Raw genomic sequence first — 57,148 nt, 5'->3', positions numbered from 1 at the left:
TGCCGGAAGACGATCCCGACGTGCTGGCAGGGCAAGCACTGCGCGGGCCGAACAACTGGCCGGACTTCATGCCCGGGTTGCGGCCGGTGCTGTATGAGTATTACGAGGCGGTCGGCGCGTGCGGCGCCGATTTGCTGCGCGCGGTCGCGGTGAGCCTCGGCGTCGAAGAAAATTTCTTCGTGCCGCGCTACACGAAGCGCATGCAGCGCACGCAAATGGTCTACTACCCGCCGCAGCCGCCGCAATCGGATGAAGATCAGTTCGGCGTCGCGCCGCATACCGACTACGGCTGCATCACCTTGCTGTGGCAGGATCAGGTCGGCGGCCTGCAGGTGCGCGAAATCGCCAACGATACTTGGGTCGAGGCGCCGCCCGTCGAAGGCAGCTTCGTCGTGAACGTCGGCGATCTGCTCGCACGCTGGACCAACGACCGCTTTCGCTCGACGCTGCATCGTGTGATCAATGCATCGGGGCGCGAGCGCTATTCGATCGCGACATTCTACGATCCGACCTATGGCGCGCTCGTCGATCCCCGTGAGCTGGGCGCGAGCGACGCGCAAAGCAAATATCAGCCGGTCGCCGCGGGTGACTATATCCTCGGCCGCATCAACGATTCGATGGGCTATCGCAAGAAACTCGCTGCTACGGCACGGTAAGGAACTCCTGCATGACAGAGCAGAGCATCACTGACGACAAGAGGACCCAGATCGCAAGCGCGACCGCGCCGCTCGCGACGACACTCGAGGCGTTGCGCGCCGCGCTCGGCGCCGACGCGGTGCGCGTCGGCGAACAGATCGGCGAACACGCGATGACCGACTGGACGCGCCACGAGCCGACACGTCCGGCGGCGCTGCTGCTGCCGCGCACGACCGACGAGGTATCGCGCGCGCTCGCGATCTGCCACGCCGCGCATCAGCCAGTGGTGCCACAAGGCGGCATGACCGGACTCGCGGGCGGCGCGATCGCGCGCGCCAACGATATCGCGTTGTCGCTGGAACGCTTGAGCGGTGTCGAAGAACTCGACGCGGCGTCGGCCACACTGACCGTGCGTGCCGGCACCACGTTGCAGGCCGCGCAGGAAGCCGCCGAGCAAGCAGGCTTCGAACTCGCGCTCGACCTCGGCGCGCGCGGCTCATGCCAGATCGGCGGCAATCTGGCGACCAACGCGGGCGGCAATCGCGTGATCCAGTCCGGCACCGCGCGCGATCAGGTGCTCGGTCTCGAAGTGGTGCTCGCGAATGGCGACGTGCTCAGTTCGCTCGGCAAGATGGTCAAGAACAACACCGGCTATGACCTGAAGCACTGGTTCATCGGTTCGGAGGGCACGCTCGGCGTGATCACGCGCGCGGTGCTGCGGCTGCATCCGCGACGCGCGGCGCGTCATACGGCGCTCGTCGCGCTGAACGATTACGATGCCGCGGTGAGCCTGCTGCGCCGTCTCGCGACGCGCTTCGGCAACGACATCGGCGCGTTCGAGGTCATGTGGCCGGACTTCTACGATTTCGGCGTGAAGCTGACCGGCGCGCGCTCGCCGTTCGGCGCCGCGTATCCGCTCTATGCGTTGATCGAGCACGCGGGCTTCGATGCCGACGACGCTGGCGAACGCTTCGCGCAAGCGCTGAGCGATGCGCTACAGGCGGGCGCGCTGCGCGACGCGGTGATCGCCCAGTCGGTCGCCGATGCGCGCGCGCTATGGGCGATCCGCGAGTGCACGGCGGAGTTTCCGCTCAAGCTCGATCCGATCAACTTCGACGTGAGTCTGCCGATCGGCGAGATCGGCGGGTTCGTCGACCGTTGCCGCGCGGCGCTCGATCAGCGCTGGCCCGGCAACGAAGCGTATTTCTTCGGGCATATCGGTGATTCGAATCTGCATCTGACCGTTGATGGCCATTCGATTCCGGGCGTCGATCATCACTCGGTCTATGCGTTTGTCTACGAGATGCTGGGGCCGTTGCGCGGGTCGGTGTCGGCGGAGCATGGCATCGGAACGCTCAAGCGCGAGTTCCTGCCGATTTCACGCTCGCCAGCCGAGCTTGCCGCGATGGTCGCGATCAAGCATGCGCTCGATCCGCACGGCATTCTGAATCCGGGCAAGCTCTTCTGATGCTGATGGAGGCGGCGCGTGTGCCGCCTGATCGGTCAATGCGCGGCGACCGGATCGAGCCCGGTTGCACGAACCGTTTCCTGCGCGGCCGGCGACGCCAGATAGTCGAGCAGAGCCTGCGCTTCCCGCGGATGCGGAGCGTTGACCGGAATCCCCGCGGCGAAGCGGGTGACCGATTGCACCGACTCCGGAATCCTGCCGACAAAGGTTGCGCCCTTCACCGGCAGCAATTCGCTGACCTGCTGGAAGCCGATTTCATACTCGCCGCTCGCGACGACCGAGGCGACCGGAATCTTCGGCACCATCTTCGCTTTCGGGCCGACCTGAGCTTCGATGCCGAGCCGCTTGAACATCTCGCGCTGAATATAGACGCCGCTCGCGCTGTCCGAGTAGGCAATCGACTTCGCATGCAACAGCGCATCCTTCAGGCCTTCGACGGTGCTGATATGCGGCTTCGGCGCGCCGTCGCGCACGACCATGCCGATGCGCGAATCCGCGAGTTCCACGCGCGAACCGGGAATGACTTTGCCCTGCTTGATCAGATCGTCGAGCGCATAGCCGACCATGATCACGACGTCAGCGCTCTCGCCGCGCGCGAGCCGGTTCGGAATCCCCTCGGGCGATTGGCCCATCGACGGACCGAGGATCGTGTCGAGCGTGTTGCCGCTCGATGCCGCGAACTGCGGCCCAAGCTGTTGATACGCGGCGGTGAAGCCGCCCGAGGTCATCACGTGAAGTTCGGCTGCCTGTACTTGCGTGGCCGCGACGCCGTTGCCGAGCAGCCCGGCAGTGAACAAGGCCAGAAGGAATCTTTTCATCGGTATGGTTACAGAGGGCGAAGGAGATCGATGCGCAATCGCAACCATACCGGAATGACGGCGCGACGAGAACCCGCCACGCGCGGACAACGCGTGGCGCATCGGCGATGGCCGCGCCGTCAATGCGCGTTCAGATAGCTGACGATCAGCGGATAAACATCGACCGCCGCGTTCTTGCCGAAGATGCAGTCGATATGCCCATAGCCGGGAACCAGATGCCGCTCGTACGGCTGCTCGGGGAAGCGCTCGCGCAGCAGGTCGTAAGTGCGTTCGGTGCTGACCGGCAGATAGGTTTCGTTCTTCTCGCCGTGGATGAAGCCGATCGGCAAACGCATGCCCTCCAGTCCTTTCATGCCGTTCGCACCGCTCAGATACACGTCGTCGCCGCGCGCATCGACGACATGGCCCGCGCGGACCATCGTGGCCAGATGCTGGAACACGGCCATGTCGTGAATGCCGAACAGTTCCTGCAGGTTCGCATGCAGCGTCTCGTTCAGCTTGTCGTGCTCATAGAGCAGGCCATACAGGAACGTCGCGCGATGACAGATCGCATTGCCGCAGCCCTCGTCGTGATCGACCGGATAGAGACGCAGCGCTTCGTCGAACAGGTTCGCGGGCCAAGAGTCTTCCTGCGTATAGGCAGTGAGGTCGCGGATGCGCAGATGCTGCATCAGGTCGGGAATATGCAAGCCGGCCTTGATCCGTTGCAGCGTGCCCGGCACCGGATGTGCGGACACCTGCGAAATCACCGCCGAGCGCACGCCCTCGAGTCCGTATAGCAGCGACATGCTGAGCGCGAGGCCGCCCAGGCAGTGGCCGAGTACCTGGATGTTCGGCGCGCCGGTCACCTCGCGAATCTTCGCGACGGCGGCGGGAATATCTTCGCGCGCGACCATGTCGACGTTGGCCGGCACGAGCACGCTCGGCAGTTCGATGCTGACGCGCAGATCGACGAGCCATACGTCGTAGCCCGACGCGTACAGATATTCGACGAGGTTGGTCGATATCAGATCGGTCGAGAAAATGCGGCTCGAGACGCCGGAGCCGTGGATCAGCAGAATCGGCTTCGACTCTTTGTCCGCGGCGGGATCGAAGTAGCGCGTGAGCTTGAGCCGCGTGCGGTCCGGTGTATCGAAGTAGGTGATCTGCGGCGCCGGCGCGCGCAGCGTGCGCTTGGCGCGCGGCGGCGTGTAGGGATCGTAGAACTGCAGCGGCGCGGCGACGCCGCCGTATTCGGTGAACAGCACGCCCGCGAAGAATTTGCCGAACTTCAGCGTCCATTCGAGGCGCGTCTTCAGGTCGGGCGCGTGCGTGACTTCGAGTGTGCGCTGCTGCTTGAGGAAGTTCTCGGGTGTGATGATCAGCGTCGCGGTGCCGACGATGGGCGCATCGTCGTGCGCCGACGCGCGTATCTCCGCATACAGCGTGTTGGTCTGCTCCCACAGGTTGATCGGCGACGTGCGCGTGATGATCTTCCTGCCGGTCAGATACCAGGTGTTGCCTTCGGCCGCGTCGAGCGTCATCCGGTAGTTCATGTTGCGCTCGTCGACGTCGGACTCATCGACGACGAACAGGTTGAACGTGCCGTCGCTGATCGTCAGCGGTTGTGCGGAGAGAGCGCCGCAGGTCAGCGTGCCGGCGGTGCGCGCGAGGTGATTCGGGTTGCTCAGCATGTCGGCGAGATCGTCGGACTCGACCGTCAGCGTGAATTCGATCGGGCTCTTTGCGGCTTCGCCCGCCACCTCGGGCGTGTAGGTGCCGACCATCGTCTCGGTGAAGCGCAGGCCGATCTTCTGCGCGGGCGGCGTGGCGGCGGTGCCCTTCGACGCGTAATCGATCGACCAGTCGTGCGCCTTGGCGAGCAGCGCGCAGTTGCGTTCGGCGAGCGCGGAGATGGTCAGGAGCGGATTGACGCCGAGCGACATCGGCATCACCGCGCCATCCATCACGTACAGACCGTCGTGCACCGCGGCGCCGTCCGTGGCGCTGAACACGCGGCCCAGATGATCGACCACGCCATGCGCGGCGTCCTCCGCCATGCCGCAACCGCCGAGCGGATGCACGGTCACGGTGCGCCGGCCGGCGATCTTCGTCGAAATCGGGTTGCGCAGATATTTGCCGCCGAGCGGCTTGCTGGCCTCGATCAGCACGTCCTCGACGGTCTGCAAGATCGGCTGGCGTCCGGCGTTTTTCCATTCGATGCGAGCACGGCCTTTGTCACCGATCTTGATGCGGCCGCTTTCGTCATCGTGCGCCATCACGAGGTAGCTTTGCGTGTGATTGAGCGCACCGTGGTACGGGCCGCGGATCAGGCTCTCGATCGCGCGCGCGTCGTAGGCCATGCGCTCGAGCAGCGACGGGGCGCCGGCCGCATCCACGCCTTCGAGCGGCGCGACCGCGCCGAGCATGCCGACGAGCGCTTCGCCGACCGGCCCGGCCAGCGAGCCTTCCTCGATCACATAGCCATCCCTGACGTTTTTCTCGGCGGCGCGATTGTCGATCAGACCGGTGATGGTCGGCCCGACCGGAGGAATCTGCCCTGGCTTGTGCTCGCCCCAGCCGACGCCGTTGATCGGATCCTTCGTGTTGTACGCGAAGGCGAGCACGTCGCCGTTGCCGGTGAAGTGCTGGCCGAGCATCTCCGACGTGCTCAAGCCGGCGGCGCGCGAGCGCAGCAGCAGCGCGGTCGAGCCGATCGTGCCCGCCGCGACGATGACGATATCGGCCAGCACGAACAGATCGGGCGCGTCGTAGCTTTCGCGGCCGAGCTTCACGAGCTGGAAGTTGACCTTCCATTGCTGGGTGTCGGGATCGCGCAGCACCGAATGCACGGCCGTGCCGGTGAAAATCTGCGCGCCGTGGGCGACCGCGTCGGGCAGATAGTTCATGTGGGTCGAGTTCTTCGCGTCGTAGTTGCAACCGGAGTTGCAATCGCCGCAACCGACGCAGCGCTGCTGCTCGACGCCCGCCGCGTTCGGGCCGTTCTCGAACGTGACCGTGATCGGCGGACGGCTGAAGCGGTCCGCCATGCCGAGCGCCTGCGCCGATTTTTCGAGCGCCTGCAGCTTCGGCAGCGGCGGGAAGTCGTCGGGGACCGGCGACGGCGACAGCATTGTCCGGGCGAGCGCATAGCCGTCGTCGCGTCCGGCTTTGTCGGCGCGCAGCGCGGCCGGCCAGCGCGGGTCGTCCCACAGGCGCGAATCGGCCTCGAGCGCGACGTTCGCATTGATCAGCGACGTGCCGCCGAGCCCGCAGCCCACCACCGCGTTGACGTCCTCGTTCACGTGCACTTCGAGCAACGCGAGCGGCGAACCGATCTGCGCCTCGGCCGTGTTGTACTGGATATTCTCGGCGCCCTGTACGGGCGTGCGCGGATACTCGCCGGCCATGAATTCGCGGCCGCGCTCGAGCACGCATACGCGACGTCCCGCGCGCGCCATGCGGCTCGCGGCGATCGCGCCGCCGTAGCCCGAGCCAATCACCACCACGTCGTAATGCCGTTGCAGCGCCGTCGGCGCGCTCGATAAGCGGTTCATCAGGACCACCTCGTCTGGAATCGGATGCGGGGAAAGGAAGCGCGGCTTCGGAACAAAGACGGCGTGCTGCGGCAGCTTTTTTATCGTAGGCGGAATATCGCTGCAAAAAAAGCGAATGCAAAAAATGCGCGCCATGAAGGGGCGCGCGGAAGTCGTAGCGTGCGACGTTCAGGGCGGCATGACCGGCCGGCCATTGCCGGGTGTGCCCGGCCGTACGGGCATGCGCTCTTACTCCGCTTCTTATATGGCCTGTTGGTTCTCCGAACTATTACGCGGCCACTTCATTGAATTCGCTATCGCTCGATTCCGCCGCGAGCAGATTCAGCGCAACCAGAATCGCCGCGCGATTGTCGACGTCGATCTCGATGCCGAGCGCGTCGGTGAGCCAGCGGCCGATCTTGGTGTTGGAAAATTCCGCGGCGCCGGCCGTCTTTTTCATCGTGACGCCGAGTTTGACGGCGCGATAGTGATAAGAGGGCACTCGATGCTGCGCCGCCACCGCCGAAAGCCCGCCTTTGCCTTCCGAGCACCAGCCGAGGCTGCCGGCCAGCACGATCCGCTCGGGTTCGTCGAGCCCTTCGATGAACTCGCGCGCCGCGCGCCGCACCTGCTGTTCGTCGAGGCCGTATTGCAGCAGCACGCTTTCCACCGGGTCTTCGAGCGCGTGCGCGTGCAGATCGATTTCCTGCGCGACGCCCTCGGTCTCCATCGACACGTTGCGCTGATGGCACGCGCTGCGCAGGCAGTCGATCAGATAGCGGCGGAAATACGCGCACACTGCGTAGCTGTTGGAGGGCGCGCTGTCGGCGCAGGCGTTCGTTTCGGTGTGGCCGGGCGCGAGGCGCAACACCTTCGCGTAGATGAACTGCGCGACCAATTCTTCCTTGTCCTCGCCGAGCGCCTGCAATTCGAGCGGGTGATAGGTCCGCAACGCGCGCTTGACCAGTTCGACCATCGACACCATCTCGTCCGCGGAGAGCCGCGTGCGTCTGCGCCACAGGTCGGGCAGGATCGCGTCGTCGAGTTGGCGGGCGAACTCGTAGCTCGGGACTGCGCCCATGGAAACCTCCGTCACGGTTGGCAGGGAGCGCGGTGAGCCGCGGCGCGTGGGCCGCGAAGCGGGGGGAAGTTGCCTGTGATGCCGCGCTGAAACGTGAATGCAGTATGGTTCGCGGCAAGGCCTTCGCCTATATGGAAGAAGTGTTAGCTGATGGGTAAACTCCCGGGTAAACCTTCTGACGGATTGCTGACGATTCGTCTGAAGCGTGCGCATTCGCCGTAGAATGAACCGCGCGGGCGGCGCGTTTGGTCGCCCGGTTCGACCCGCGGCTTTCCCGGAGCACCGCCGCCTGGTCAGTGCTTCGTCTCAACGCAGTTGCCATGCCCCCGCGATCAAACTGCGTGGGATCGGAGCAGGCGCTATAGCGCTAACGCCGATCGACAGAGGAGACCGCCCGATGCGGGCCGACCCTATCCAGCGTGCCATCGACGAAGACCTTGTGCGCGTGCTCTACGCGCAGGACCCGATCGCGTTCTTTTCGCACTGGTTTTCGATCGCGGTGCTGGTGGCGATCTACTGGCCGCATGTGCCGGCGCCGCCGTTGTTTATCGCGTGCTTCGTTTTTTATGCGCTCGCCAATTGCGCGGGCCTCGCGCTGTGGATTTGCAATCGCCGCTACCCGCAGCTGGCGTCGCCGCGCGACTGGATCTATCTGCACGCGCTGCGCGGCGTGCTTCTTTACAGCGGACCGGGCTTCGCTGTGTGGTTCGCGTTCCAGAGTCCGCAAACCGATCTGCCGCTATTGCATACCGTGCTGCTGGTGACGCTCGCGGCCGGCGTGTTCATGTCGAATGGGTTCGATCTCCTCAATTTTTCGACGTCGATTCCGTTTCTGCTGCTGCCGTCGATCGTGCTGCATTTCGGTTCGCATACGTTCGATCGCACGATTCTCGCGATCGTGCTCGCGTTCTTCTTCTGCGCGATCAACGTCTATGCGATGAGCTATCGCAAGCTGTTTCGCCAGGTCGTGCAGGCGCGTGTCGATCAGCAGTACCTCGCGGAATCGCTGGCCGCGCAAAAGCGCGTCGCCGAGCAAGCGAGTCTCGCGAAGACGCGCTTTTTCGCGGCGGCGAGCCACGATCTGCGCCAGCCGCTGCATGCGATCGGCCTTCTTGCGGCGTCGCTGAACGACCCGGCGGCGACGCCCGCGCAGCACGCGAAGACGGCCGGGCACATCGTCTATAACGTCGAGGCGCTCAATCAGCTGTTCAACCAGGTACTCGATCTCGCGCGGCTAGAAAGCGGGGTGACCCAGGTGATCCGGTTGCACTTCCGGCTCGCCGAGCTGTTCGAGCGGGTCGGCAGCCAGTATCGTCCGCAGGCCGCGGCGAAGGGGCTCGCGCTGCGCATCGCGCCGACTTCGATGGTCGTCTACGACGATCCCGTGCTGCTCGAGCGCGTGCTCAGCAATCTGCTGTCGAACGCGGTGCGTTATACCGAGCAAGGCGCGATCTGGCTCGGCTTCCGGCGCGCGGGGCGACAAAAGGGCGGCTATATCGAGGTGCGCGATTCGGGCGTCGGCATTGCGCCGGAGGAGCATCAGCGCATTTTTGAGGAGTTTTACCAGGTCGAGAATCCGCAGCGCGACGCGCGTCAGGGGCATGGGCTCGGATTGCCGACCGTCAAGCGGCTGGTCGGCCTGCTCGGCGGCGAGTTGCAGCTGCGCTCGGCGCCGGGGCGCGGTTCGGTGTTTCGCTTTGCGGTGCAGGCGGGCGACGCGAGCGGCATCGTCGCGAGTCTGAACGATTCGGTCGCGGGCGGCCCGGCTTCGCTGGGGCGGCGCGTGCTGTGCATCGACGACGAGCCGTCGATACTCGAAGGCCTCGCGAGCCTGCTCGAGCGCTGGGGCTGCGAGGTGCGCGGCGTGCGCGACGAGGCCGGTGCGCTCGCCGCGCTGGCGGACGGCTTCGTGCCCGACGCGGTGCTGTGCGACTACCAGCTCGCCAATCGTCGCACCGGCGCGCAGGCGCTGAGCGCGATGCGCGGCGCGCTCGCGCGCGAGGGGCACGGCAATGTGGTCACGCTGCTGATCACCGGCGATATGGCGTCGGCGGAGCTGGCAGCGCTCGCGTTGCAGGGAATTCCAGTGCTGCACAAGCCGGTGACGCCGGCGCGGTTGCGGCGCACGCTGGAAATGCTGTGGCAGCAGACGGAACTCGACAAGGGGCGGCTGGCGGGCCCAGTAGTGTTGGGAGATGGGGCGGCACAGGTCGGTTCGGCGCAGTCGCGCGCGGGGAGCGGCTCGCCGCAAACGGAAGCGGGCTCCGGGGCGCAAAGCGAAACGCAGCCTTAGCAACGGGAATCAGCGACGGTTGGCGCTGCGGCGCAGCGCTACAGCGTTTTCCCCGCCTCCAGCCATCCATTGATTACCGCGATCGCCGTCGAGCGGTTATGCACGCCGAGCGCGCGGAAGATCACCGACAGATGCACCTTCACGGTACCCTCGGCGACGCCGAGATCGCGCGCGATCATCTTGTTGGTCCAGCCGCGATGCACGAGCCGCATGATGTCCTGCTGACGCGGTGACAGATTCTCCAGCAAATGCTGCTGGTGCGGCTGCAGCGACGGCACCGGCCTGAGAGGTTCGGTCTGCGCGGCGGCGCTCGGGGGCGGCGCTGCTGCCGATGCATCCGCTTCTGCGCCCGCGCAGCCGGCCGCCTGCGTCTCGCGCGTGCCGAGCAGACTCAGCGCTTCCATCGGCACATAAGCGCCGCCGGACAGCACCAGTTCGATTGCCTTCAGCATCACGCTGGCGGGCTGGCGCTTCGGCACGAAACCGAGCGCGCCGGCCGCGAGCACCGCGCGCATCTCGTCGGGCGATTCCTCCGCGGACAGCACCACGACCGGCAGCGCCGGATTCGCCTTCAGCAGCGATTCGAGCGACGTCGCGCCGCTCATCCCCGGCATATGCAGATCGACGATCGCCAGATCGTGATTGGCGTCGGGGCGCGCGGCGGTCGCAAGGGTTTCCCAGCTGTCGGCTTCGTCGAACTGGGCGTCGGGATCGAAGCCGCGCAGCATGCCTTTGACGCCTTGCCGGATCAGTTCATGGTCATCGGCTACAAGAAACTTCATGATGTCTCCGCGAGTCGAGCCAGTCCGTTGAGGGCTGCCGCCGATGCACATTCCGCCGTTGCGGGCTGCGCACTTGCAGCGTAAATAACTGCGGTACTCATGACATACATCATGGCCGGTCTTCCGCGCTTCTTGGTCGATCCCAGGGACCCCGGACGAGCCGATCCGATTGCCGTTCTCTCGTTCTGCGATTCGCATCCGGCATCGTTCCAGCTCACCAGGGTCCCGCTCCCTTGCCGTGCCGCGCGTCGCTCAGCAGGGCTGGGACGCGCGTGGCCGGCTGCCGGCATCGTTCGATGCGCTTCGTGATGTTAAGGCAGGTCTCCCGCGCATAGGTTCCGGCTTGCTACGTAGACGAGCCGTGCGCAGCCTTTTTGAAGCGCTGGCGCGCGATCCGGGAGATTATGCCCACCGGATCGACACGGGTTCGCGCGCCGCTATCTGACCGCAAACAGCGTCGCTTTCATCAGAAGCTTGAAGGCGAAACCGAGCGACATCGCCGCGGCCACGCCGAAGCACCAGAGCGCGATGAACCAGAGCCAGCCCGGCAGCTTGCGGCCGGGCGCTGCCGCATTGGCAGTGGGAGCCGAAGCGCGGACACTCAGCTTTTCAGTGATAGTGATGTTGGTCGCCATGACGCACCTTACCTCGAAAGACCCAGTAACCCATCGTCGTATAAGCGACGATGATCGGCAGGATCACCGCCGCGCCGGCCAGCGTGAACGTCTGGCTCGTGCGTGGCGCGGCGGCTTCCCATAGCGTTAGACTCGACGGAATCGCGTACGGCCACAGGCTCACCAGCAGCCCGAGATAGCCGAGTAGCACGAGCGCCAGCGCGAGCACGAACGGCGTGCTGTGGTGGCGCGCGCGCACCGCGCGATGCATGAAGAACGCGCAGATCGCGACGAGGAACGGCACCGGCAGCAGACGATAGAAGATCCCGTCATGGAACCAGCGTTGCGCGATGCCCGCATCCATCAGCGGCGTCCACAGGCTCACGAGCGCGATGAAGCCGAGCAGCACCAGCGTCAGCGGCCAGACCACGCGATGCAGCCGGCGCTGCAGGTCGCCTTCGGTCTTCGCGACGAGCCAGCAGCAGCCGAGCAGCGCGTAGGTCGCGACGAGCCCGAGGCCCGTCAGCAGGCTGAACGGCGTGAGCCAGCCGAACGCGTCGCCGGCATACGCGCCATCGACGACCGGAATACCTTGCAGGAAAGCGCCGAGCACGATGCCCTGGAAAAACGTCGCACCCGCCGAGCCGCCGATGAACGCGAGGTCCCACAGGTGCCTCGTGCGACGCGACTTCGCACGAATCTCGAACGACACGCCGCGAAAGATCAGGCACACGAGCATGAACACGAGCGGCAGATAGAGCGCTGACAGCACGGTCGAGTAGACGACCGGAAACACCGCGAACAGCGCGGCGCCGCCGAGCACGAGCCAGGTTTCGTTGCCATCCCATACTGGCGCGACCGTGTTCATCATCAGATCGCGTTCTTTCTCGTCGGGGAAGAACGGAAAGACGATGCCGATGCCGAGGTCGAAGCCGTCCAGCACGACGTACATGAAAAGGCCCAACGCGATGATCGCGGCCCAAACGACGGTTACGTCCATATTCTTTCTCTCGTAGCGTGGGTTAGACGACGTCGATCATCTGATCGGCGGCGGACAGCGGGCGGCGTGCGGTCTGCGCGGGCATCGGCTGCGGCTTGTCGTGCGGCGTGTCGTGCGGCTTGCCGCGAGGCAGTGCGGGACCCGAGCGCATCAGCTTCAGCATGTAGTAGATGCCGGTGCCGAACACGAGGAAGTAGACGGCCACGAACGTCATCAGCGACAGACCGACCTGCTGCGTGGTCAGCGGCGACACCGCCTGCGACGTGCGCATCACGCCGTAGACGACCCACGGCTGACGGCCCGCTTCGGTGGTGACCCAGCCGGCCAGCAGCGTGAGGAAGCCGCTCGGCCCCATCGCGACGCACAGCCGCTGGAACCACTTCGCTTCGAACAGACGTCCACGGCGATGCAGCACCCAGGCCGCGATCGACATCGCGATCATCAGTACGCCGAGTCCGGCCATGATGCGGAAGCTCCAGAACACTACGGCCGAATCCGGCCGGTCCTGCGGCGGGAATTCCTTCAGCCCGCGGATTTCGCCGTCCCAGCTATGCGTGAGGATCAGGCTGCCGAGGTGCGGGATCGACACCGCGTAGTGCGTGGTTTCGGCCGTCATGTCGGGGATGCCGAACAGGTTCAGCGCGGTGCCGCCTTTTTCGGTGTCCCAGATGCCTTCGATCGCCGCGATCTTCGCCGGCTGATATTCGCGCGTGTTCAGGCCATGCTGATCGCCGACGAATGCCTGGATCGGCGTCAGAATCAGCAGCAGCCACAGCGCCATCGAGAACATCTTCTTGACGGCGGGATCGCGTCGGCCGCGCAGCAGATGCCACGCGCCGACCGCCGCGACCACCAGCCCCGCGACGATGAACGCCGCCAGCGCCATATGCGCGAGCCGGTACGGGAACGACGGATTGAAGATGATCTTGAACCAGTCGAGCGGCACGACATGGCCGTCGACGACCTCGAAGCCCTGCGGGGTCTGCATCCAGCTATTGGACGCGAGAATCCAGAAGGTCGAGATCAGCGTGCCGATCGCGACCATCAGCGTCGCGCCGAAGTGCGCGCGCGGACTCACGCGCTGCCAGCCGAACAGCATGATGCCGAGGAAGCCCGCTTCGAGAAAGAATGCGGTCATCACCTCGTACATCAGCAGCGGACCGGTGATGGGCCCGGCGAAACTCGAGAAGCCGGACCAGTTGGTGCCGAACTGATAGGCCATCACGACACCGGAGACGACGCCCATGCCGAAGGCCACTGCGAAGATCTTCGACCAGAACAGACAAAGATCTTTGTAGTAGGCCTTGCCGGTTTTCAGCCAACGCCATTCGAGAACCGCAATGAAGCTGGCGAGACCGATGCTGAGCGCGGGGAAAACGATGTGAAAAGAAACCGTGAACGCGAATTGAATGCGCGCGAGATCGAATGCCGATAGTGCCGAGTTCATGATCCTGTTGTGCGTGATGGCCGCGTGAGCGGAATTACGCGCATCGACCGATATCGGTGCGCACTGCGCGGGGCAGATGGCGCAAGAGTAGGGGATCGAAACAAAATGTGTTGCAATGCGCTGTGCGTCAAAAAACCGCCTTGTTTTATGCGAAATACGCTAATCGATGAGGCAAGCCGTTGATGAGTCTCGAGTTTCTTTTAGCGGCCGATGCATGGCCGCATGTGGGTCGTTGCAGGTGCTGCGTCAATCGACCGCGCTGCAGCAATGCTTGTTGCGCGGCCTTGCGCGACAAGGTCGAGAGCGGTGCCCGTCGTCAGCCGACAATCGATCCATCCAAACCGACTTCGTCGGCTCGCGCGCTAGTCAGGCGATTTTTTTATCCCTACGATTCGGCCTTTTCCGTAGTTCGGTTATTCATTGCCGTATTCGCACGGCGTTCCGTCATGCGTCGCGCGCATGCTTCGTGAGCAGCTTCCGCTTCATCCACCTGCCGGCGACGGCAGACTTCATCGAAAAGGAGTCAGCAGATGAGCACGATCAGGACGAAAGACGGTACTTCGATTTTCTACAAGGACTGGGGCAAGGGTCGCCCGGTCGTGTTTTCGCACGGCTGGCCGCTGACCGCCGATGCGTGGGATGCGCAGATGCTGTTTCTCGGCAGCAAGGGCTTTCGCGTGATCGCGCATGACCGGCGCGGCCACGGCCGCTCGGAGCAGCCGTGGGACGGCAACGAGATGGACACCTACGCCGATGACCTTGCCGCACTGATCGAACATCTCGACTTGCAGGACGCGACGCTGGTCGGCCATTCGACGGGAGGCGGCGAAGTCGCGCATTACATCGGCCGGCACGGCACGGGGCGTGTCGCGAAGGCCGTGCTGATCGGTGCGGTGCCGCCGCTGATGCTGAAGACCGCCGATAATCCGCTCGGCCTGCCGATCGATGTGTTCGACGGCATCCGCAAGGGCGTCCTCGACGATCGCTCGCAGTTCTTCAAGGATCTGGCCGTGCCGTTCTATGGCTACAACCGTGAAGGCGCGAAGGTGTCGCAGGGCGTGATCGATTCGTTCTGGCGCCAAGGCATGGCCGGCTCGATCAAGGGGCTGTACGACTGCATCAAGCAGTTCTCCGAAGTCGACTACACCGAGGATCTGAAGAAGATCGACGTGCCGACCCTGGTGCTGCACGGCGACGACGACCAGATCGTGCCGATCGACGCAGCCGGCCGACGCACCGCGGAGATCGTCAAGAACGCGACGCTGAAGGTCTATGCGGGCGGCCAGCACGGCATGTGCACCGTGGAGGCCGACAAGGTCAATGCCGACCTGCTCGAATTCATCGGCGCTTGAGCGGTCAGAAACGCGCAATGAGGTGATTTTTTGACCGCGCGGGCGGCGCATGGACGCCGCCCGCGCCGGATGCCAGGCGACCGCGGGCGTCAGGCGAATCCACTTCTCGAACAAACAAAGCAGCTCGGGTTATACGATGTCACATGAACACGACATTTCGTATGTCTTTGTTTTTTAAGAGGCTACGAAACTGGCCCTATGCAATTTAAGGGTAAATGCGGAGTTGAAATCCGCTGGTTCATCGTCGATAGTACGTTATCGTACAACTCGGGTGTGTTATGCGACGCGCACAGCGCGATCCGCCGGCCGCTCAAACCTCTGTCTGTTCTCTGTAGACCTCGCGCGCGGCGCAGTTAAAGGAACCCCTATGAAGAAGATTGCCCTGAGTGGCGCCGGCGGCCAGCTCGGCTCCGTGGTACGTGCTGAATTCGTCGCGCGCGGCGTGCCGTTGCGCTCGGCCGCTGGCTCGAAAGTGCTGACGCCGCTCGTCGAAGGCGAAGACGTGATGAACGGCGACCTGCGCGATCCGGCGGTCGTCGACCGTCTGCTGAACGGCGTGGACGTGCTGATCCATTTTGCCGGCACGAGCGTCGAGCGTCCGCTGCCCGAGATCATCGAGAACAACCTGCGCGGCCTCGTCGAAGTCTACGAAGGTGCGCGCCGCAACGGCGTGAAGCGCATCGTATTCGCGAGCTCGAACCATGCGATCGGCATGTATCCGGTCACCGAGCATCTGAGCCTCGACTGCGAACTGCGCCCGGACGGCTTCTATGGTCTGTCGAAGGTGTGGGGCGAAGCGCTCGCGCGCATGTACTGGGATAAGCACGGCATCGAAAGCGTGTGCGTGCGCATCGGCAGCTGCCTCGAGCGTCCGACCGAGCAGCGTCACCTGAGCACCTGGTTCGGCCACAAGGACCTGATGCATTTTCTCGATCGCTGCATCGAAGCGGAAGAGGTCGGCTTCATGACCATCTGGGGTGTGTCGGCCAACACGCGCAGCTGGTGGGACAACAGCGTCGGCGCCGCGCGTCTCGGCTACGAGCCGAAGCAGAACGCCGAAGACTACGCCGAAGACATCCTGTCGCGCCCGAATCCGCTCGATGAACTGGGCCAGCGCTTCCAGGGCGGCGGCTTCGTCGGCATCGACTATTCGCGCAAGGACTAAGTCCCGGGCAGTTCGACGGGCAATGCATCACGAGGAGATGGAGTAGTGAAGATCCAGGGTATTCGCTGGTGGATGGTCGCGCTGGTCGCGGCCGGCCTGATCATCAATTACCTGGCGCGCAACACGTTGTCGGTCGCGGCACCGACGATGATGAAGGAGCTCGACATCACCACCGAGCAGTACGCGCACGTGGTCGTGGCGTGGCAGCTCTGCTATGCGTTCATGCAGCCGGTCGCCGGGTTCGTGCTCGACACGATCGGCACCAAGATCGGCTTCGCGGTGTTCGCGCTGGCGTGGTCGGTGGCTTGCGCGGCGGCGGCATGGGCGACGGGCTGGCGCAGCCTCGCGGTGTTCCGCGGTCTCCTCGGACTCGCCGAATCGGCGGGTATTCCGGCTGGCGTGAAGGCGACGAGCGAGTGGTTCCCGGCGAAGGAGCGTTCGGTTGCGATCGGCTGGTTCAATATCGGCTCATCGATCGGCGCGCTGCTCGCGCCGCCGCTCGTCGTGTGGGCGCTGTTTCACGGCCGCTGGGAACTCGCGTTCGTGATCGTCGGCGTCGCGGGCATCGTGTGGAGCTTGCTGTGGATCATCGTCTACAAGCATCCGCGCAACCAGAAGCTGCTGGGCAACGCCGAGCGCGACTACATTCTGAGCGGCCAGGAAGCGAAGCATCACGATGACATCAACACGCCGAAGCGCAACTGGCGCGCGATGCTGGTGAGCCGCGATTTCTGGGCGATCGGTATTCCTCGGATTCTGTCCGAGCCGGCCTGGCAAACGTTCAACGCGTGGATTGCGCTGTACATGATGACCGAGCGTCACATGAACCTGAAGGAAGTCGCGATGTTCGCGTGGATGCCGTTCCTCGCCGCCGATATCGGCTGCGTGCTCGGCGGTTATTTGAGCCCGCTGTTTCACAAGTACGCAAAAGTGTGGCTGTTCACGTCGCGCAAGATGGTGTTCGTGGTCGGTGCGCTGTTGATGATCGGGCCGGCGTGCGTCGGTCTCGTCGAGAGCCCGTACATGGCGGTGGCGCTGCTGTGCGTCGGTGGCTTCGCGCACCAGACGCTGTCGGGCGCCCTGTACGCGATCACCTCGGATATGTTCGGCAAGCACGAAGTCGCGACCGCGACGGGCATGGGCGGCATGGCGGGGTATCTGGGCGCTGCCGCGTTCACCGCGTTGTTTGGTGTGCTCGTCACGCAGATCGGCTATAGCCCGCTGTTCGTCGTGCTGGCGGTGTTCGATCTGATTGCCGCGGTCGTGGTGTGTCTGATGGCCAGGAGTTCGGAGAAGATGCCGGAGCCACAGTGGGTATCGTCCGATGCGGTGGCGGCGAAGTAAGGCGAAGGGGGGTCGGCTCTAGTGGGTCGATCCGGCGAAACAAGCGGCGGCCACGAGTGGGTGCCGTTTTTTGTGTGCGGATTTTGATGCGGTTGACCGGATGCGGGTATTGCAGCGCGAGCATCGCGACAAACTACTCGCTGAGAAGCCTCTTTAGTTCCTCAAGAATGAGGCGGACGTGTGGTTTTAACTCGCGACGCTCGAGATCAGCATTGCTTTGACCTTTTCCCAATCCCTGGCGACGGGCTCCATCGTCCGTTGTCGCCACTTGCGCCGCACGATGACCGGCAGGCGCGCGCCGTTGGATTGCTTCTCAAGGTGACCTAGGACGATGTCCCGCACCGCCTCAGGACTCCACCCGCTCCATTCGCCAGCCACGACGAGATTTGGCCAAAACGCCGGCGCCACCTCGTCGCGCAGGATGTCTTCCAACTCCTGCAGCTCAAACCCTGAACATCGCAGTCTTTCTGCGACGTACCGGCAGGCAATCTCGTCGAATTCCGTGTCAAGGAAGAGTTCAGAGAGCGCCACCCACACCGGAAGGCGGCGTTCGATTTCATCAGGCTTCAACATGGGCGTCTGCAGCGTACGTTGTTGAGCATCGCATTGTGATTGGGCTTGAGTGACTGCCACCTTATCGGCGCACCGTCGTCTGATAGACGGTACCGAATACGATGTCACTGCCGAAGGCGAAAAGTATGCCCCCGATGAGCGCCACCGCGCCCACGCAGACAGGTGCCGTTGCTGTACACACGCCGGTGGCAACCGCACCGGTACCGACGGCCCATCGACCCCATGCACCGGCTGCTGCTATGGTGCCTTGGCGGGCGATCTCCTGCGGCTTATTCTCCGCTTTGTAGACTTCATAGACGCCGACGGCGATCGAGCCGCTAGGGCTTCGTCAAGGGGCTCTGGTTGTGTTGAAGTCATCCGTTGTCTCCGCACAAGAACCCCGCCAAGATAGCAGTCGACCAAAGGGACAGGAAATGGGCGATGGATGATTCTTGTGTCCCATTAATCCGATGAGCTGCGAGTCATTGACTGCATATCGCTCGTGGTCATGCACTAGCCACGCGGCTTAACGCACCGGAGCAGACGGCAATCCGAGGAGACACGGGACGGGGAGTCGCCATCGCCAAACACGATACGAACGTGTCGCGTCACGCGGCGAAAGAGCCCTACGGCCCCGAAGAGGGAAAGGGCATCACGTGCGAACTTCGCACGACCCCCAGAAATGCAAAATGCAATCGAGCCGTCCATCGGTCACATGAACACCGACGGACAACCCGATTGCAACGAGTTCGAACCTACATCAAATCAAGCAGCCTTCTGCCCAATCTCGTGATTCGCGAGCACTTCGAGCGCGCGCACCATCGCCGAGTGGTCCCACGCCTTGCCGCCGTGCGCGACGCACGCGTTGAACAGCGCCTGGCAGGTGGCGGTGTTCGGCAGCGACACGCCGAGCGCCTGCGCGGTCGACAGCGCGAGGTTCAGATCCTTCTGGTGCAGCTCGATGCGGAAGCCCGGATCGAACGTGCGCCTGGTCATGCGCTCGCCGTGCACTTCGAGAATGCGCGACGACGCAAAGCCGCCCATCAGCGCCTCACGCACGCGCGCCGGATCGACACCCGCCTTCGACGCGAGCAGCAGCGCTTCGCCGACCGCTTCGATGGTCGCCGCGACGATCACCTGGTTGGCCACCTTGCACACCTGGCCCGCGCCGACCGCGCCGATCAGCGTGACGTTCTTGCCCATCATGTCGAACATGGGCTTCACGCTGTCGAACGTGGCCTGTTCGCCGCCGACCATGATGGTCAGCGAGCCGGCCTTCGCGCCGACTTCACCGCCCGAGACCGGCGCGTCAAGATAGTCGGCGCCGGTTTCGCGCACGCGCGCCGCGAACTCGCGGGTCGCCATCGGCGAGATCGAGCTCATGTCGACGACGGTCTGGCCGGCGCGTAGCGCGCTCGCGAGGCCGTTCTCGCCGAACAGCACGCGCTCGACGTCCGGCGTGTCCGGCACCATGACGAAGATCACGTCCGCGTTGGCTGCGACCGCGGCGGGGTTCTCGCATGCGACGGCGCCGGCCTGCGTCAGTTCCGCGGGCACGCCGCTACGCGTGAACGCCGCCAGCGACACGCCGTTTTTCAGAAGGTTGGCGGCCATGGGCTTGCCCATGATGCCGAGTCCGATAAAGCCTGCTTTTTTCATGGAATGCTCCGAAGATTTCGTGGCGGCCGCGTTCAAGCTTCGCCCGCCGGTTTCTGCATGAAGTGTTTCTGCGCCGCTTGAGCGGCGCCCTTGAGCAGCCCGAGATCCGCGCAGACGGCGACGACGCGCGCGCCCAACGACAGATAACGTTCCGCGTCGGCCTGCACCGGCGCGAGAATGCCGCTCGACTTGCCTGCCGCCCGCGCGCGCTCGAACACATGCGCGATCGCCTGCTGCACGTCCGGATGGCTCGCGTTGCCGAGGTGGCCATACGATGCCGCGAGGTCGGACGGACCGATGAAGACCGCGTCGATGCCGTCCACCGCGAGAATGCTGTCGATCGCCTCGACTGCCTTGCGGCTTTCGATCTGCGGGATCACGCAGATATTGTCGTTGGCGAGCGCAAAGTAGTCGGGCACGGTGCCATAGCGGTTGCCGCGATGGCCGACCGACACGCCGCGGATGCCCTGCGGCGGATAGCGCGTTGCCGCGACCGCGCGGGCCGCGTCGTCAGCACTGTCGACGAACGGCACGAGAAAGTTCGAGAAGCCGCTGTCGAGGAATCGTTTGATCACGACGCTGTCGTTAGCCGGTGGTCGGACGACCGGCGCGCTGCCGCTGTCCTTGAGCGCCATCAACTGGGGGATCAGCGTGAGCACGTCGTTGGGCGCGTGTTCGGCGTCCAGCAGCATCCAGTCGAAGCCGACCGTGCCCAGCAGTTCAGTGGCGATCGGGCTGGCAAGCGATGCCCAACAGCCGATCTGGGTTTTTCCCTCGCGCACCGCGCGCCGGAAGCGGTTGGGCAAGGATTCGTAAGGCGTGACGGCGGGCATGCGGTGTCTCCTCGAACTACGATGGATCGGGAACAAAGCTTCGACGACGGCAATAAACCACGCAGAATGCGAGGTTATAAGTCGTCGTATGACTATGGCAGATTAGCACTGAGCCCCTTGGTTGTAACGGTCGTGTAAACCCGAATGAGCCTGTCCGACAAGCGTTTCGGGTTGCATCGAGCCCCCGCAATGTTGTAGGATGACCTATATCTGAAGCCTTCATTCAAGGAAAGCCAAAATGCCCATTACCGGTGAAATGCTGATCGGTCGCAAAACAGTGCGCGGCGAAGAAAAACCGCTGCGCGCGTTCAATCCTGCCACGGGTTCCGAGATTGCCGAGCCGGTGTTCGGCAGCGGCACCGTCGAGAACGTCGAGCAGGCCTGCGCGCTCGCGCAACAGGCGTTCGACGCCTACCGTCAACTGCCGCTCGCAGTGCGCGCCGAGTTTCTGGATCGTATCGCGGACGGCATCACCGCGCTCGGCGACGAGCTGATCGAACGCGCGATGGCTGAATCGGGCCTGCCGAAGGCGCGTCTGGAAGGCGAACGCGGCCGCACCACCGGCCAGTTGAAGCTGTTCGCGCAAACCGTGCGTGCGGGCCAGTGGCTCAACGCCACGCTCGATTCGCCGCTGCCGGAACGCAAGCCGTTGCCGCGCTCGGATCTGCGCATGCAGAAGATCGCGCTCGGCCCGGTCGCCGTGTTCGGCGCGAGCAACTTCCCGCTCGCGTTCTCGGTGGCGGGTGGCGACACCGCCGCGGCGCTCGCTGCCGGCTGCCCGGTCGTCGTGAAGGCGCACCGCGCGCACCTCGGCACCTCGGAGCTGGTCGGTCGTGTGATCCAGCGCGTCGCGCAGGAAATGGATCTGCCCGAAGGCGTGTTCTCGATGATCGTCGGTGCGGGTAACTCGGTCGGCGAGGCGCTGGTTGCGCACCCGGCCATCAAGGCGGTCGGCTTCACCGGTTCGCGCGCGGGCGGCACGTCGCTGATGCGCGTCGCGGCGGCACGTCCGGAGCCGATCCCCGTCTACGCCGAAATGAGCAGCATCAACCCGGTGTTTTTGCTGCCGAACGCTCTGACTGCACGCGGCGACAGCATCGCGCGCGGTTTCGTCGACTCGCTCGTGCTCGGCGCGGGCCAGTTCTGCACGAACCCGGGTCTCGCGATCGCGATCGACAGCGACGCGCTGAAGGGCTTCGTCGCGACAGCATCGGAAGCGCTCGCCGCCAAGCCGGCGCAGACCATGCTGACTTCGGGCATCCACGCCGCGTATGAAGACGGCGAAGGCAAGCTGGCTGCAACCAGGGGTGTCGAAGTCGTGGCACGCGGCGTCGCCGCTACCGGCCCGACCCAGGCTTGCGCGGCGCTGTTCGTGACCGACGCGCAGACGTTCCTCGCGAACCCGGCGCTCGAAGACGAAGTGTTCGGCCCGGTGTCGACGATCATCCGCTGCAAGGACGAGCAGGAAATGCTGAAGGTCGCCGAGCACTTCACCGGCCAACTAACCGCGACGCTGCAGATGGACAGCGCCGACGTGGCGGCTGCGAAGAAGCTGGTGCCGATTCTCGAGCGCAAGGCCGGCCGCATTCTGGTCAACGGTTTCCCGACTGGCGTCGAAGTGTGTCACGCGATGGTCCACGGCGGCCCGTTCCCGGCAACGTCGGACAGCCGCGCGACCTCGGTTGGCACCACCTCGATCGACCGCTTCCTGCGCCCCGTCTGCTACCAGGACTTCCCGGCCGAGCTGCTGCCGCAAACGCTGGCCGACGGCAACCCGCTGGAACTGTGGCGTCGTCGCGATGGCGAACTCACGCGCGGTTAATCGTGTGACGCCGTCCTGAACGGATGCGCGCCTGGCGCCAATATGGGCATGGGCGCGCATCGAAGGGAAGGGCGGTTGCAATCACAAAAAAAAAATGGCCGGGAGTTTCCCGGCCATTTTTTTCGCCCGCGTGCTTCGTGAAAATCAGTTGTTCGCGTCGTTCGCTTCATTCGCGCGACGCAGCCGCTCGCGGCTATTCGACAGATGCATGCGCATCGCCGCCCGTGCGCCTTCGGCGTCGTGCCGGCTGATCGCCTCGAGGATGCTTTCATGCTCGAGATTCACGAGCGACAGATATGCATCAGGATCGGCGCGCGCGATGCCGGCCGAGTCGAGCCGGTTGCGCGGAATCAGTGCGCTGCCCATCTGCGACAGGATGTCGACGAAATAGCGGTTGCCGGTTGCGCGCGCGACCGAGATGTGGAACTGCAGGTCGGCCTCCACGCTGTCGAGTCCGTTGTGACGCGTGGCCTCGATCGCGTCGAGTGCGGTACGCATGTGCGCGAGGTCGTCCGGTTTCGCGCGTTGCGCGGCAAGACCGGCGCATTCGGTTTCGAGGCTGATGCGCAGTTCCAGAATGGACAGCACGTCGCGCAGCGTGGTGGCGGGCACCATGTCGATGCCGAGTTTTTCGCGCTGCGGCTCGAGCACGAAGCTGCCGATACCGTGCCGCGTCTCGATGATTTTGCCTGCCTGCAGGCGGGAGATTGCCTCGCGGATCACCGTGCGGCTCACGCTGAGCGTGTTCATCAGCTGCGATTCGGTCGGGAGTTTGTCGCCCGGCTTCAGCACGTTGGCCGCGATCTGCTCGGTGACGTAATTGACGACGAACTCGGCAAGATTGCGAGCGCGTCGTGGCGGTGCCGCGGATGCTAGTGGTGTAGCCATCGAAAACGCTCCTTGTTTGAAAAATCGCGGGGAATCCTGCATTTTTATTATATCGTCGTCTGACGACTGATTATATAAGCGCCGAATCGAATTCGGCGCGATTGTCACATATATCGGCGGATGCCTGAAGTTTGGCGCCTCGGTGCGCACGGCTCGCGCGAGGTGCCGGGCGTCCGCCGGCCGGAAGTACGATAACCGGAACGATAACTGAGCCTATAACTGGCTCACGCCGAGCGCAACTCGACTCGCCGGATGTCCTTGACGATCACCAGATAGCTGATCACCGTCATCAGCGCGTTCGCGCCGACGAACACCAGCGCGCCATTGAACGAGCCCGAGCGCGCGACCAGATAACCGATCACGATCGGCGTCACGATGCCGGCGATGTTGCCGAACATATTGAAGATCGCGCCGGACAGACCGAGCGCTTCCTTCGGCGCCGTGTCGGCGACGACGGCCCAGCCGAGCGCGCCGATGCCCTTGCCGAAGAACGCGAGCGACATCAGCGCCACGACGATCCAGTCGGTCGACACGTAGTTGCAGCCGATGATGCAGGTCGACAGCAGCATGCCGCCGACGATCGGCACCTTGCGCGCGACGGTCAATGACCAGCCGCGGCGGATCAACCCGTCCGACAGCACGCCGCCGAGCACGCCGCCGAGAAAGCCGCAGATCGCCGGCAGCGAGGCCACGAGTCCCGCCTTCAGGATCGTCATGCCACGCGCCTGCACGAGGTAGATCGGAAACCACGTCAGGAAGAAGTAGGTCAGCACGTTGATGCAGTACTGCGCGAGATAGACGCCGAGCAGCATGCGGTTACCGAGCAACTGACGCACGAGCGTCCAGCCGCCGGTCTTCGAGACGTCGTCCGGACGCGTCTTGCGCGCACCGCTGACGAGGCCGCCGCCTTGCTCGATGTACTCGAGCTCGGCGCGCGACACGCCCGGGTGATCGGCGGGATTCTTCATGACCTTCAGCCACGTCAGCGCGAGCAGCAGCCCGACCACGCCCATCACGACGTAGACCGTCTCCCAGCCGAACGCATGCGTGAGCCACGCCATCAGCGGCGTAAACACGACCGCGGCGAAGTATTGCGCGGCGTTGAAGATCGCCGACGCGGTGCCGCGCTCGGTGGTCGGGAACCAGCTCGCGACCACCTTCGCGTTCGCCGGAAACGCCGGCGACTCCGCCGCGCCCATCACGAAGCGCAGCACGAACAGCGCGGTGATCGCCGCACCGGCGCTGCCGAGCAGGCCGACCGAGCTTTGCAGCAGCGTGAACAGCGACCACGAGAAGATGCTCGCCGCGTACACGCGGCGCGCGCCGAAACGGTCGAGCAGCCAGCCGGCCGGCAGTTGCGACAGCACGTAGGCCCAGCTGAATGCGGAAAAGATATAGCCCATGCGGATCGCGTCGAGGCTGAACGCGGTGCGCATCGCGGAACCGGTGACGGACAGCGTCGCGCGGTCGGCATAGTTGAGGGTGGTGATCACGAAGATCAGCGCCAGAATTCCGTAGCGGACCTTGCTGCGTGCCGCGCTAGCGGCGGCGTCGGTGGAACTGGCCGTGCGGCTCAAGTCCATGGGTCATCTCCTGTATTGTTGGGCGAGGTGTGGTCGCTGCGCCGGGCGGTCCGCAGACCACCTGCCTGTCGCGCAAATGCACGAACGCCCGGCAACTTTGCCGTGCCGGGCGTTCGCAACGGGGCCGTCTATGCAGCCCTCGTCGATGAGGCTCGCGAGCTTCTTCGCTCGAAGCCCGACGCCGGTGCGTTACTGCGGTCCGAGCTTCTTGATCAGCGCGTCGAGCTGTTCCAGTTCTTCCGGCGTCAGGTCGGTCAGCGGTGCGCGCACCGGACCTGCGTCGTGGCCGACCAGCTTCGCGCCAGCCTTGACGATGCTGACCGCATAGCCTGCGCGGCGGTTGCGGATCTTCAGGTACGGCAGGAAGAATTCGTCGATCAGCTTGCCGGTCGTTGCGTGGTCGTCAGCGGCGATCGCGCGGTAGAACTCCATCGCCGTCTTCGGGATGAAGTTGAACACCGCCGACGAGTACACCGGCACGCCCAGCGCCTTGTACGCGGCAGCGTAGACTTCCGCGGTCGGCAGGCCGCCGAGGTACGAGAAGCGCTCGCCGAGGCGGCGGCGGATCGTCACCATGTTTTCGATCTCGCCCACGCCGTCCTTGAAGCCGATCAGGTTCGGGCAACGGTCGGCCAGACGCTCGAGCATGTCGGCGTTGAGCTTCGAGTTCGCGCGGTTGTAGATGATCACGCCCATGCCCGGAACGGACTTGCAGACCTCTTCGGCGTGCGCGGCGATACCGTCCTGGCTTGCTTCGGTCAGGTAGTGCGGCATCAGCAGGATGCCGTGGGCGCCGAGGCGCTGCGCTTCCTTCGCGTAGGCGATCGCCACGCGGGTCGGGCCGCCTGCGCCGGCGAGGATCGGTACCTTGCCCTTGCAGACTTCGACCGCGGTCTTGACGACTTGCGTGTAGTCGTCTTGCGTCAGCGAGAAGAATTCGCCCGTGCCGCCGGCGACGAACAGCGCCGAAGCGCCGTACGGAGCGAGCCATTCGAGGCGCTCTGCGTAAGTGTTGGCGCGGAAGTCGCCGTTAGCGTCGAAGTCGGTGACGGGGAAGGACAGGAGGCCTTCCGAAACGATCTGCTTGAGTTCCTGCGGTGTCGTCATGATCTAAATATCCCGGCGTCGGATGGGTCGTTAGTAGGATCCAACTAGTACGACAGACGTCGTACTAGTAGAAAATCTTGGAAAAACAGATTTCTTATACGTCATCGTACAACAACGAATCCCGTAACTCAACGGGGTCCTAACGGCATAATGCTGTCTATAGGGTAAATACGGAACATCCGAGCAAACTTTACCGTTGTAGGATGACGTATGATTGCTGCCGAAGCAGGCCTATCACGCCTCAAGGATTGATCAATGGAACAAACTCCGCTCTACATCCGCGTTCATCCCAATGACAATGTCGCGATCGTCGTCAACGACGGCGGTTTGGGCGAGGGCGCGGTATTTGCCGATGGGCTCAGGCTGCGCGAGCGTGTGCCGCAGGGCCACAAGGTCGCGCTGGCCGATCTCGCCGAAGGCGACGATGTCATCCGCTACAACGTCGTGATCGGTTATGCGCTGAAGCCGCTGCCGAAGGGCAGCTGGATCAACGAGCACGTGATCCGCATGCCGAGCCCGCCCGGACTCGAAGACCTGCCGATCGCCACGACCAGGGCGCCGGACATGCCGCCGCTCGAAGGCTACACGTTCGAGGGCTACCGTAACTCGGACGGCTCGGTGGGCACGCGCAACATCCTGGCGATCACGACCACCGTGCAGTGCGTCGCCGACGTCGTGCAACATGCGGTCACGCGCATCAAGGCCGAACTGCTGCCGAAATATCCGAATGTCGACGATGTCGTGAGCCTCGGCCACACCTACGGCTGCGGCGTCGCGATCGACGCGCCCGACGCGATGGTGCCGATCCGCACCGTGCGCAACATCGCGCTGAACCCGAACTTCGGCGGCGAAGTGATGATGGTGAGCCTCGGCTGCGAGAAACTGCAGCCCGAGCGTCTGATGCCGCCGGGCACGATTCCGATCGCCGCGGCAGCAGTGGTCGACGACGTCGCCGACATCGGCGATGTCGCGCTGGACCAGAACGGCGACGTCGTGGTGCTGCAGGACGAATCGCACGTCGGCTTCCAGTCGATGATCACGTCGATCATGAGGATGGCCGAAGGGCATCTGAAGCGCCTGAACAACCGTCGTCGCGAAACCTGTCCGGCGTCGGATCTGGTGATCGGCGTGCAGTGCGGCGGCAGCGACGCGTTCTCGGGCCTGACCGCGAACCCGGCCGTCGGCTTCGCGACCGACCTGCTGGTGCGCGCCGGGGCGACCGTGATGTTCTCGGAAGTCACCGAAGTGCGCGACGGCGTCGATCAGCTGACCGCGCGCGCGGCCAACGCGGACGTCGCGGCGGCGATCATCCGCGAGATGCAGTGGTACGACGATTACCTGAAGCGCGGCGGCGCGGACCGCAGTGCGAACACGACGCCCGGCAACAAGAAGGGCGGCCTGTCGAACATCGTCGAAAAGGCGATGGGCTCGATCATCAAGTCGGGCAACTCGGCGATCTCCGGCGTGCTGTCGCCCGGTGAGAAAGTCAATCAGAAGGGCCTGATCTACGCGGCGACGCCGGCAAGCGACTTCATCTGCGGCACGCTGCAGGTTGCGTCGGGCATCACGCTGCACGTGTTCACGACCGGCCGCGGCACGCCGTACAGCCTCGCCGAAGTGCCAGTCATCAAGGTGGCGACGCGTTCGGACCTCGCGCGTCGCTGGCATGATCTGATGGACATCAACGCCGGCACGATCGCGACCGGCCAGTCCAGCATCGAGGAGGTGGGCTGGGAACTGTTCCGCCTGATGCTCGATGTCGCGAGCGGCCGCAAGGAAACTTGCGCGGAGAAGCTCGGGCTGCACAATGCGTTGACCCTCTTCAACCCGGCGCCGGTGACCTGATCAGGCAACCCGCACCATCCAATCTCAGGCGAGCGCCGGTCCAACCGGCGCTCGCTTTTCCGTTCAGAAGACCCGATCGCAATCACAACAGCAAAGATATATGACCGATTTGAACGTTGACCGCTCCGCGGCAAAGAAACCCTTCCGCCGTCTGCTGCTCACTGGCGCCGCGGGCAACCTCGGCAAGCAACTGCGTCCCGCGCTCGCGCAGTGGGCCGACATCGTGCGCGTATCCGATATCGCGCCGCTCGGCGAAGTCGCCGCGCACGAGGAAGCCGCCGTCGTCGATCTCGCCGATGCAGCGGCCGTGCACGCGCTGCTCGAAGGCGTGGACGCGGTGGTGCATCTCGGCGGCATTTCCGTCGAAGCGCCGTTCGAAGACATCCTCGAAGCGAATATCCGCGGCCTGTACAACGTGTACTCGTCGGCGCAAAAGCACGGCGTGAAGCGCATCGTCTACGCGAGCTCGAATCACGCGGTGGGTTTCCATCCGGTGACGTCGGTGCTCGGCACCGACGCGCCGCTGCGTCCGGACGGCATGTATGGCGTGTCGAAGTGCTTCGGCGAATCGCTGTCGCGCTACTACTTCGACCGCTTCGGCCTCGAAACCGTGTGTCTGCGGATCGGCTCGTCGTTCGAGCAGCCGAAGACCGCGCGCATGCTCGTCACGTATCTGAGCTACCGCGACTTCATCGAGCTCGTGCGCTGCTCGCTGTTCACGAACCGCGTCGGCCACGTGATCGTCTACGGCGTGTCGAACAACCGCACCGCGTGGGTCGACAACACGAACGCCGCGTTCCTCGGCTACCGTCCGCAAGACAGCTCGGCGCAGTTCGAACACCTGTTCCCGCCGAGCGCCCCCGACACGCGCTTCGACGACCCGACCCAGCTGTACCAGGGCGGCCCGTTCGTGCTCGCCGGTCCAATGGAGCCGAAGCGGGAGCCTAAATAATGAGCGCGAATCCGCAAGTGGAACGCTTCGAAGCGGCCGGTCCGTTGCCCGCGGCCACCGGTGAAAGCCCGCTCTGGCGCGCGGCCGAGCAGGCGCTGTACTGGGTCGATATTCCGGCGAGGAAAATCGTGCGCGGCTCGCTCGAAACCGGCAAGCGCACCGAATGGCAACTGCCGGAGCAGGTTGCCTGTATCGCGTTCGATCACGCTGGCACCGTGCTCGCCGGCTGCGAGACCGGCTTGTTCGCGGTCGCGCTCGCCGACGCGTCGAATGCGCCGGGCGGCGAGCCGCTGACAGCGTCGCTGCGCAAGCTCGCGGCGCCTGAATTCCCGCATGGCGGCATGCGTTTCAACGACGGCCGTTGCGATAGGCAAGGGCGCTTCTGGGCCGGCACCATGGTGATGAACATGGCGGCGGCGATCCCGGGCGGCGCGCTGTACCGCTTCGATGAGAAGGGCGTGCTGTCGGCGCCGGTCGTCGATTCGCTGATCACGCAGAACGGCCTCGGCTGGTCGCCGGACGGCACGACGATGTATCTGTCCGACTCGCACCCGCTGCGCCGGCTGATCTGGGCGTTCGACTATGACGTCGACACCGGCGAGCCGCGCAACCGCCGCGTGTTCGCCGATCTGCATCACTATTCGGGCCGTCCGGACGGCGCGGCGGTCGATGCGGACGGCTGCTACTGGATTTGCGCGAACGACGCCGGTCTGCTGCTGCGTTTCACGCCGCAGGGCAAGCTCGACCGGCAGATTCCAGTGCCGGCCATCAAGCCTGCGATGTGCGCGTTCGGCGGCCGCGATCTCGATACGCTGTTCGTCACGTCGATTCGCCCGGCCAACGGCGCGAGCGAGCACGACGGCCATGTGTTCGCGCTGCGGCCTGGCGTGAGCGGGCTGCCTGAGCCCGAATTCGCGGGCCAACTGTAATCTTGCTTACATGAGACATGCGCCGGGACGAAGTTTTTCTCCCGGCGTTTTCATTTTCGCGGTCATTCGTGTGGCCCTTTATTCGTCACTCGTCATACAACATTTGGCGGAAGACCATGCTCCCGCTCTTTGTTCGGCAAAAATACAACAATGCCGGAGACCCATGGCAATTCGCTCTCATTCAGCGCCAGACGGCGCGGGGCTTGGCGGCGTGCGATGCCGGTCATAGGTGCCGGCGCTTTTCTCGATGCGGGTAAATACCGTCTGTACAAGTTAAAACCCCTTTTATAGACTTCGTATGTCGTCGTACAACATATAAGTCCCAACAAACGGCTTTCTGTGTTTGTGTGACAAGTGCAACTCGGTAGGTTTTCAGGTCAATTGTGCGGCTGTGGTCGATGCCGCATGCATGTCGGAAGCCGGCCGGCGTGATTGAAGTAAGTAGTCGAGCTATCGACTGGAGTGCTGGGTCAACTGTGCCGGGGAAGTTGCACAGCCAGTACGGCCAGCGCCCGCACCTGCGAAGGCGGCGGGCGCGAAGCCGGAGACGCGTCAAAACCATGTCACATCCGCTGTCGCTGGGATGGTCTTTTTTCAAGGAATGTCACGATGAACAAGAAGTTTGCCTCTTCCCGTAGTTCGATGATCGTCGCAGCCGCGGCGTTGGCGTTCAGCACGATGTCGGCTGAAGCACGCGTGTTCCGCGTTGCCGATGTGCACGGCGACACCTTCCCGACCAACATGGCCGTGAAGTACATGGGCGAGCAGATCAGCAAGGCGACCGACGGCAAGGACTCCGTGAAGGTGTTCGGCAACAGCGCGCTCGGCTCGGAAAACGACACGATCGACCAGGTTCGTATCGGTGCGCTCGACATGACGCGCGCGAACGGTGCTGCGTTCAACGAAATCGTGCCGGAATCGATGATCCCGTCGCTGCCGTTCCTGTTCCGCGACGTCGATCATTTCCGCAAGGTCATGTACGGTCCGGAAGGCCAGAAGATCCTCGACGCGTTCACCGCGAAGGGCATGATCGCGCTGACGTTCTACGAGAGCGGCGCACGCTCGATGTACGCGAAGAAGGCGATCAAGTCGCCGGCAGACATGAAGGGCCTGAAGGTTCGCGTGCAGCCGTCCGACCTGATGGTCGACGAAATCAAGGCAATGGGCGGCACGCCGACGCCGATGCCGTTCTCGGAAGTCTATACGGGCCTGAAGACCGGCCTCGTCGACGGCGCCGAAAACAACATCCCGTCATACGAAGAAACCAAGCACTTCGAAGTCGCTCAGGTCTACTCGGAAACCCAGCATTCGATGACCCCCGAAGTGCTGGTGTTCTCGAAGAAGGTGTGGGACACGCTGTCGCCGCAAGAGCAGCAGATCATCAAGAAGGCCGCGGCTGACTCGGTGCCGTGCTACCAGAAGCTGTGGACCGCGCGTGAAGCCGACGCGCAGAAGACCGTCACGAAGGGCGGCGCAACGGTGGTCGCGGCTTCGCAGATCGACCGTGCGGCTTTCGTGAAGGTGATGCAGCCTGTGTGGACGAAGTACGAAAAGACCCCGCAGATGAAGCAGATCGTCGACGAGATCCAGGCAATCAAGTAAGTCTCGCGTCCCGGGCGCAATCAGCAATAGCAACGTTTGTCGAAGCAGCGGCGTGAATGGTCCGCGAGGAAACTCGCGAGACATTCCGCCGCGCGGTTTCGCGTGCGCGGATCGCGTCGGGACGGCTGAATTTCAAGCACAGGTCGGACGTAAGCAAGGACAGGGTCATGAGTTTCCTGAAACGCCCAAATGATTTTCTTTTTCGCGTGCTGCTGGTCGTGGCGTCGGTTAGCCTCGCCGCACTTTGCCTGCTCGTGATTTATAGCGTGGTGATGCGCTACGTGTTTAGCGACGCACCCGATTACGTTGAGCCCATCGCATTGTTGCTGGTGATCCTGATCGCGATGTTCGGCGCCGCACTGAAGGTTCGCGAGGGCGGTCACATCGGACTCGACTCGCTCGTCAAGAAATTGCCCGAGAAGGGCCAGGTGATCGCGAAAGGGATTCAGCACCTCTGCCTGATTGCTTTCGCAGTGGCCGTTTTCGTCGGTTGCTTCGAGATGGCCGAAACCACGATGGGCGACCGCATTCCGATCATCGGCGTGCCGGAAGGCGTGCGCTACTGCATCCCGATCTTCGCGAGCGTGTGCATCGCGTTGTTCTCGATCGAGCATCTGCTCGAGCTCTTTGCCGGGAAACGGGAAGAGCCAGCGCTCGAACTCTCCGCCACGGAATAAAAGTAGAGCCATCATGGAACTTGCCCTCCTTACCGTCAGTTTTCTGGTTTTCCTCTTTCTAGGGGTTCCGGTTTCATTCGCGCTGGGCCTGTCCTGCGTCCTGACGTATCTGTTCGAAGGTCTGCCGACCGCGACTGCGATGCAGTCGATGATCTCCGGCATGAACGGTTTCTCGTTCCTCGCGGTGCCGTTCTTCATCTTCTCCGGCGAGCTGATGCTCCACGGCGGCATCGCCGACCGCATCCTGCGCTTCGCGCAGGCCACGGTCGGCCATTTCCGCGGCGGCCTCGGCATGGCCAACGTGGTCGCCTGTACTCTGTTCGGCGGCGTGTCGGGTTCGCCGACCGCGGATACGTCGGCAATGGGCGGCGTGGTGATCCCGCTGATGAAGCGCGAAGGCTATAGCGCCGCCTACGCGGTCAACGTGACCACGCACTCGTCGCTCGCCGGCGCACTGATGCCGACGTCGACCAATATGATCATCTACGCGTTCGCGGCGCAAGGCGTTAGCGGCGTGCTGAACGGCAAGCAGATGAGCGGCGTGTCGATCGGCGATCTGCTGTTCTCGGGTCTGTTGCCGGTGCTGTGGGTGATGGGCCTCGTACTGATCGCCGCTTACTGGCAGGCCGTCAAGTTCGGCTATCCGCGCCGTCCCGACGGTTCGACCCAATTGCAGCGTTTCCCGGGCTGGATGGCGGTGCTGCGTACGTTCATCGGCGCGGTGCCGGGTCTGATGGTCATCGCGATCATTCTGTTCTGCGTGGCGCGCGGTATCGCCACTGCGACTGAGGCGGCCGCGATCGCCGTGGGTTATTCGCTGATATTGACCATCGTCGTGTATCGCACGCTGACGCTGAAGAAGCTCGGCCATGCGCTCGGCAAGGCCGCGAAAACGACCGGCGTGGTGCTGCTGCTGATCGGCGTGTCGAACATGCTGCGCTTCCAGATGGCCTATCTGGAGATCCCGGACGCGATCGAACGCATGCTCGACGGCGCGACCTCGCTGCCGTGGCTGATGTTGTTGTACATCAACGTGATTCAGGTGTTCCTCGGTACGTTCGTCGACATGGCGGCGCACATCCTGATCACGACCCCGCTGTTCCTGCCGATGGCGATGCACAACGGCGTGGGCCCGGTTCAGTTCGGCATCATGATCCTGCTGAACTGCGCATTGGGTCTCGTGCATCCGCCGATTGGTTCCGTGCAGTTCATCGGTTGTGCGATTGGGAATGTGTCTATAGGGGAAACTACTAAGGTGGCTTGGCCGTATTACCTCGCTATCTTCTCGGCCATCAATATAGTCACCTATGTACCGTGGTTCTCGACCTGGCTGCCGAGCGTCATCAACGGCCATCCGGTGTTCTGATTCCAAATAAAGCGTTTTATCCACACTCGGCGGTGCTTGTATGGGCCGCGTCTGAAAGTTTTTAACAACGGAGTAGAAATGAAAAAGACTCTCTTAGCTTCGGCCTTGGGGTTGGTCGCCCTGGGCGCACATGCGCAAAGCAGCGTGACGCTTTACGGTATCGTCGATACGGGCCTGGGTTGGCAGAACAGCTCGGCATCGCTGACCACGGCAGCGAAACCGCAGACCGTCCCCGGCAGCTCGCAAGTCAAGATGATCAACGGCATCTGGGCAGGCAGCCGTTTCGGTTTGAAGGGCTCGGAAGATCTGGGTGGCGGCACGAAGACCATTTTCCAATTGGAAGAAGGCTTTAACAGCGCAACTGGCGCGCAAGCCGTGTCGGGTCTGGCATTCAACCGCCAGGCATGGGTCGGTCTGACGAACGCGCAGTTCGGTACGCTGACGGCAGGCCGCGGTTATACCTCGTACTACACGTTGCTCTCGCCGTACAGCCCGACCACGTGGCTGACCGGTGCATACGGTGCGCATCCGGGTGATATCGACTCGCTGGATACGACGTTCCGCGTGAACAACCAACTGGTCTATACGTCGCCGAGCTTTGGCGGTCTGACGGTTAGCGGTTCGTACGCACTGGGCGGCAACGCGGGCAGCTTCGCGGCCGGCCAAACGTGGAGCGTGGCGGCACAGTACCTGAACGGCCCGATCGGTATCGCGGCTGGTATCCAGCGCATCGACAACGCGGCAACCGTTGGCACCCCGGCGTGGAATTCGACGGCGTCGAACAACGGCGCTCAGCCGTCCGTCTCGGCAATCAACAACGGCTTCCAGACCGCCGCGAAGCAGCAGCGTGTTGCTGTGACGGGTGGTTACGCGTTCAACTCGCAGTGGGACGTTTCGTTCGCATACTCGAACGTTCAATACACTGCGGGCCAAGCTTCGCTGTTCCACGACACGCAGATCTGGAATACCGGTGGCGCAGTGCTGCACTGGAAGCCGATCTCGGTGCTGGATGTGGCCGCTGGCTATAGCTACACCCGTGCAACGTCGTCGAACGGCATTCAGAGCACGGCTACCTACAACCAGTTCAACCTGTCGCAGTACTACACGCTGTCCAAGCGCACCGGCCTGTACGCACTCGAAGCGTATCAGCGCGCTAGCGGTCAGACGCTGTCGGGCAACGGCAAGTCGATCATCAACGCAGTGGCAAGCATCGGCGACGGCCAAAACGGTTCGCCGTCGTCGTCGCGCAGCCAGACCGCTGTCGGCGTGGGTATCATCCACAAGTTCTAAACAGTTACTGAACACGTGGCGGCGCGTTGTTTTGCCGCCACATCGACGCGTTTTTTTTCGCGTTGTAAGCCTCGAAAGCTGCGCACCTCACGTGCGCAGCTTTTTTTTCGATGCCTCGTTTCTATGCATCGAAGCGCTGGTCTCGCCAGCGCTTTTCCGGGTCGATCAGGCCTCCGACCACAGACGCCCACCCGTCGCCCAGTTTTCGCGCTTCACGTCGGTCAGGATGATGTCGACCGAATTCGGCTCGACGCCGAGCGATTCGCAGGTGGCTTTCGTGATCGCTTCGACGAACTGGCGTTTCTGTTCCAGCGTACGGCCTTCGAAGAGTTCGATATGAAACGTGGGCATGACGTTGCTCCGCGGGGTTGAGAGTTGGGACTGGAATGAAGCGGACCGGCTCGGGCGTTCAGGCGCGATAGCCCCGATCGAGTCGATCGAGCTTGCGCAGCAGCGCGGGCCATTCGAGCGCGCCTTCGATCGCGCCGCCATCGTAGAGCTGCTCCGCCGTGCGCGCGGCGACCGCGTCGCTCGGCACGACCAGCGGCGCGCCGCAGCTTTGCCCCTGAATCTGGATTTCACAGGCTTTCAGCAGCGTCGCCATCAGCACATAAGCTTCGGCAACCGTGCGTCCGAGCGTCAGCGTGCCGTGATTGCGCAATAGCATCGCGGGGTGATCGGCGAGATGTGCGACGAGGCGCTCGCCTTCGGCCGGCGTGAACGCGAGGCCTTCGTAGTCGTGATATGCAAGCTGGCCGTAAAAGCGCAGCGCGTGCTGCGACGCCGGCAGCAATCCTTCCGGCTGCGCGGACACGGCCACGCCCGCGGTGTTATGCAGATGCATCACACAGAACGCGTCGTCGCGCGCGGCATGCACGGCCGCGTGCAGCGCAAAGCCCGTGGCATTCACCGGATGTTCGCTGGCGCCGACGATATTGCCCGCGATGTCGATTTTCACGAGATTCGACGCGCATACCTCATCGAACGCGAGGCCGAACGGATTGATCAGGAAGTGACCCGGTTCGCCGGGCACGCTCGCGGAAATGTGTGTGTAGATCAGATCGTCCCAACCGTTGAGCGCGGCGAGACGATAGGCGGCGGCCAGATCGATGCGGGTTTGCTGTTCCGCTTCCGACAGCGGACCGGTCTCGGCGATGCGGCCGGCGGGTGAGTGGGCGAATGACATATCTGTCTCCTGTCGGCCGGAGTGAGTGTTTCAGCACTGACTCCGGCGCCATGCGATTGATCGCCAAGGCAAGAAGGTTGCTGAATGCGAGGCCGCGCGACGCGGGAACCGGCTTGGGATGCTACCGCACAATGCCGTGCGGGTGGCGACAGCGCACGACCCATCCGTTACGCGCTGCGGCGCCCGAGCGACTGCATGCTCCACGTTGCGAGCACGAACGGCGCGGTCATCGTAAGCCAACCGCAATGCAGCGCGGCCGCTTGCAACAGCACCGACATCGCGATGCCGCCGAGCATCGCCGCGTAGCCCGAGTCGGCTAGCGCGAGCGCGGTCAGCGCACCGTTGAACCCCCACAGGCCGGCGTCGAATGAAGCAACGCGCGCGCCGAGCAACAGGTGTGCCGCACTCGCCAATGTCGCGCCGCCCAGCGCATAGAGCGCGTGTTTGCGCGAGGCGGCGGCAATCCCGAGCAGCACCAGCACACCCGCTGGCGCGCCCGACGCGAAGCCGGTCTGCGCAACGCCCGCGAGCACGCCGCTGACGAACCGCATCGCGTCGAGCGGATGAGCGGCGTCGGGACCCGCCGACAAGGAACGGCTCGCGATCAGCGGCAACCATAGCCACGTGACGATCAGGCACGGGCTCGACAGATAACCGAGCCCACGCACACGCAACCAGCGCGACCACGGTCGCAGCAGCCATGCGGTGGCCGTCGCCGCAAGAATCGCGACGGCCGACGCGCGCGCCGGATCGCCGATGAAGCTGAACGCGGCGAGGCCCGCGAGCGCGCCGTTAAAGCCGAGTAGGCCAGCACGCAACTCGGCGTCGGCCGAACCGGCGAGCATCGCGCTGACGTTGGCCGCGATCGCGCCGAGCAGCGCGGCGCACACGAGACGCGGCTCGCTCACCAGCCACGCGCCGAGCATGCACGCGCCGGTCGAGGCGTTCGATTGCAGCACGATCTCACCGAGGCTGCGCAGCAGCGTGCGCAGCGGGGCACTGAGCGAGGAAGAGGGGGCATCGGTCGCGGCGGCGTGCATCGGCGGCGGGTTCGGAGTCACGACAAACCGCGAGCATAGTCGAGCGGCCAACACTCAGGCATCTCGCGCGTTGATACTGGCTATTTGCCGGCCGTAAGCGCCTGGGTCGAGATTGACTCGCGCGCGCACTTTCGCGCTACGATGAAAGGCCGGCGCGCCCACTGCGCCGTTTCGCGAGGAGACGCCGATGCGTGAATTACGATGGGCCTCGGAAGAGGGCGACGGCATCGAACATCTGGTATTCGATGCGCGCGACGACGGCTTCGCCGTGGAAAGCGTCGTGATCGGGCAGCGCTATGGCAAGGCGTACGGGCTGCATTACGCGGTGCGCTGCGACGCGCGTTGGCGCACGCGCTATGCGCACCTGAAGATCGTCGGCGGCGGGGAGCTGGAATTGCATGGCGATGGCGAAGGCCATTGGCACGACGGGCACGGCCTCGCGCTGAGTGCGATCGAGGGCTGCATCGATATCGATATCGCCGCGACGCCGTACACCAATACGTTGCCGATCCGCCGGCTGCAACTAGCCGAGGGCGAACGTCAACCGATCGAAGTCGCGTACATCTCGACGCCGGACTTGCAGGTTACGCGCGCCGAGCAGGCATACACGTGCATCGAGTTGAATGGCGAGTACCGCTACGAAGGCATTTTTCGCGAGTTCACCGCCAATATGCGCGTGGATAGCGATGGCCTCGTGATCGACTATCCGACCTTGTTCGCGCGTTTGCCGCGCGCGCGTTAGGTTTAGTCTTCGGCGTCGCGGTTGCTACGCCGCGCCATGCGCGCGGCGGACTACCCGTGCGTGCCGCCTGCCGCGTTTGAAACGTCGTCGGGCCCGGTCGATGCGCCGCGGCCGAGCGTGCGTTGCATCAGTGTCGTGTCGAGCCAGCGGCCGTGCTTGTAGCCGACCGCCTTCAACGTGCCGGTCAGCTCGAAGCCGAGCTGCGTATGCAATGAGAGCGAGCCGCCGCTGCCGCCATCGGCGATCACCGCGATCATCTGACGCCACGGTCCGGTCTCGCAACGATCGATCAGCGCCTGCAGCAGCAAGCGTCCGATGCCGCGTCCGCGATATGCGTCGTTCACGTAGATCGAGTCTTCGATCGTGTTGCGATAGGCGGCGCGCGGGCGATACGGCGTCGCATAGCAATAGCCGGCGACCTCGCCGTCGATCTCCGCGACCATATACGGCAGTCCGTGGCTGCGCACGCTTGCGAGCCGCGTGCGCAGGTCGTCGACGGACGGCGGGGTTTCTTCGAACGACGCGACACCGGTCAGCACGTGATGCGCATAGATCGCCTGGATCGCGGGGAGGTCGGCCTCGGTGGCGTCGCGGATCAGCGGGGCGTCGAGCGGAGGGCGGGTTGAACTCATGCGTGGTCCGGTCGTGGCAGGCTCAGTTTGGTGGAAGCCTTCACTATGCCTGTGGCCGGCGCGGATTTGAAGCGGGTCAAAGATCGAATTGGTCGAACTCGCTCTGCAACTCGCGATTGCGCGCCACGCGTTCGTCGATAGCCGGTCCGCGCCGTTCGACGACCGCCGAGATCAGCAGGTTGAACAGGCACGTCAGCGGCGCGAGCGAATCCCAGAACTGACCGACGTCGGTCTTCACCTGCAGCAGGTCGCCGTCGAAATCGCGCGCCCACGGACAGTAGATATCGGTGACCAGCGCGAACGGCAGACCGCGTTGCGAGGCCGCCTGGCAAAAGCGTCGCGCGATCGTCGAATAGGCGCGCGTGTCGGTGACGATCAGATACGGCGTGCTGAACTCCGAGTTCAACGAATCGACGTAGGAACCCGACATGCCATCCGAATAGAACACGCGCGGGCGGATGTATTCGAGGTAGCTGTAAAACGCGTTGCTGATACCGCGCGTCGACTGGATGCCGAGGATATAGACCGCATCGGCGTTCGCGATGCGCTCGGCGACGCGCGCGAAGGCCGGCGAGCGCGCGAGTTCGTATACGTGCTGGATCGCGCCGATCTCGAGTTCGAGCGATTGGGCGAGCGCCTCGTCGCGCGGCGAAGCGCCGTCAGCGACGCCCGGTTCATGCGGCTCACGGGTTTGGGTGCTGTCGCTCGGTCCGCGGCGGAACGCGTCGAGCCGGTCCGTAATCAGCCAGGGCCGCTGCTGCGTGCCGCGCAGCTCGCGTTTCAGATCGTCGAGATTGCGATAGCCGACGCTGCGCAGAAAGCGGCCGACCGAAATGCCGCTGGTGCCGGCTTGCTGCGCGATCTGGTCGGCGGTCTCGAGGCCGAGCCGGTCGAGGTTCGCGAGCATGTAGCTGGCGACGCGTTTCGATGTCGGCGTGAGTTCGGCAAAACGGGCTTCGACGGTTTGGGCAAAAGCGGTCGTCATCGTCAGTCGCGGCGCAAGGCGCTGGTTGTGCCAATCTGCGAAATGATGACATATCGACCCACGACTCGCGCAATTCGATCGTGAAAAAGACTGTTCGCCGTGCGCTGGTCGAGCCGCGTCAGGCCGCCCGCCGCGCCGGCGCCCCGCGCGAAAAATGCCGAGCGCCCGCCACGCAGGCGACCACGATCACGGTGACGATGATCATCGACGGCGGGACCTGTTCGTGCAGCAGCACGCCGGCGAGCAGAAGCCCGAAAAACGGCTGCAGCAACTGCAGTTGACCAACCGCCGCGATACCGCCGAGCGCGAGTCCGCGGTACCAGAACACGAAGCCGATCAGCATGCTGAAGAGCGACACATACGCGAGTCCCCACAGTGCGGCGGCGCCGACACCGTCGAACGACACGGGGCGCGTCCACCAGGCGAGCGGCAGCATCAATGGCAGCGACAGCACGAGCGCCCACGAAATCACCTGCCAGCCGCCGAGGTGACGCGACAGCCGCGCGCCTTCCGCGTAGCCCAGCCCGCACACGATGATCGCCGCGAGCATCAGCGCGTCGCCGAGCGGCGACGCGTCGATGCCGTGCCGCAACGCGAACGCGGCCACCGCCGCGCTGCCGAGCGCCGAGAACAGCCAGAACGCCGGCTGCGGCCGCTCGCCGCCGCGCAGCACGCCGAAGATCGCGGTGGCGAGCGGCAGCAAACCGATGAACACGACCGCATGCGCAGCGCTCACATGCCGCAGCGCCAGCGCGGTCAGCAACGGAAAGCCGACCACGACGCCGAGCGCGACCACCACGAGCGGCAGCAGATCGCGGCGCTGTGGCCGCGTCTCGCGGAACACCAGCAACAATAGAAGACCGAGAACGCCCGCGATCGTCGCGCGCGCCACGGTCAGAAACACCGGATCGAGTCCCTGCACGGCAAGCCGCGTGGCCGGCAGCGAGCCGCTGAAAATCAGCACGCCTGCGAAACCGCTGAGCCAGCCGTTGGTGGTCTTGTCCATTACGTACATCCCTGCGCTCAAAGAGTCACATGATGCGCGCCGCGGCCGTAAACGTTAAGCTACAGATCAGTACAGTTCGCACAAACTGTACCGAACATGGAGCAGTACAGATGGCGGGAACCGACAACAACGAGACGGTGCCGGGCACGCGCGTCGGCCTCGTGATGGACAATCTGCGCGAGCGCATCGCGAGCCGCTCGCTGATGCCGGGCGCGCGCGTGCCGTCGATTCGCGCGATGACCGACACGCTCGGCGTGTCGAAATCGACCGTGGTGGAAGCCTACGACCGTCTCGTCGCGGAAGGGGTGATCGTCGCGCGGCGCGGCTCAGGGTTCTTCGTGTCGGGCCATGCGCCGCCGCTCGCGCTCGCCGATCTCGGCCCCCGGCTCGATCGAGAGGTCGATCCGCTGTGGCTCACGAGGCAGTCGCTGGAGACCAGTTCGAAAGCGCTGAAGCCAGGCTGCGGCTGGATGCCGGCTTCGTGGCTGCCGGAAGACGGCGTGCGGCGCGCGCTGCGTGCGGTCGCCCGTGATCCGCAGTCACCGCTCGCCGACTACGCGAGCCCGGCCGGCTTGCCGGCGCTGCGTCAGCAGCTCGCGTGGCGGCTCTCCGCGCACGGCGTCGATGCGCCGCCCGAGCAGATCCTGCTGACCGACGGCGGCACCCATGCGCTCGATCTCGTGTGCCGCTTCCTGCTCGAACCCGGCGACACGGTGTTGATCGACGATCCATGCTACTTCAATTTTCAGGCGCTGCTGCGCGCGCATCGCGTGCGGATTGCGAGCGTGCCGTACACGCCGCAGGGACCGGATCTCGCGGCGTTCGAGCGCGTTCTGGTCGAGCAGCGTCCGCGGCTCTACGTGACGAACTCGGCGATCCACAATCCGACCGGCGCGACGCTCGCGCCGGCGGTCGCGCACAGGCTGCTCAAGCTCGCAGGCGAGCACGATCTGCTGATCGTCGAGGACGACATCTTTGCGGACTTCGAAGACGAACCTGCGCCGCGACTCGCCGCGTTCGACGGGCTCTCTCGCGTCGTGTCGATCGGTAGCTTTTCGAAGACGCTGTCGGCGGCGGTGCGCTGCGGCTATATCGCCGCGCGGGCCGAATGGGTCGAACCGCTGATCGATCTGAAGCTCGCGACGTCGTTCGGCAACGGCCAACTCGCGGCGAGCGTCGTGCATCGGATGCTCGTCGACGGTACCTATCGGCGTCATCTCGAGGCGATGCGCGCGAAGCTGGCCGATGCGATGGGAGAGACCATCAGGCGTCTCGGCTACGCGGGCCTCGATATCTGGACACGGCCGCGCGCGGGCCTGTTCGTGTGGGCGCGCTTGCCCGAGGCGCTGGATGCCGCCGACATCGCCCGTCATGCGTTGACGGCGGGCGTCGTGCTCGCGCCGGGCAACGTGTTCAGCGCGTCGCAGGCGGCGGCGAGCTTTCTGCGTTTCAACGTGTCGCAATGCAATCGCCCGAAGGTGTACGAGGCGTTGCAACGGGCGATGGATGCGTGCGCGGTGTCGGCCGACGCGGGGCGCGAGCGCGTCTGAGACGAACTGAATCGAATCAGGCGCGCGCGGTCCTTGCTACGGCGTTATTTGCACAGCAGAAGCATCCGCTCCTGTTCCGAGCACGGCGTGTGCGGTTTCGGCGCGGGTTGGGCGGCCGCCGCGCTCATCGCCGCGGTGCGGTTCGCGAGACACGCGCGCAGGTGCTTTTCGACCGGACCGTAGTACTTCCATCCGCGTACGAGCGTCGGCAATTCGAGCTTCACCTGTTTCCATTTCGGATGGCCGTGCTCCTGCAGATTGTCGAAGTTCGCGCACAACGAGTCGGCGAAATGATTCAGATTGCTGACGGTGTCGCGCAAGCCATAGTCGTAGGTGACCAGAAACGCTTTGACCGTGAGGCCCGGCACGTCTTCCTTCAGCCAGCCGGGGTAGCTGCTCTGACGGATCGTCGTCGGAAAGTAGGTCTGCTTTGCGCGGTTCGTCTCCGGCGCGTTGGGATCGGCGGGCAGCAGGCGCAGTTGTGACAGCAGGTCGGGTTTCATGCTGGTGAATAGATTCGCGGGTTGCCCGACCACGATGATCGCGACGTCGATTTTCTTCACGATCAGCGCGGCCAGCGCGTCCTCGTTGCTCAGATGCACGACGTTCTGCTCGGGAATCGGCTGGCCGAACATCAGGCGGTAGAGCGTCGTCGCCGACTGCGCGGTGCCGCTGCCCAGCAGGCCGACGCTGATGGTCTTGTCCTTGATGTCGGCGAGCGTTTTCAGCGGCGAATCCGCCCGCACGACGACGTTAATTTCCTCGTCGTAGAGCGGCATGATCAGTCGCAACGGCCGGATCGTCGTGCCGGCATCGGGATTGCCCGTGTTGGCCATGTCGATGAACGCCTGGTACACGTCGGACTGCACGAGCGCGAGCTTCACGCCGGGCTCGAAACGCATGCGCTGCACGTTTTCGGCCGAGCCTTTCGACGCCACCACTTCGAGGTCGATGCCGACCGGCTGGGCCACCCATTTCGACAGGTCGTTGCCGATCTGGATATAGGTGCCGCGCTCCGGCCCGGTGACGATCTTGTAGTGGGCCGGTTCCGCGCCGGCCAGCGAACATACGACCAGTACCACCAGCCCCAGCCAGCCCGCGAGAAGTCTCTTCAGCATGGTCTTTCTACCTATCGGTCAGGTTGATCCCGCTTCACGCGTGGCGCGTGCAAGCACCAGTGATCCGGTTGCCATGTCATGTTCAAACTGCCGTCAGGGCCGCTCCGTCTGTTGGCGCTCAGAGGGCGCACGATTATGTGGGAATCGGCACAGACGGCGACCATTCGATCTGGTATGCGAAGCAATGTTTTTGCGTGACGGCGCAGTCGTTCGCGTCTCCGCGATCCTGAGCGGAGGGTTGCGTCGCGCTTGAGCGCTAGTTGCTCCGCGGCGTCGCAGTTCTCACGACGCCGGCGTTCGGTGCGGTCGCGGCAAGCGCGCCGTGCTCCAGCATGCCGGCGGGCAGCGGTACCTGCAGTTGCGCCTGCGCGAGCGGCGCGCCCGGCGCGGCGTCCGTTGCCGCATGCGGCGGAGTCAGCGGCGCCCAGCCGGTCTCGCGAATCACGCGCTCGAGGATCACTTTCGCCGCGTCGTTGCTGCTGTCGATCGCGAGCGCCTCGTTCGCGTGCTGACGCGCGCACGGCCACGACTGCTGCGCGACGCAAACCTGCGCGGCCTGCAGCGCGGTATCGCGACGCTGGACGAGCGGCCGCATCTGATCGGCCAGAACCTGCGCATCGCTGTTTCCCGGTTGTAACGTTTGCGCGGCAACGAGAGCGGCCTGCGCGGCGGACAGGTCGTTGGCGCGGAACGCGGTCCTCGCGACCTGCAACGCCTGTGCGGCGTCGTGGAATTGCGTCGCGGGCCGCACGGGCGTCGTGGCCAGCGGCGGCATGACAGGCGGCGCAGCCGGTGTCGCTGGAATGACGGGAACCGTGGGCACTACGGGCGCGGGCTTCGCCGCCAGTTCGCCCACGGGCGGTGGCGCAGGCCTGGCCGCGGCCGGCGCGTGTGCGGTCTGTGCTTGAGCCATCACCGGCGCGGACGCAAGCGGCGCGATCATGCCGGTCGTCGTGGTGCGGACATCCTGAGTAATCTGCTCGACGCCTTTATCTTCCGATTCGCCACCGTCGCTGAATAACGTATAAGCGATATACGCCAGGCCGATCGCGATGACCGCGCCGATCACGTATAGCACGCGCCAGATCGTCTGCGCAGTGTTGCGCGGCGCGTACATCGGATCTTCGTAAGGTGGGATAGCGGTGTCGGTCGACACGAGCGCCGTGTGCATGATCGGCTCGCTCTGCAACAGAGATTCGGACGCCATCGCGGTCGAGGCGATGACCGGTTCGTCCCGTGTGCCGAGCTCGTCGTCGAAGCGGGGCAGCGGCTTGTGCGTGGCGCTCGCGCGGCTGCCTGGAATACCGGTGCGGATGTGCGGATCGTCTTGCTCGAACGGATGCGCAGCGCCACAGTAGGGGCAGGCGTCGACTTGTCGGTACAGTGCGCCGCCGCAGCGTTTGCAGGGCGTGGGGAAACTTTGGCCGGTTGCTGTCTGGGTGGACATGCCGTGGACCCACCTTTGGAAAACGATGCCGTAAAGGCATGCTCCGGATCGTGTTGAGGCAGGAGCCTTGTCCGCGGAATCACGATCCACATGCGCCGGAGGTCGTGGAGACGTAGGCCGCGCCTGCGTTTCCACGGTTTCCAATATGTGATGTTTCACGGGGGACGTCAACGCGGTAGGCCCCTGGATTGTGTGCGCTACCGCTCATTCGGAGGTATGAAGAAACTTTGCCGATACGCTCAAAAACGAATGTATGTGTCTGTTGTTTCACGACAAATGCACGGGCGCGCCCCATGAGTGAATGCGACAAAAAAACAACGAGGCCGACGCGTTGCGCGTGCGGCCTCGTGATCACCCGGCTATTGGATGCTTGCCGGTAAGCGTTTGCATCAGCATCCGGATCAGGCGCAGAAGAACGCTCAGTGCCTGCGCAACGGATGATCCTTCAGCAGCCACGCCAGCGCGAAGGCGAGCACCACGACGCATGCGGCCGACAGATACACGGTATGCAACGCGCCAGCGAAAGCATGCAGATAGTCGTTGCGCAATGCTTCGGGTAGCTGACGAATCGCGGCGGGACCCAGGGCCTGCGGAAGTTCGGTATCGGGCGGGATCAGCTTTTCGAGGCGTGAGGCCAGTCCGTTCGAAAACACCGCACCGAAACCGGCCACGCCGATCGAGCCGCCGATCGAGCGAAACAGCGTAACGCCCGACGTCGCCACCCCCATATGCTTGAACTCGACGGTGTTCTGGACCGCGAGGACCAGCACCTGCATCACCATGCCGAGGCCACAGCCGAGCAGGCCCATGTATAGATACATCACATGAATCGGCGTATCGATCTGCAGGCGCGCGAGCAGCAGCATCGCCACGGAGACGAGGAACGTGCCAATGATCGGGAACAGCCGATACTTGCCGATCTTGCTGATCAGACGGCCCGTCACCATCGACAGGATGAACAGGCCGCCCATCATCGGCAGCATCTGCATGCCGGCTTGCGACGGCGTGGAGCCCTTCACGACCTGCAGATAGAGCGGAATGAACGTAACGGAGCCGAACAGCGATACGCCGATGATGAAGCTCACGAGGCTGCTGATCAGAAACGTGCGCTGCTTGAACAGTCCGAGCGGCATGATGGGTTCGACCGCGCTGCGCTCTTCGTGAATGAAGCCCCAGATCGCTACGAGGCCCATGCCGAGCGTGAACCACAGTTGCGGCGAGGTCCACGGCAGGATCGTGCCACCCTGGCTCGTGAACAGGATGATGCAGGTCAGCGCGCCGGCGAGAAAAGCGGCGCCCATGTAGTCGATCGTGTGCTTGACGTGGCGCACGTGCGGCTTGAACACCGCGCCGATCACGATCAGCGACAGGATGCCGAGCGGCAGGTTGATGTAGAAGATCCAACGCCAGGTCAGATGCTCGACCAGAAAGCCGCCGAGCAACGGACCGATGACGGTGGCGAGACCGAAGATGCCGCCGAACACGCCCTGATAGCGGCCGCGCTCAGCGGGCGGAATCACGTCCGCGATCGCCGCCATCGTCACGACGAGCAGGCCCCCGCCGCCGAGGCCTTGCAGCGCGCGCAGCACGATCAGCTGACTCATGTTTTGCGCGATGCCACACAGCGCCGAGCCGACGAGAAAGATGACGATCGCCGTCTGCAGCACGATCTTGCGGCCGAACAGGTCGCCGAACTTGCCGTACAGCGGCACGACGATCGTCGAGCTGAGCAGGTAGGCGGTCACGACCCACGACAGGTTATTGAGCCCGCCCAGATCGCCGACGATGGTGGGCAGCCCGGTCGACACGATCGTCTGGTCGAGCGCGGCGAGCAGCATGACCAGCAGCAGCGCCGGAAACAGCAGCCGGATCGGCGGATGATCGGCTGGGTCTGCGGCTGAGGCCTGGCGGGGTCCCTCGGGCGCGGAGTCGACGGACAGGGTCGTAGCGGGTTGTTCCATGGCGGCAACGCGTTGAAATTAATTAACTGAACGATTAATATAGGTGACATCGCCTCTCACGTCAAATTCAATGCAATGACAAGGATCTCGTCTGATGACGCCGCGGCGGACCGCGTCGTGACACCCGCGCGAATTGCCGCAAAAAAGCGTGGCGCGTCGAAGCCCAAACTCGAGGCGACGCAAGCGGATACGCAAACCGCGAATCTCACAAGCGGCGCGCCAACCGGGTCGCCCGCCCGCCGCCCCGGCCGCCCGACGGGCGCCGCGCGCGGCCCAGAGCAACGTGCGCGCTTGCTCGACGCTGCGCTGACGTTGTTCGCAAGGCAGGGCATCGTCGAGACATCGCTCGGTGAGATCGCTCGCGAGGCCGGCTTCACGCCCGCGATGGTGCACTACTACTTCAAGACACGCGATCAACTGCTCGATGTGCTGATCGACGAGTGTTTCGCGCCGTTGCGCGCAAGCCTCGGTCTGCCGTTCCGGGAAAATTCCGACGATCCGGTCGCGGCGATCACGCAGTTCACCGAGCGGCTCGTGCAGATCGCGAGCGATAACCCGTGGTTCGCGTCGCTGTGGATTCGCGAAGTGATCAGCGACGGCGGTCTGCTGCGCCAGCGCATGCATGAGCGTTTCGGCTTCGCGCATCAGAAGGAGTCGCTGCTCGCGATCGCGCGCTGGCAGAAGGAGGGGCGCCTGAATGCATCGCTCGAACCCGCGCTCGTATTCGTCACGCTGCTCGGCATGACGATTCTGCCGCTGGCCACCTCGAAGCTGTGGCGTAACGATCCGTTGCGCCGCACTATCGGCGGCGCGGAGATCGCACGGCATGCGGTGGCGTTGCTGGTGCAGGGCATCGGGCCCGCCAAGGGCGCTTGAACCGGCGGCCGGTGTGGCACATCGGTCGCCGTGTCGTTTGAAAAAGGCCCTAGATTTTGCGGTTTTTCTTCCACTCGTCGAACACCGCTTTCGTCTCGTCGTTCGGCGGATAGGTGCCGGGTAGCGCGGCGCCGGCACGAATCCTTTCGGTCAGAAACGCTTCGAGCCGTTCCTGCTCGGCCGCGGCTTGCGCGACGTCGTCGGCCATCTTCAGCGGAATCACGACGACCCCATCCCCATCGCCGACGATCACGTCGCCCGGAAACACCGCGACGCCGCCACAGCCGATCGGCACGTTGATGTCGACCGCGTGATGGCGGATCAGATTGGGCGGCGCGCTCGCGCCGGCGCAAAACACCGGCATGTCGAGCGCGGCGATCGTCGCGCTGTCGCGCACCGGGCCGTCGGACACCATGCCGGCCACGCCGCGCACCTGCAAACGCAGCGACAGAATCGAACCGAACGACGCGCTGCCGCGCTCGCCGCGGCAATCCTGCACGAGCACATGGCCCGGCGGAATGGTCTCGACGCATTTGCGTTGCGCGTACTCAGGGTCCGCGAATAGCTCCAGCACGTCGATGTCTTCGCGCGACGGGATGTTGCGCAGCGTGAACGCCGGCCCAACCAGATTCGCGCCGCGGCGCGGACCGAGCGGTGCGACGCCCTGCATGAAGGTATTGCGCAGACCGCGCTTGAATAGCTGCGTGGTCAGCGTGGCGGTGCTGACGTGACGAAGGATCTCGAGCGTCGCGGTGCAAAGCGCGGACGATGTGGCGGACATGGTGTCGGGTGGCCTCGGGTTGGGATGAGTGGACATCGATAGACGCGTGCGGACGGCCGCCAATCGAAGCATGCCGCGCATGCGCGCCCACGATGATAGCGCCGCGGCGCCAACGGTTAGCGGGTAAGCGCCAATTCATTCACGTGTCATCGGCACGCGCGACCCCGCCCCTCTTCACTTGACGCGAACCCCTGCAGCAAGGCACGCGACATGCTTGCAAAGTCGTCGGATGCGAGCGGCGCAACACGAACGACAGCGCCGCGTCGCGCAAACAATACGAAGGACAGAATCGAGACCGGGCGGAGAAGGCCGTACGAACGGGGTTCGTGCGAACCGCGCCGGAACATCGGGTGCCGGCAATCGGCGAGCCGCGGAAAAACTGCGGACACGCAGCAGCTAAATCGCGGTATGCGTCGAGCGCCGTTTTTTCATCGACGTGCAATTTTGGCGCGTTACCGTGCGCACGCGTTGTACTCGGGAAGGTGCTCAGCAATGTTTTACAATCGCGGACCTGTCTGCAACTCGGCGTGCGAAATCGAGTCGGAACCATGGACAGCAACACCTCGGCCGCGCAAATCGGCGGCAATCAGCAGAGTGAAACATTGGCCACTTCCGATGGCCTAACCGGTTTTCCAGAGCAACAACATACGATGAATGCAGCAATGAGGCTCGATCAGGCCACGATCGTGCTGGTAGAGGACGACCCCGACAGCCGGGAATCGTTGACCTTGCTACTCGAGGCGGAAGGCGCGAAGGTATGCGCGGTCGCCGATGCGGAAGAGGGTGTCGTGGCGGCGATGGAGTTGCTTCCCGACGCGGTCGTCTGCGACCTCGACTTGCCGACCATGGATGGCTTCTATCTGATCCAGCGGCTGCGCGATCACGAGATTTGCGGCGGCCATTCGCCCGCGGTGGCGGTGGCGCTGACTGGCCATACCGACGACGCATACCGCCTGCGCAGCATCGGCGAAGGCTTCCAGCATTTCATGACCAAACCCGCGTTACCCGAAGCGCTCGTGACGTTGCTGCGCGACGCGATCGACGCCCGCGCGGCGGGGTGATCGCCGCTTCGTAGCGGGCTCGCAGCGGGCTTTCGTGGAGAGCGAGTAGTAGCAGGCCGGCGCGCGGCGGGAAGACGTCGTTTCGCGGAACAGCGCGCGGCCATCGACGCTTCGCAGCGCATCCCACCGCGTTGCGCACCTGACGCGTAGCGCGCCGCTATTTCGCCGCGGCCACCGGCGCGGCTTCGCCAGCCATTGCGGCCGCCTGACAGGCCGCACAGAGGCCCTTCAACTCAATTTCGTCGCTCGCGAGCCGATAGCCCGCGTCTTCGATCTGCGCGATCAGGGCCTGACGCAGCTTCGGTTGATGCAACTCGGTGACGCTGCCGCATTGCTGGCATACGACGAGAATGCCGTGCTGGCATTGCGTCAGATCATGGCAGACGGTGAACGCATTGATCGACTCGATCCGATGCACGAGTCCCGCCGACAGCAAAAAATCCAACGCGCGATAGACGGTGGGCGGCGCCGAGCCCGGGTGAATCTGGCGCATTTCGTCGAGCAGTGAATAGGCCTTGGTCGCGCGTCCCGAGTTCAGCAGCAGTTCGAGCACCTTGCGCCGGATCGGCGTGAGTTTTTCGCCGCGTTCGCGGCAATATTGCTCGGCCAGTGCGAGAGCCGCTTCCTGCGACGGCTGATGCACGTCGTGATGCACATGATGCTCGTGCGCATCGACGGCGGAGGCGGCAGGTGCGGGAGTGACCGGATGGCCGGTTGCGGCGGGCTTGGCGGCGGGGTTGGCGGTTTTCATGCGTCGATTATAGAGGCATGCGCGGTGGGTCGCCGCGCCGGTCGGGGGATCGGCGCGGCACAGGCGCGGCACAAGCGCGGCACAAGCGCGCGGGCGGCGCTTACGAAGTCGCCAATGAACCGGCCGTTCAGGTCAACGGAAAATCCACGTACTTCTTGAAGCCGGTGCGCGTCGTCAGACGCGAATACCAGCGCTCCAGACTCGGCAGCGGCGGCCGCTGCAAACCGTCGAGGCCGAACCAGCGCTTCGCGTACGCGCCGATCACGATATCGGCAAGCGTAAACTTTTCGTCTTCGAGAAAGAAGCGGCCCTGAAGATGCGTGTCGAGCAGGCGCCACAGCACGGTGACCGCCTTCACGTCGGCGGCGAGTTTGGCGGCGTCGCGCTCGGCCTCCGGCGTGCGCACGAGCGACCAGAACACGGGACGTTCCACCGGCTGCAGCGTCGACAGGGACCAGTCCAGCCAGCGGTCGATGCTCGCGCGCAGTTTCGGCTCGGCCGGATACAGCAGGCTCGATTCGCCGTATTGCATCGCCAGATAGCGCAGGATCGAGTTGGATTCCCACAGCACGAAGTCGTCGTCGACCAGCGTCGGGATCTTGCCGGTCGGGTTCATCGCGAGATAGTCGGGTTCGTTGTTGCGGCCGAATTGCAGGCCCGCGTCGATGCGGTCGAATGGCAGCACGAGTTCGTCGCAGCACCACAATACTTTCTGGACGTTGACTGAATTGGTACGTCCCCAGATCGTAATCATCCGGTAAATCCTTTTCTCTTACGGTTGGCAAGCCGCGCCTCGCGCGCGGCGTTCAGCCAGCTACGATACACGATGCGCGAAGCTTTGCGCGGCATCCGAAAGGCGCCCTCCGCGCGAGGCGGCACGAAGCCTCGCGGATGCGACGCCCGCCACCCCGTTGCGTACAATGACCGCACCCCGAATTGCGCACTGAGCCGACACGCGTAGGCTCACGCATCCCTACCCAATAAGGCACCGCATGGCCCGCATTGTTCCCGACGACTGGAAGAGCCTCGAAGCGACCGGCGCGGCGGCGCGCGAACGCGAAACACTGGCGCTGCTCGAACATGCACTGCCCGACGATTACACCGTCTATCACGGCGTCCATTGGACTCGCCTGAACCAGAACTTCTCGGTATTCGGCGAGGCCGACTTCGTCATCGTGAGTCCCGCCGGGCGTCTGATGATCATCGAGCAGAAGACCGGCTTTCTGCGTGAAACGCCGAAGGGGCTCGTCAAGGTGTATCTGCAGACCGAGCGCAACGTCGCGATCGCGCTCGCGCATACGATCGAGAGTCTGCACCGGCGTTTTACCGCGGCGTTCGGCGCCGGCACGTATTTCATCGAGGAACTGCTGTACTGTCCCGATCACATCGTCAAGGATGCGGCGATCGCCGGCGTGAATCCCGCGCGCATCGTCGACGCGACGCGGCGCGAACGGCTAGCGGCGATCATCCGCGAAGCGCTGCCGGCCGATGAGCCGCGCCTTCCCAGCGCATCGAAAATCCATCACTTTCTCGCCGACGAACTTGCGCTGGCACCCGACACGAGCGCGCTCGTCGGCCAGGCGGGCACGCTCGTCACGCGCCTGTCGGGCGGACTCGCCACGTGGGCCCGGCGGCTCGAATTCGCGCCGTTCCGTTTGCGCGTGGTCGGCACGGCGGGCTCCGGCAAGACGCAACTCGCGGTGCAGGTGATGAAGGACGCGGTCGCGCGCCGTGAGCGGCCGTTGTACGTGTGCTTCAACCGGCCACTCGCCGATCACATCGCGCGGGTCGCGCCGCCGGAGGCGAAGGTCGCGAACTATCACCAGCTGTGCGACTGGATCATGCGCGACGCGGGCCGCGCGCCCGATTTCCAGTCCGCGCAGGTATTCGATCAACTGGAGGCCGGATTCGCCGACACGCCGATCGAGCCGCGCTGGCAGTTCGACGTGCTGATCGTCGATGAAGGGCAGGATTTCCAGCAGTCGTGGATTGCCTCGCTCGAGCGGCTGCTGCGGCCGGGCGGCGCGTGGTGGTGGCTCGAAGACCCGCTGCAGAATCTGTACATGCGCGAGCCGGTGGCGTTACCCGGCTGGGCCACGCTGAAGGAAACCACCAATTACCGCAGTCCGCGTGACATCCTCGACTATCTGCGCGATGTGGTCGGCTCGTCGGTGCCGCTTGCCGCGGCGCTCGCGTCGGGCAGTCCGTTTGACGGCTCGGACGTTTCGGTGTCGGTCTACGACGAAGCGCAGGCCGCCGAAAGCAGTATCGACGCGACCAAGCGCGCGATCACCCACGCGCTCGGGCTCGGCTTTCGCAAGCAGGACATCGTGGTGCTGTCGTTCCGCGGCAGGGACGGTTCGGCGATGAGCGCGCTCGATCATCTCGGACCGCATCGGCTGCGCAGCTTCACCGGCAAATACGATCTGTTCGGCAACCCGGAGTATCGCGACGGCGACGTGCTGTTCGAATCGATCTACCGCTTCAAGGGGCAGGCGGCGCCGTGCGTGATCTTCACCGAGATCGACTTCGACTCGTTCGACGAACGCGTCGCGCGCAAGCTGTTCGTCGGCGCGACGCGCGCGACGATGAAGCTGATCGTCGTCGCGTCGCAGCGGGCCGCGCGTCATTTGCAGTTGCGCGAGGGGAAGGACAAGTAGAGAACGCTGAGCTCGGCTCAACTCCACGCCCTTGCGCTCACCAGCATCCCCGTGCGCGTCAGCGCATCCCACCAGATCACTCGCAACAAAGGCGCCTGCTGCGCGATCAGCAGCGCCTGCACCGGATCGCTTTCGACGAAGTGCGTGACACCCGAGCGCAGCGCCGCGCTCGCCTTGTGCGCGGCCGAGCCGGAGGGGCTGTCGTCATGCAGGCCGGGCGCGCGCATCACCAGTTGCAGATGAGCGAAGCCGTGTCGCGCGAGCCACGCTTCGGTGCGCGCGCGATCCATCTCCGGGCGGCCCGTGATGATCGTGCGCACGTGTTGCAGGTCGACGCCGGGCAGCACCTCGAACGGCAGCAGCGCGTCGCGCTCGGCGAGCGCGCCGGCAAGGTCTTCGTCGTAGCGCGCGAGCGGTACGTCGGGCAGCAGGATGCCGTCGAGGTCGATTGCGTAAGCCGCATATTCGTGGTCGTTGGCCATCGCCGGCGCGGCGCCGGCTTCGACGCGTGCCCAGTCGTCTCGGTAGCGCTCGGTGTACGCCTGGCGCTCCCATGGAAAGAGGGCGAAGTAGCCGCGCGCGTCGATCGCGTAGTCGGGCTGCACGCGGCTCAGTTCATCGACCGCAGCGGTCAGCGTTTTGACTTCGAGCCCGTGCGACTGCAGGAACCCGATGCAATCGGCGAGCGTAAAACCGCGTCCGGCGATGTCCTCGCACAACAGCACTTTCGAGCCGGCGGGGGGGATCGGCAGCGTCGAATCCCATGCGACCGCGCGCGTCTGGCGATCGTAGCGCAGGAACGCGACCGGCGCGCCGACCGCGTGCGACACCATCAGCGCGAGCGGCGCGCCGCCGCGCAGAATGCCGAGCGCCATCGTGAAACGCTCGGCGAGCAACTCCGGTTGCAGCGATTCGATCCAGTGATCGAGCTGTTCGTACGTCAGGGGCAAGACCGGCTTGTTCATGACTATCGGGTTTTTGAGTCAGCGCATTTTGGCGATATTATGCATGCGGGTCAAAGGTCGCGTGTCGGGGTGGCACGCGTTTGACTGCACGGTATGGCGCAACACTTCGCGTGGCATAAGATCGGCTGACCGTGGCGCCGCCCACGGTCCGGCGAATCAACTAAAACGGATAAAAAAGCAAATGGCCAACCTGATTGCAACGCTGCGCAATGCAGCCGGCGAAACCGGTGTGCCCTGGCGGATGCGCTGGCTGACGGGGCTCGCGGGCCTGATCGTCGGGCTTACCGTCTGTGGCGCGCATGCGCAGCCGGGCGTGCGGCAGTCGCCGGCGCTGGCGCTCGACGTCGAGGGCAAGATCGCCAACACCAACGACGCCGCGCATCGCACCTATCACTTCGACGAGGCTCAACTGCTCGCGCTGCCCGTTCATACGATCACGACTTCGACCACCTGGACACCGCGCTCGACGTTCGCCGGTCCCAGGCTCGCCGACATCCTGAAGGCCGTCGGCGCGCGCGGCAGCGAAATCGAGCTTCACACGTACGACGATTACACCTACAGCGTGCCGGTCGCGGACTGCGAACGCTACGGCGTGATCGTCGCGTACAGCATGAACGGCCAGCGCCTGAAACTCAGCGACTTCGGGCCGCTGTTTCTGATCTATCCGCGCGACGCTTTTCCGGATGAACTGACTGGCGCGGTCGGCGACTCGAAATTCGTATGGCAGATCAAGGCCCTCATCGTCAAATAGCGCGTCGTCCGTGGCGGCGCGCGATGTACGTGCTGATCTGGCTGATGGCGCTCGCCGCGCCCGTCGGCGCGATCGGCTACCTGCTCTATGCGAACCTGTTGAACCCGCGCGCGACCGAGCAGTTGACCGGCACCTACGACGGTTTCTACTGGGACGCCGCACAACTGCAGATCGCCTACGCTCGCTTCGAGAACCAGCTGCTGCTGTATCAGTCCGGCGCCGACGACGACTATCAGCGGTTGCTGCTGCGCTTCCAGCTGCTGCAATCGAAGCTGCGCGTGATGGCCGGCTCGACGCAGCGGCTCTCCGCGCAGCTCGCTCTGTTGCAACGGCAGATCGACGAAATCAAGACGCTCGAGAATGTGCTCGACGACATCCAGCCCGAGATCGACGTACTGCCGCGCGACCGCACCCGTGCCGCGCGGATCGACGCGCAGCTGCGCCAGCACTGGAGCGAGGTCAACGATCTTGCGCTGTCGCGCCGTTTCGCCGATGTCGCCGACCGCGAAGCGATGAACCGCGATTTCATCGACAAACGCCGCCTCCTTTTCGCGGGTGGTCTGGTGCTGCTGTTGCTGTCGGCGGCGGCGACGCTGCTGCTCGTGCTCAACGGCCGGCGCCGCACGCGGCTCATGCGCCAGCAGCGCGCGGCGCTGGAAGCCGAGCATCAGGCAAGCCGCGCGGCGCGGGAGGCGAGCCTCGCGAAGGATGCGTTTCTCGGCATGATCAGCCATGAGCTGCGCACGCCGTTGCATGCGATCGTGTCGTCGGTGGAACTGCTCGGCTTCCACTATCACACGGAGGCCGACCGCAAGGTGATCCAGCGGCTCGAAACCGCGGCGCGCCATCTCGAAGCGCAGATGAAGGACCTGACCGACTACGCGCGCCTCGGCGCCGGCAAGCTCGAACTGCGGCACCAGCATTTCGAGCCGCGCGAGCTGCTGGCGTCGATCGTCGATGAACACACGATGTCCGCCAAGGCGCGCGGCCTCAAGCTCGAAAGCGAGGCGAGCGGCGCGAGCGGGCTCGTCGAGTCGGACCCGCACCGCATCCGGCAGATCGTCAACAACCTCGTCACCAACGCGATCCGCTACACCGAGACCGGCACGGTGCGCGTCGAGCTGCGCCAGCAGCCGGCGCTGCTGGTTTTCGTCGTCAGCGATACGGGACCGGGCGTGCCGTCCGAGCAAATCCCGCTGATCTTCGAGGAGTTCACTCAGCTCGACGCGAAGCGCTCGCGCCGTTTCGAAGGCGCCGGCATGGGGCTCACGATCGTGCAAGGGCTCGTCAAGCTGTTCGGCGGCACGGTGGATGTCGCGAGCACGGTCGGCGAGGGCACCCGCTTCACGGTGACGATTCCGGTCGTGCCGGTCGCCACCGTCGAGCCGGCCGACGTCGCGGCGCAAGCCGAGCCGGACGGCGCGCAACCGTGCGTGCTGATCATCGACGATAACAGCCTGATCCGCGAGTCACTCAGCGAAATGGTCGCGCACATGGGCTACGACTCGCTCGCAGTCGGCAACGCCAACGACGCGCTCGCGTGGCTCGATACACACCGGTGCGAAGTGGTGCTGCTCGATCTGCATATGCCGGGGCGCGACGGCTACACGTTTCTCGAGGACTTCGCGGTGGGCGGTGGACCGTCGGCGGGCGTGCCGGTGATCGTGGTCAGCGCGTACGCGCCGGAGGTCGTGCGGGATGATGAAGGTGGGGTGACTGGCGCGCCGTCGGTGTTCGAGGCGCTGTTAAAGCCGGTCCATTACGAGGATCTGAAGCACGCGCTGCAGCGCGCGCTGGCGGCGCGGCATCAGGCGTGAGGGCGGCGCCGCGCCCGGGGCGCGCATCGGCGCCAGCGGATCAGGGGCGATTCAGCCGCTTCGACAGATCCGCGACGAGGATCGCCATGCGCGCGGGCTTTTCGTAGCACGCGACGTCGTAATCGCGGATCACCTCGCTGATCTCCGATTCGCTGGCCTTGCCGGTCAGCAGCTCGCCGGTCAGCACGAAGATCGGCGCGTCCGGGTTCTCCGACGCGCGCACCGCGCGAATCGCGGCCGCCGAGGTCTGCGAGCCGAACAGCCAGTCGATGATCACACCGTCGAACACCTGCGTTTGCAACTGCTCGCTGAAGGCGGCCAGCCCATAGATCGCGACCGCCGTGAAGCCGCTGCGCTCCAGATAGTCGCGCAGGTTATCGGCGCTCGCGCAATCGTCGTCGACGACCGCGATGGCAGGCTTGTCGGTTTCGGCGCGGCGCGGATAGATCTCGATCTTGTGGACTTCATAGGCGCTCTGATACAGCGCGCCATCATGTCGCGAGACACGCCATTGACCGAGCCGCGAATAGGCGACGAACTCCGGACGGCTACCCGGTTCGAGCGCGGCGCCGACCCACGCGGTACAGGCGATTTCGGTCGCGCCGATGCAGAACACCGCCTCCTGGGCGATCGCGCCGACCACGCCCGGATCGAGCGACTGCGCGCCGAACAGCTGCGCCGCCGGTTCGTCGAATACCTCGGCGACTTTCTTGATCTGCGACAGCGTCCATGGACTATTGCCGCGCAGTTTGCGGTGCCCCTGAGAAAAACTCAGATCGAGGATGCGGCATAGCTCCGTGGTTTGCTGGCGCTTGCCGATTCCATGCCGGCTCATCAACTCGCGCACGCGCTCGGCAACCGCGATGGAGTCCGGTGAGTGTGTTTCGTTGGCCATACTGCGTGAAAATCCGCGAGTTAAAAGGTACAGGTGGTACGCGGTCGACAGGCGCAAGCCGACCTTGCGCATGCAATGCGCATGAATCGGCCACGCGGGGACAGCAAATGTACCGTAAAAAAATTCACTGTTTATGATTTTGTCAGACCGTCGCCGAGGCCGCTAATGCAAGTGACGCAGCCGTCGCGCGGGTGACTTTTGATGCATTGAGCATCAAAAAGCATTCTACCGGTGAAACGATGACGAAACCGTAGGGAATCCACGAATGAGTTGTGCGCAAGCCAACGGTTCCGGCTTCTGGCCG

The 57,148-nt window shown here is 64.4% G+C and carries 48 protein-coding genes (1 of these 48 cut by a window edge); 21 read left to right on the top strand and 27 right to left on the bottom strand.

Features of this window, described 5'->3' with window-relative positions; genetic code table 11:
* Both AB3X96_RS23915 and AB3X96_RS23910 read left to right on the top strand, forming a co-directional pair.
* On the top strand, positions 1–656 hold the 3' portion of the coding sequence (locus AB3X96_RS23915; protein WP_368591676.1) for an isopenicillin N synthase family dioxygenase. Its footprint begins 319 nt before the window's first position; the window shows 656 of its 975 coding nt (coding positions 320–975); its start codon lies beyond the left edge, outside the window; it ends in the stop codon at positions 654–656.
* Between the two features lie 11 nt (positions 657–667).
* A complete protein-coding gene (locus AB3X96_RS23910) occupies positions 668–2,104 on the top strand; it encodes an FAD-binding oxidoreductase (protein ID WP_368591675.1) in 1,437 nt (478 codons plus the stop codon).
* A 35-nt stretch (positions 2,105–2,139) separates the two neighbouring features.
* Here the strand turns inward: AB3X96_RS23910 and AB3X96_RS23905 are convergent, their stop codons facing one another.
* From AB3X96_RS23905 to AB3X96_RS23895, 3 genes are all read right to left on the bottom strand, one after another.
* Positions 2,140–2,922, bottom strand: coding sequence for a substrate-binding domain-containing protein (locus tag AB3X96_RS23905; protein WP_368591674.1), 783 nt, complete (start codon positions 2,920–2,922; stop codon positions 2,140–2,142).
* Between the two features lie 119 nt (positions 2,923–3,041).
* A complete protein-coding gene (locus AB3X96_RS23900) occupies positions 3,042–6,458 on the bottom strand; it encodes an alpha/beta fold hydrolase (RefSeq protein ID WP_368591673.1) in 3,417 nt (1,138 codons plus the stop codon).
* Positions 6,459–6,726: 268 nt separating this feature from the next.
* A complete protein-coding gene (locus AB3X96_RS23895) occupies positions 6,727–7,518 on the bottom strand; it encodes a hypothetical protein (protein ID WP_368591672.1) in 792 nt (263 codons plus the stop codon).
* A gap of 397 nt (positions 7,519–7,915) precedes the next feature.
* Between AB3X96_RS23895 and AB3X96_RS23890 the strand changes: the two genes are divergently transcribed.
* On the top strand, positions 7,916–9,811 hold the full coding sequence (locus AB3X96_RS23890; protein WP_368591671.1) for an ATP-binding protein: 1,896 nt from the start codon (positions 7,916–7,918) through the stop codon (positions 9,809–9,811).
* A gap of 38 nt (positions 9,812–9,849) precedes the next feature.
* Here the strand turns inward: AB3X96_RS23890 and AB3X96_RS23885 are convergent, their stop codons facing one another.
* From AB3X96_RS23885 to AB3X96_RS23870, 4 genes are all read right to left on the bottom strand, one after another.
* Positions 9,850–10,593, bottom strand: a complete 744-nt coding sequence (locus tag AB3X96_RS23885) for a response regulator (protein ID WP_368591670.1) — start codon at positions 10,591–10,593, stop codon at positions 9,850–9,852.
* 437 nt (positions 10,594–11,030) lie between these two features.
* Complete coding sequence (locus AB3X96_RS23880; protein WP_176104961.1) at positions 11,031–11,228, bottom strand: hypothetical protein; 198 nt, start codon at positions 11,226–11,228, stop codon at positions 11,031–11,033.
* The gene (gene cydB, locus AB3X96_RS23875) at positions 11,203–12,207 is read right to left on the bottom strand and encodes a cytochrome d ubiquinol oxidase subunit II (protein WP_368591669.1); all 1,005 of its coding nucleotides are present in this window, start codon (positions 12,205–12,207) and stop codon (positions 11,203–11,205) included. Before cydB ends, AB3X96_RS23880 begins: the two co-directional genes overlap by 26 nt.
* A 22-nt stretch (positions 12,208–12,229) precedes the next feature.
* Positions 12,230–13,654 (bottom strand): cytochrome ubiquinol oxidase subunit I, encoded by a 1,425-nt coding sequence (locus tag AB3X96_RS23870; protein ID WP_368591668.1) that lies wholly within the window; start codon positions 13,652–13,654, stop codon positions 12,230–12,232.
* A 530-nt stretch (positions 13,655–14,184) separates the two neighbouring features.
* On the opposite strand from AB3X96_RS23870, the gene AB3X96_RS23865 reads away from it, so the two are divergent.
* The 3 genes from AB3X96_RS23865 (at position 14,185) to AB3X96_RS23855 (ending at position 17,515) form a co-directional block, all read left to right on the top strand.
* Positions 14,185–15,006 carry an alpha/beta fold hydrolase gene (locus tag AB3X96_RS23865; RefSeq protein WP_176105698.1) on the top strand — a complete coding sequence of 274 codons (822 nt, stop codon included), beginning with the start codon at positions 14,185–14,187 and terminating at the stop codon, positions 15,004–15,006.
* A gap of 367 nt (positions 15,007–15,373) precedes the next feature.
* Positions 15,374–16,171 (top strand): NAD(P)-dependent oxidoreductase, encoded by a 798-nt coding sequence (locus tag AB3X96_RS23860; RefSeq protein ID WP_176105699.1) that lies wholly within the window; start codon positions 15,374–15,376, stop codon positions 16,169–16,171.
* A gap of 45 nt (positions 16,172–16,216) precedes the next feature.
* Positions 16,217–17,515, top strand: coding sequence for an MFS transporter (locus AB3X96_RS23855; RefSeq protein ID WP_368591667.1), 1,299 nt, complete (start codon positions 16,217–16,219; stop codon positions 17,513–17,515).
* Positions 17,516–17,701: 186 nt separating this feature from the next.
* On the opposite strand, the gene AB3X96_RS23850 is transcribed toward AB3X96_RS23855, so the two are convergent.
* The 3 genes from AB3X96_RS23850 to garL form a co-directional block, all read right to left on the bottom strand.
* Positions 17,702–18,088: a hypothetical protein gene (locus tag AB3X96_RS23850; RefSeq protein ID WP_368591666.1), complete on the bottom strand. Its 387-nt coding sequence runs from the start codon at positions 18,086–18,088 to the stop codon at positions 17,702–17,704.
* A 744-nt stretch (positions 18,089–18,832) separates the two neighbouring features.
* Positions 18,833–19,762, bottom strand: a complete 930-nt coding sequence (locus tag AB3X96_RS23845) for a 2-hydroxy-3-oxopropionate reductase (protein WP_368591665.1) — start codon at positions 19,760–19,762, stop codon at positions 18,833–18,835.
* Complete coding sequence (garL, locus tag AB3X96_RS23840; protein ID WP_368591664.1) at positions 19,759–20,559, bottom strand: 2-dehydro-3-deoxyglucarate aldolase; 801 nt, start codon at positions 20,557–20,559, stop codon at positions 19,759–19,761. The genes AB3X96_RS23845 and garL overlap by 4 nt, the downstream gene beginning before the upstream one ends.
* Positions 20,560–20,797: 238 nt before the next feature.
* Between garL and AB3X96_RS23835 the strand changes: the two genes are divergently transcribed.
* Positions 20,798–22,381 carry an aldehyde dehydrogenase (NADP(+)) gene (locus AB3X96_RS23835; RefSeq protein ID WP_368591663.1) on the top strand — a complete coding sequence of 528 codons (1,584 nt, stop codon included), beginning with the start codon at positions 20,798–20,800 and terminating at the stop codon, positions 22,379–22,381.
* Between the two features lie 144 nt (positions 22,382–22,525).
* Here the strand turns inward: AB3X96_RS23835 and AB3X96_RS23830 are convergent, their stop codons facing one another.
* The 3 genes from AB3X96_RS23830 to kdgD form a co-directional block, all read right to left on the bottom strand.
* Complete coding sequence (locus AB3X96_RS23830; protein ID WP_368591662.1) at positions 22,526–23,269, bottom strand: FadR/GntR family transcriptional regulator; 744 nt, start codon at positions 23,267–23,269, stop codon at positions 22,526–22,528.
* A 224-nt stretch (positions 23,270–23,493) separates the two neighbouring features.
* On the bottom strand, positions 23,494–24,852 hold the full coding sequence (locus AB3X96_RS23825) for an MFS transporter (RefSeq protein WP_368591661.1): 1,359 nt from the start codon (positions 24,850–24,852) through the stop codon (positions 23,494–23,496).
* A gap of 189 nt (positions 24,853–25,041) precedes the next feature.
* Positions 25,042–25,959 carry a 5-dehydro-4-deoxyglucarate dehydratase gene (gene kdgD, locus AB3X96_RS23820; RefSeq protein ID WP_368591660.1) on the bottom strand — a complete coding sequence of 306 codons (918 nt, stop codon included), beginning with the start codon at positions 25,957–25,959 and terminating at the stop codon, positions 25,042–25,044.
* 255 nt (positions 25,960–26,214) lie between these two features.
* On the opposite strand from kdgD, the gene garD reads away from it, so the two are divergent.
* The 7 genes from garD (at position 26,215) to AB3X96_RS23785 (ending at position 34,620) form a co-directional block, all read left to right on the top strand.
* A complete protein-coding gene (gene garD, locus AB3X96_RS23815) occupies positions 26,215–27,804 on the top strand; it encodes a galactarate dehydratase (protein WP_368591659.1) in 1,590 nt (529 codons plus the stop codon).
* 100 nt (positions 27,805–27,904) lie between these two features.
* The gene (locus AB3X96_RS23810) at positions 27,905–28,756 is read left to right on the top strand and encodes an NAD-dependent epimerase/dehydratase family protein (protein WP_368591658.1); all 852 of its coding nucleotides are present in this window, start codon (positions 27,905–27,907) and stop codon (positions 28,754–28,756) included.
* Positions 28,756–29,685 carry an SMP-30/gluconolactonase/LRE family protein gene (locus AB3X96_RS23805; RefSeq protein WP_368591657.1) on the top strand — a complete coding sequence of 310 codons (930 nt, stop codon included), beginning with the start codon at positions 28,756–28,758 and terminating at the stop codon, positions 29,683–29,685. The genes AB3X96_RS23810 and AB3X96_RS23805 overlap by 1 nt, the downstream gene beginning before the upstream one ends.
* Positions 29,686–30,294: 609 nt before the next feature.
* Positions 30,295–31,287 (top strand): TRAP transporter substrate-binding protein, encoded by a 993-nt coding sequence (locus AB3X96_RS23800; RefSeq protein WP_368591656.1) that lies wholly within the window; start codon positions 30,295–30,297, stop codon positions 31,285–31,287.
* Between the two features lie 167 nt (positions 31,288–31,454).
* The gene (locus AB3X96_RS23795) at positions 31,455–31,964 is read left to right on the top strand and encodes a TRAP transporter small permease (protein ID WP_176105712.1); all 510 of its coding nucleotides are present in this window, start codon (positions 31,455–31,457) and stop codon (positions 31,962–31,964) included.
* Positions 31,965–31,977: 13 nt separating this feature from the next.
* Positions 31,978–33,330 (top strand): TRAP transporter large permease, encoded by a 1,353-nt coding sequence (locus AB3X96_RS23790; protein ID WP_176105713.1) that lies wholly within the window; start codon positions 31,978–31,980, stop codon positions 33,328–33,330.
* Positions 33,331–33,408: 78 nt separating this feature from the next.
* Positions 33,409–34,620: a porin gene (locus AB3X96_RS23785; protein ID WP_368591655.1), complete on the top strand. Its 1,212-nt coding sequence runs from the start codon at positions 33,409–33,411 to the stop codon at positions 34,618–34,620.
* A gap of 165 nt (positions 34,621–34,785) precedes the next feature.
* Here the strand turns inward: AB3X96_RS23785 and AB3X96_RS23780 are convergent, their stop codons facing one another.
* From AB3X96_RS23780 to AB3X96_RS23770, 3 genes are all read right to left on the bottom strand, one after another.
* On the bottom strand, positions 34,786–35,112 hold the full coding sequence (locus AB3X96_RS23780) for a 4-oxalocrotonate tautomerase (RefSeq protein ID WP_368591654.1): 327 nt from the start codon (positions 35,110–35,112) through the stop codon (positions 34,786–34,788).
* A complete protein-coding gene (locus tag AB3X96_RS23775) occupies positions 35,030–35,806 on the bottom strand; it encodes a class II aldolase/adducin family protein (RefSeq protein ID WP_368591653.1) in 777 nt (258 codons plus the stop codon). The genes AB3X96_RS23780 and AB3X96_RS23775 overlap by 83 nt, the downstream gene beginning before the upstream one ends.
* Positions 35,807–35,973: 167 nt before the next feature.
* Positions 35,974–36,846: an urea transporter gene (locus AB3X96_RS23770; protein WP_368591712.1), complete on the bottom strand. Its 873-nt coding sequence runs from the start codon at positions 36,844–36,846 to the stop codon at positions 35,974–35,976.
* 187 nt (positions 36,847–37,033) lie between these two features.
* Here AB3X96_RS23770 and AB3X96_RS23765 point away from each other — a divergent pair, with 187 nt between their 5' ends.
* Positions 37,034–37,588, top strand: coding sequence for a putative glycolipid-binding domain-containing protein (locus tag AB3X96_RS23765; protein ID WP_368591652.1), 555 nt, complete (start codon positions 37,034–37,036; stop codon positions 37,586–37,588).
* A 50-nt stretch (positions 37,589–37,638) separates the two neighbouring features.
* Here the strand turns inward: AB3X96_RS23765 and AB3X96_RS23760 are convergent, their stop codons facing one another.
* From AB3X96_RS23760 to AB3X96_RS23750, 3 genes are all read right to left on the bottom strand, one after another.
* Entirely contained in the window at positions 37,639–38,220 is a 582-nt protein-coding gene (locus AB3X96_RS23760; protein ID WP_368591651.1) for an N-acetyltransferase family protein, read from the bottom strand.
* A gap of 76 nt (positions 38,221–38,296) precedes the next feature.
* The gene (gene sapR / locus AB3X96_RS23755; protein ID WP_368591650.1) at positions 38,297–39,205 is read right to left on the bottom strand and encodes a sap1 transcriptional regulator SapR; all 909 of its coding nucleotides are present in this window, start codon (positions 39,203–39,205) and stop codon (positions 38,297–38,299) included.
* A 118-nt stretch (positions 39,206–39,323) separates the two neighbouring features.
* Complete coding sequence (locus AB3X96_RS23750) at positions 39,324–40,211, bottom strand: DMT family transporter (RefSeq protein ID WP_368591649.1); 888 nt, start codon at positions 40,209–40,211, stop codon at positions 39,324–39,326.
* A gap of 110 nt (positions 40,212–40,321) precedes the next feature.
* Here AB3X96_RS23750 and AB3X96_RS23745 point away from each other — a divergent pair, with 110 nt between their 5' ends.
* The gene (locus AB3X96_RS23745; protein ID WP_368591648.1) at positions 40,322–41,761 is read left to right on the top strand and encodes a PLP-dependent aminotransferase family protein; all 1,440 of its coding nucleotides are present in this window, start codon (positions 40,322–40,324) and stop codon (positions 41,759–41,761) included.
* 44 nt (positions 41,762–41,805) lie between these two features.
* Here AB3X96_RS23745 and AB3X96_RS23740 read toward each other — a convergent pair whose 3' ends face one another.
* The 3 genes from AB3X96_RS23740 to AB3X96_RS23730 form a co-directional block, all read right to left on the bottom strand.
* A complete protein-coding gene (locus tag AB3X96_RS23740; protein WP_176105722.1) occupies positions 41,806–42,879 on the bottom strand; it encodes a TAXI family TRAP transporter solute-binding subunit in 1,074 nt (357 codons plus the stop codon).
* A gap of 256 nt (positions 42,880–43,135) precedes the next feature.
* Complete coding sequence (locus tag AB3X96_RS23735) at positions 43,136–44,326, bottom strand: hypothetical protein (RefSeq protein ID WP_368591647.1); 1,191 nt, start codon at positions 44,324–44,326, stop codon at positions 43,136–43,138.
* Positions 44,327–44,745: 419 nt separating this feature from the next.
* Positions 44,746–46,287, bottom strand: coding sequence for an MDR family MFS transporter (locus AB3X96_RS23730; protein ID WP_368591646.1), 1,542 nt, complete (start codon positions 46,285–46,287; stop codon positions 44,746–44,748).
* Positions 46,288–46,362: 75 nt separating this feature from the next.
* Between AB3X96_RS23730 and AB3X96_RS23725 the strand changes: the two genes are divergently transcribed.
* Positions 46,363–47,163 (top strand): TetR/AcrR family transcriptional regulator, encoded by an 801-nt coding sequence (locus AB3X96_RS23725; protein WP_368591645.1) that lies wholly within the window; start codon positions 46,363–46,365, stop codon positions 47,161–47,163.
* A gap of 49 nt (positions 47,164–47,212) precedes the next feature.
* Here AB3X96_RS23725 and AB3X96_RS23720 read toward each other — a convergent pair whose 3' ends face one another.
* Positions 47,213–47,944: a ribonuclease activity regulator RraA gene (locus AB3X96_RS23720; protein WP_368591711.1), complete on the bottom strand. Its 732-nt coding sequence runs from the start codon at positions 47,942–47,944 to the stop codon at positions 47,213–47,215.
* Between the two features lie 548 nt (positions 47,945–48,492).
* Between AB3X96_RS23720 and AB3X96_RS23715 the strand changes: the two genes are divergently transcribed.
* Positions 48,493–49,005, top strand: coding sequence for a response regulator (locus AB3X96_RS23715; protein WP_176105726.1), 513 nt, complete (start codon positions 48,493–48,495; stop codon positions 49,003–49,005).
* A 157-nt stretch (positions 49,006–49,162) separates the two neighbouring features.
* Here the strand turns inward: AB3X96_RS23715 and AB3X96_RS23710 are convergent, their stop codons facing one another.
* Positions 49,163–49,756 carry a Fur family transcriptional regulator gene (locus tag AB3X96_RS23710; RefSeq protein ID WP_368591644.1) on the bottom strand — a complete coding sequence of 198 codons (594 nt, stop codon included), beginning with the start codon at positions 49,754–49,756 and terminating at the stop codon, positions 49,163–49,165.
* Positions 49,757–49,883: 127 nt separating this feature from the next.
* Positions 49,884–50,510 (bottom strand): glutathione S-transferase family protein, encoded by a 627-nt coding sequence (locus AB3X96_RS23705; protein WP_368591643.1) that lies wholly within the window; start codon positions 50,508–50,510, stop codon positions 49,884–49,886.
* A 238-nt stretch (positions 50,511–50,748) separates the two neighbouring features.
* On the opposite strand from AB3X96_RS23705, the gene AB3X96_RS23700 reads away from it, so the two are divergent.
* The gene (locus AB3X96_RS23700; RefSeq protein ID WP_368591642.1) at positions 50,749–52,416 is read left to right on the top strand and encodes an ATP-binding domain-containing protein; all 1,668 of its coding nucleotides are present in this window, start codon (positions 50,749–50,751) and stop codon (positions 52,414–52,416) included.
* A 17-nt stretch (positions 52,417–52,433) separates the two neighbouring features.
* Here AB3X96_RS23700 and AB3X96_RS23695 read toward each other — a convergent pair whose 3' ends face one another.
* Complete coding sequence (locus AB3X96_RS23695) at positions 52,434–53,381, bottom strand: phosphoribosyltransferase family protein (RefSeq protein WP_368591641.1); 948 nt, start codon at positions 53,379–53,381, stop codon at positions 52,434–52,436.
* A 181-nt stretch (positions 53,382–53,562) separates the two neighbouring features.
* On the opposite strand from AB3X96_RS23695, the gene AB3X96_RS23690 reads away from it, so the two are divergent.
* Both AB3X96_RS23690 and AB3X96_RS23685 read left to right on the top strand, forming a co-directional pair.
* Positions 53,563–54,132: a molybdopterin-dependent oxidoreductase gene (locus AB3X96_RS23690; protein WP_368591640.1), complete on the top strand. Its 570-nt coding sequence runs from the start codon at positions 53,563–53,565 to the stop codon at positions 54,130–54,132.
* Entirely contained in the window at positions 54,102–55,949 is a 1,848-nt protein-coding gene (locus tag AB3X96_RS23685) for a hybrid sensor histidine kinase/response regulator (protein ID WP_368591639.1), read from the top strand. The genes AB3X96_RS23690 and AB3X96_RS23685 overlap by 31 nt, the downstream gene beginning before the upstream one ends.
* Before the next feature lie 40 nt (positions 55,950–55,989).
* Here the strand turns inward: AB3X96_RS23685 and AB3X96_RS23680 are convergent, their stop codons facing one another.
* Entirely contained in the window at positions 55,990–56,844 is an 855-nt protein-coding gene (locus AB3X96_RS23680) for a helix-turn-helix domain-containing protein (protein WP_152853852.1), read from the bottom strand.
* Positions 56,845–57,148: the final 304 nt, after the last annotated feature.

This window comes from Paraburkholderia sp. BR13439, assembly GCF_040948805.1.
In the GTDB taxonomy this organism is placed as follows: domain Bacteria; phylum Pseudomonadota; class Gammaproteobacteria; order Burkholderiales; family Burkholderiaceae; genus Paraburkholderia; species Paraburkholderia youngii.
This window is presented reverse-complemented; position numbering and strand designations above follow the sequence as displayed.

Excerpts from the sequence above, each read along its gene's own strand:
- AB3X96_RS23830 (WP_368591662.1), bottom strand. The coding sequence starts at position 23,269 with ATGGCTACACCACTAGCATCCGCGGCACCGCCACGACGCGCTCGCAAT.
- AB3X96_RS23705 (WP_368591643.1), bottom strand. The coding sequence starts at position 50,510 with ATGATTACGATCTGGGGACGTACCAATTCAGTCAACGTCCAGAAAGTA.
- AB3X96_RS23710 (WP_368591644.1), bottom strand. The coding sequence starts at position 49,756 with ATGAAAACCGCCAACCCCGCCGCCAAGCCCGCCGCAACCGGCCATCCG.
- AB3X96_RS23835 (WP_368591663.1), top strand. The coding sequence starts at position 20,798 with ATGCCCATTACCGGTGAAATGCTGATCGGTCGCAAAACAGTGCGCGGC.
- AB3X96_RS23780 (WP_368591654.1), bottom strand. The coding sequence starts at position 35,112 with ATGGCGGCGCGATCGAAGGCGCGCTCGAATGGCCCGCGCTGCTGCGCA.
- AB3X96_RS23905 (WP_368591674.1), bottom strand. The coding sequence starts at position 2,922 with ATGAAAAGATTCCTTCTGGCCTTGTTCACTGCCGGGCTGCTCGGCAAC.
- AB3X96_RS23700 (WP_368591642.1), top strand. The coding sequence starts at position 50,749 with ATGGCCCGCATTGTTCCCGACGACTGGAAGAGCCTCGAAGCGACCGGC.
- AB3X96_RS23870 (WP_368591668.1), bottom strand. The coding sequence starts at position 13,654 with ATGAACTCGGCACTATCGGCATTCGATCTCGCGCGCATTCAATTCGCG.
- kdgD (WP_368591660.1), bottom strand. The coding sequence starts at position 25,959 with ATGACGACACCGCAGGAACTCAAGCAGATCGTTTCGGAAGGCCTCCTG.
- AB3X96_RS23740 (WP_176105722.1), bottom strand. The coding sequence starts at position 42,879 with ATGCTGAAGAGACTTCTCGCGGGCTGGCTGGGGCTGGTGGTACTGGTC.
- garD (WP_368591659.1), top strand. The coding sequence starts at position 26,215 with ATGGAACAAACTCCGCTCTACATCCGCGTTCATCCCAATGACAATGTC.
- AB3X96_RS23770 (WP_368591712.1), bottom strand. The coding sequence starts at position 36,846 with ATGCACGCCGCCGCGACCGATGCCCCCTCTTCCTCGCTCAGTGCCCCG.
- AB3X96_RS23785 (WP_368591655.1), top strand. The coding sequence starts at position 33,409 with ATGAAAAAGACTCTCTTAGCTTCGGCCTTGGGGTTGGTCGCCCTGGGC.
- AB3X96_RS23850 (WP_368591666.1), bottom strand. The coding sequence starts at position 18,088 with ATGTTGAAGCCTGATGAAATCGAACGCCGCCTTCCGGTGTGGGTGGCG.
- AB3X96_RS23760 (WP_368591651.1), bottom strand. The coding sequence starts at position 38,220 with ATGAGTTCAACCCGCCCTCCGCTCGACGCCCCGCTGATCCGCGACGCC.
- AB3X96_RS23725 (WP_368591645.1), top strand. The coding sequence starts at position 46,363 with ATGACAAGGATCTCGTCTGATGACGCCGCGGCGGACCGCGTCGTGACA.
- AB3X96_RS23795 (WP_176105712.1), top strand. The coding sequence starts at position 31,455 with ATGAGTTTCCTGAAACGCCCAAATGATTTTCTTTTTCGCGTGCTGCTG.
- AB3X96_RS23880 (WP_176104961.1), bottom strand. The coding sequence starts at position 11,228 with ATGGCGACCAACATCACTATCACTGAAAAGCTGAGTGTCCGCGCTTCG.
- AB3X96_RS23685 (WP_368591639.1), top strand. The coding sequence starts at position 54,102 with ATGGCAGATCAAGGCCCTCATCGTCAAATAGCGCGTCGTCCGTGGCGG.
- AB3X96_RS23860 (WP_176105699.1), top strand. The coding sequence starts at position 15,374 with ATGAAGAAGATTGCCCTGAGTGGCGCCGGCGGCCAGCTCGGCTCCGTG.
- AB3X96_RS23885 (WP_368591670.1), bottom strand. The coding sequence starts at position 10,593 with ATGAAGTTTCTTGTAGCCGATGACCATGAACTGATCCGGCAAGGCGTC.
- AB3X96_RS23775 (WP_368591653.1), bottom strand. The coding sequence starts at position 35,806 with ATGTCATTCGCCCACTCACCCGCCGGCCGCATCGCCGAGACCGGTCCG.
- AB3X96_RS23800 (WP_368591656.1), top strand. The coding sequence starts at position 30,295 with ATGAACAAGAAGTTTGCCTCTTCCCGTAGTTCGATGATCGTCGCAGCC.
- AB3X96_RS23695 (WP_368591641.1), bottom strand. The coding sequence starts at position 53,381 with ATGAACAAGCCGGTCTTGCCCCTGACGTACGAACAGCTCGATCACTGG.
- AB3X96_RS23895 (WP_368591672.1), bottom strand. The coding sequence starts at position 7,518 with ATGGGCGCAGTCCCGAGCTACGAGTTCGCCCGCCAACTCGACGACGCG.
- cydB (WP_368591669.1), bottom strand. The coding sequence starts at position 12,207 with ATGGACGTAACCGTCGTTTGGGCCGCGATCATCGCGTTGGGCCTTTTC.
- AB3X96_RS23745 (WP_368591648.1), top strand. The coding sequence starts at position 40,322 with ATGGCGGGAACCGACAACAACGAGACGGTGCCGGGCACGCGCGTCGGC.
- AB3X96_RS23735 (WP_368591647.1), bottom strand. The coding sequence starts at position 44,326 with ATGTCCACCCAGACAGCAACCGGCCAAAGTTTCCCCACGCCCTGCAAA.
- AB3X96_RS23690 (WP_368591640.1), top strand. The coding sequence starts at position 53,563 with ATGGCCAACCTGATTGCAACGCTGCGCAATGCAGCCGGCGAAACCGGT.
- AB3X96_RS23825 (WP_368591661.1), bottom strand. The coding sequence starts at position 24,852 with ATGGACTTGAGCCGCACGGCCAGTTCCACCGACGCCGCCGCTAGCGCG.
- sapR (WP_368591650.1), bottom strand. The coding sequence starts at position 39,205 with ATGACGACCGCTTTTGCCCAAACCGTCGAAGCCCGTTTTGCCGAACTC.
- AB3X96_RS23730 (WP_368591646.1), bottom strand. The coding sequence starts at position 46,287 with ATGGAACAACCCGCTACGACCCTGTCCGTCGACTCCGCGCCCGAGGGA.
- AB3X96_RS23715 (WP_176105726.1), top strand. The coding sequence starts at position 48,493 with ATGGACAGCAACACCTCGGCCGCGCAAATCGGCGGCAATCAGCAGAGT.
- AB3X96_RS23720 (WP_368591711.1), bottom strand. The coding sequence starts at position 47,944 with ATGTCCGCCACATCGTCCGCGCTTTGCACCGCGACGCTCGAGATCCTT.
- AB3X96_RS23810 (WP_368591658.1), top strand. The coding sequence starts at position 27,905 with ATGACCGATTTGAACGTTGACCGCTCCGCGGCAAAGAAACCCTTCCGC.
- AB3X96_RS23805 (WP_368591657.1), top strand. The coding sequence starts at position 28,756 with ATGAGCGCGAATCCGCAAGTGGAACGCTTCGAAGCGGCCGGTCCGTTG.
- AB3X96_RS23890 (WP_368591671.1), top strand. The coding sequence starts at position 7,916 with ATGCGGGCCGACCCTATCCAGCGTGCCATCGACGAAGACCTTGTGCGC.
- AB3X96_RS23910 (WP_368591675.1), top strand. The coding sequence starts at position 668 with ATGACAGAGCAGAGCATCACTGACGACAAGAGGACCCAGATCGCAAGC.
- AB3X96_RS23750 (WP_368591649.1), bottom strand. The coding sequence starts at position 40,211 with ATGGACAAGACCACCAACGGCTGGCTCAGCGGTTTCGCAGGCGTGCTG.
- AB3X96_RS23765 (WP_368591652.1), top strand. The coding sequence starts at position 37,034 with ATGCGTGAATTACGATGGGCCTCGGAAGAGGGCGACGGCATCGAACAT.
- AB3X96_RS23680 (WP_152853852.1), bottom strand. The coding sequence starts at position 56,844 with ATGGCCAACGAAACACACTCACCGGACTCCATCGCGGTTGCCGAGCGC.
- garL (WP_368591664.1), bottom strand. The coding sequence starts at position 20,559 with ATGCCCGCCGTCACGCCTTACGAATCCTTGCCCAACCGCTTCCGGCGC.
- AB3X96_RS23865 (WP_176105698.1), top strand. The coding sequence starts at position 14,185 with ATGAGCACGATCAGGACGAAAGACGGTACTTCGATTTTCTACAAGGAC.
- AB3X96_RS23790 (WP_176105713.1), top strand. The coding sequence starts at position 31,978 with ATGGAACTTGCCCTCCTTACCGTCAGTTTTCTGGTTTTCCTCTTTCTA.
- AB3X96_RS23900 (WP_368591673.1), bottom strand. The coding sequence starts at position 6,458 with ATGAACCGCTTATCGAGCGCGCCGACGGCGCTGCAACGGCATTACGAC.